49 protein-coding genes and 1 tRNA gene are annotated in these 53,431 nt (G+C 41.7%); 21 read left to right on the top strand and 29 right to left on the bottom strand.

Annotated features, from left to right (window positions below; all coding sequences use genetic code 11):
• The coding region (locus KCG35_RS14435; protein WP_215820487.1) for a substrate-binding periplasmic protein at window positions 1-445 on the top strand (445 nt) is incomplete at its 5' end.
• Window positions 446-662: 217 nt separating this feature from the next.
• On the opposite strand, the gene KCG35_RS14430 is transcribed toward KCG35_RS14435, so the two are convergent.
• The 9 genes from KCG35_RS14430 to KCG35_RS14390 all read right to left on the bottom strand — a co-directional run bounded on the left by KCG35_RS14430 (window position 663) and on the right by KCG35_RS14390 (window position 9,445).
• On the bottom strand, window positions 663-1,439 hold the full coding sequence (locus KCG35_RS14430) for a PEP-CTERM sorting domain-containing protein (RefSeq protein WP_215820486.1): 777 nt from the start codon (window positions 1,437-1,439) through the stop codon (window positions 663-665).
• A gap of 485 nt (window positions 1,440-1,924) precedes the next feature.
• Window positions 1,925-2,530, bottom strand: coding sequence for a hypothetical protein (locus KCG35_RS14425; protein ID WP_215820485.1), 606 nt, complete (start codon window positions 2,528-2,530; stop codon window positions 1,925-1,927).
• Window positions 2,531-2,634: 104 nt separating this feature from the next.
• Window positions 2,635-3,468: a secretin N-terminal domain-containing protein gene (locus tag KCG35_RS14420; RefSeq protein ID WP_215820484.1), complete on the bottom strand. Its 834-nt coding sequence runs from the start codon at window positions 3,466-3,468 to the stop codon at window positions 2,635-2,637.
• Entirely contained in the window at window positions 3,465-4,517 is a 1,053-nt protein-coding gene (locus tag KCG35_RS14415) for a DUF7931 domain-containing protein (RefSeq protein ID WP_215820483.1), read from the bottom strand. The genes KCG35_RS14420 and KCG35_RS14415 overlap by 4 nt, the downstream gene beginning before the upstream one ends.
• Window positions 4,504-5,667: a cupin domain-containing protein gene (locus KCG35_RS14410; RefSeq protein ID WP_215820482.1), complete on the bottom strand. Its 1,164-nt coding sequence runs from the start codon at window positions 5,665-5,667 to the stop codon at window positions 4,504-4,506. The genes KCG35_RS14415 and KCG35_RS14410 overlap by 14 nt, the downstream gene beginning before the upstream one ends.
• A gap of 73 nt (window positions 5,668-5,740) precedes the next feature.
• Window positions 5,741-7,108 carry an adenylosuccinate lyase gene (purB, locus tag KCG35_RS14405; protein WP_215820481.1) on the bottom strand — a complete coding sequence of 456 codons (1,368 nt, stop codon included), beginning with the start codon at window positions 7,106-7,108 and terminating at the stop codon, window positions 5,741-5,743.
• A gap of 55 nt (window positions 7,109-7,163) precedes the next feature.
• Window positions 7,164-7,787, bottom strand: a complete 624-nt coding sequence (hflD, locus tag KCG35_RS14400; protein ID WP_215820480.1) for a high frequency lysogenization protein HflD — start codon at window positions 7,785-7,787, stop codon at window positions 7,164-7,166.
• A 20-nt stretch (window positions 7,788-7,807) separates the two neighbouring features.
• Window positions 7,808-8,935 (bottom strand): tRNA 2-thiouridine(34) synthase MnmA, encoded by a 1,128-nt coding sequence (mnmA, locus tag KCG35_RS14395; RefSeq protein ID WP_215820479.1) that lies wholly within the window; start codon window positions 8,933-8,935, stop codon window positions 7,808-7,810.
• Window positions 8,936-8,980: 45 nt separating this feature from the next.
• Window positions 8,981-9,445, bottom strand: a complete 465-nt coding sequence (locus KCG35_RS14390) for an NUDIX hydrolase (RefSeq protein WP_215820478.1) — start codon at window positions 9,443-9,445, stop codon at window positions 8,981-8,983.
• A 366-nt stretch (window positions 9,446-9,811) separates the two neighbouring features.
• On the opposite strand from KCG35_RS14390, the gene moaC reads away from it, so the two are divergent.
• The 3 genes from moaC to icd all read left to right on the top strand — a co-directional run bounded on the left by moaC (window position 9,812) and on the right by icd (window position 12,331).
• Window positions 9,812-10,300 (top strand): cyclic pyranopterin monophosphate synthase MoaC, encoded by a 489-nt coding sequence (gene moaC, locus KCG35_RS14385; RefSeq protein WP_215820477.1) that lies wholly within the window; start codon window positions 9,812-9,814, stop codon window positions 10,298-10,300.
• Window positions 10,297-10,752 (top strand): molybdenum cofactor biosynthesis protein MoaE, encoded by a 456-nt coding sequence (locus KCG35_RS14380; RefSeq protein ID WP_215820476.1) that lies wholly within the window; start codon window positions 10,297-10,299, stop codon window positions 10,750-10,752. The genes moaC and KCG35_RS14380 overlap by 4 nt, the downstream gene beginning before the upstream one ends.
• Before the next feature lie 322 nt (window positions 10,753-11,074).
• Window positions 11,075-12,331, top strand: a complete 1,257-nt coding sequence (gene icd / locus KCG35_RS14375; protein WP_215820475.1) for an NADP-dependent isocitrate dehydrogenase — start codon at window positions 11,075-11,077, stop codon at window positions 12,329-12,331.
• 120 nt (window positions 12,332-12,451) lie between these two features.
• Here icd and cspD read toward each other — a convergent pair whose 3' ends face one another.
• Complete coding sequence (gene cspD, locus KCG35_RS14370) at window positions 12,452-12,733, bottom strand: cold shock domain-containing protein CspD (protein WP_215820474.1); 282 nt, start codon at window positions 12,731-12,733, stop codon at window positions 12,452-12,454.
• A 210-nt stretch (window positions 12,734-12,943) separates the two neighbouring features.
• Between cspD and clpS the strand changes: the two genes are divergently transcribed.
• The gene (clpS, locus tag KCG35_RS14365; protein ID WP_373687354.1) at window positions 12,944-13,342 is read left to right on the top strand and encodes an ATP-dependent Clp protease adapter ClpS; all 399 of its coding nucleotides are present in this window, start codon (window positions 12,944-12,946) and stop codon (window positions 13,340-13,342) included.
• A 37-nt stretch (window positions 13,343-13,379) separates the two neighbouring features.
• Complete coding sequence (gene clpA, locus KCG35_RS14360) at window positions 13,380-15,638, top strand: ATP-dependent Clp protease ATP-binding subunit ClpA (protein WP_215820473.1); 2,259 nt, start codon at window positions 13,380-13,382, stop codon at window positions 15,636-15,638.
• A 406-nt stretch (window positions 15,639-16,044) separates the two neighbouring features.
• Here the strand turns inward: clpA and infA are convergent, their stop codons facing one another.
• From infA to aat, 3 genes are all read right to left on the bottom strand, one after another.
• A complete protein-coding gene (infA, locus tag KCG35_RS14355) occupies window positions 16,045-16,263 on the bottom strand; it encodes a translation initiation factor IF-1 (RefSeq protein ID WP_027706826.1) in 219 nt (72 codons plus the stop codon).
• Window positions 16,264-16,611: 348 nt separating this feature from the next.
• Window positions 16,612-17,319 carry an arginyltransferase gene (locus tag KCG35_RS14350; protein ID WP_215820472.1) on the bottom strand — a complete coding sequence of 236 codons (708 nt, stop codon included), beginning with the start codon at window positions 17,317-17,319 and terminating at the stop codon, window positions 16,612-16,614.
• Window positions 17,320-17,348: 29 nt separating this feature from the next.
• A complete protein-coding gene (gene aat / locus KCG35_RS14345) occupies window positions 17,349-18,047 on the bottom strand; it encodes a leucyl/phenylalanyl-tRNA--protein transferase (RefSeq protein WP_215820471.1) in 699 nt (232 codons plus the stop codon).
• A gap of 369 nt (window positions 18,048-18,416) precedes the next feature.
• Here aat and KCG35_RS14340 point away from each other — a divergent pair, with 369 nt between their 5' ends.
• The 6 genes from KCG35_RS14340 (at window position 18,417) to cysG (ending at window position 25,928) form a co-directional block, all read left to right on the top strand.
• On the top strand, window positions 18,417-20,747 hold the full coding sequence (locus KCG35_RS14340; RefSeq protein WP_215820488.1) for a DNA translocase FtsK: 2,331 nt from the start codon (window positions 18,417-18,419) through the stop codon (window positions 20,745-20,747).
• 27 nt (window positions 20,748-20,774) lie between these two features.
• A complete protein-coding gene (lolA, locus tag KCG35_RS14335) occupies window positions 20,775-21,398 on the top strand; it encodes an outer membrane lipoprotein periplasmic chaperone LolA (protein ID WP_215820470.1) in 624 nt (207 codons plus the stop codon).
• Window positions 21,399-22,730, top strand: a complete 1,332-nt coding sequence (locus KCG35_RS14330) for a replication-associated recombination protein A (RefSeq protein ID WP_215820469.1) — start codon at window positions 21,399-21,401, stop codon at window positions 22,728-22,730.
• 3 nt (window positions 22,731-22,733) lie between these two features.
• Window positions 22,734-23,114, top strand: coding sequence for a fluoride efflux transporter CrcB (gene crcB / locus KCG35_RS14325; protein ID WP_215820468.1), 381 nt, complete (start codon window positions 22,734-22,736; stop codon window positions 23,112-23,114).
• 62 nt (window positions 23,115-23,176) lie between these two features.
• Window positions 23,177-24,463 (top strand): serine--tRNA ligase, encoded by a 1,287-nt coding sequence (gene serS, locus KCG35_RS14320; RefSeq protein WP_215820467.1) that lies wholly within the window; start codon window positions 23,177-23,179, stop codon window positions 24,461-24,463.
• Window positions 24,464-24,521: 58 nt separating this feature from the next.
• Window positions 24,522-25,928, top strand: a complete 1,407-nt coding sequence (gene cysG / locus KCG35_RS14315) for a siroheme synthase CysG (protein WP_215820466.1) — start codon at window positions 24,522-24,524, stop codon at window positions 25,926-25,928.
• A 105-nt stretch (window positions 25,929-26,033) separates the two neighbouring features.
• On the opposite strand, the gene KCG35_RS14310 is transcribed toward cysG, so the two are convergent.
• From KCG35_RS14310 to KCG35_RS14290, 5 genes are all read right to left on the bottom strand, one after another.
• Complete coding sequence (locus KCG35_RS14310) at window positions 26,034-26,369, bottom strand: TusE/DsrC/DsvC family sulfur relay protein (RefSeq protein ID WP_215820465.1); 336 nt, start codon at window positions 26,367-26,369, stop codon at window positions 26,034-26,036.
• 3 nt (window positions 26,370-26,372) lie between these two features.
• Entirely contained in the window at window positions 26,373-26,678 is a 306-nt protein-coding gene (tusB, locus tag KCG35_RS14305) for a sulfurtransferase complex subunit TusB (protein WP_215820464.1), read from the bottom strand.
• Between the two features lie 2 nt (window positions 26,679-26,680).
• Window positions 26,681-27,073, bottom strand: a complete 393-nt coding sequence (tusC, locus tag KCG35_RS14300; protein WP_215820463.1) for a sulfurtransferase complex subunit TusC — start codon at window positions 27,071-27,073, stop codon at window positions 26,681-26,683.
• Window positions 27,074-27,084: 11 nt separating this feature from the next.
• Complete coding sequence (tusD, locus tag KCG35_RS14295) at window positions 27,085-27,477, bottom strand: sulfurtransferase complex subunit TusD (RefSeq protein WP_215820462.1); 393 nt, start codon at window positions 27,475-27,477, stop codon at window positions 27,085-27,087.
• A gap of 90 nt (window positions 27,478-27,567) precedes the next feature.
• On the bottom strand, window positions 27,568-28,245 hold the full coding sequence (locus KCG35_RS14290; protein WP_215820461.1) for a Bax inhibitor-1/YccA family protein: 678 nt from the start codon (window positions 28,243-28,245) through the stop codon (window positions 27,568-27,570).
• Window positions 28,246-28,545: 300 nt separating this feature from the next.
• Between KCG35_RS14290 and KCG35_RS14285 the strand changes: the two genes are divergently transcribed.
• Window positions 28,546-28,636, top strand: a tRNA-Ser gene (locus KCG35_RS14285).
• Window positions 28,637-29,033: 397 nt separating this feature from the next.
• On the top strand, window positions 29,034-32,357 hold the full coding sequence (locus KCG35_RS14280) for a DEAD/DEAH box helicase (protein ID WP_215820460.1): 3,324 nt from the start codon (window positions 29,034-29,036) through the stop codon (window positions 32,355-32,357).
• A 235-nt stretch (window positions 32,358-32,592) separates the two neighbouring features.
• On the opposite strand, the gene KCG35_RS14275 is transcribed toward KCG35_RS14280, so the two are convergent.
• A complete protein-coding gene (locus tag KCG35_RS14275; RefSeq protein ID WP_215820459.1) occupies window positions 32,593-33,105 on the bottom strand; it encodes a substrate-binding periplasmic protein in 513 nt (170 codons plus the stop codon).
• Window positions 33,074-33,274: a hypothetical protein gene (locus KCG35_RS14270; protein WP_215820458.1), complete on the bottom strand. Its 201-nt coding sequence runs from the start codon at window positions 33,272-33,274 to the stop codon at window positions 33,074-33,076. The genes KCG35_RS14275 and KCG35_RS14270 overlap by 32 nt, the downstream gene beginning before the upstream one ends.
• Window positions 33,275-33,712: 438 nt before the next feature.
• Between KCG35_RS14270 and KCG35_RS14265 the strand changes: the two genes are divergently transcribed.
• Complete coding sequence (locus KCG35_RS14265) at window positions 33,713-34,678, top strand: hypothetical protein (protein WP_215820457.1); 966 nt, start codon at window positions 33,713-33,715, stop codon at window positions 34,676-34,678.
• 16 nt (window positions 34,679-34,694) lie between these two features.
• Here the strand turns inward: KCG35_RS14265 and ptsP are convergent, their stop codons facing one another.
• Window positions 34,695-36,353, bottom strand: coding sequence for a phosphoenolpyruvate--protein phosphotransferase (gene ptsP, locus KCG35_RS14260; protein ID WP_215820456.1), 1,659 nt, complete (start codon window positions 36,351-36,353; stop codon window positions 34,695-34,697).
• A 276-nt stretch (window positions 36,354-36,629) separates the two neighbouring features.
• On the opposite strand from ptsP, the gene KCG35_RS14255 reads away from it, so the two are divergent.
• Window positions 36,630-37,631 carry a CorA family divalent cation transporter gene (locus KCG35_RS14255; protein ID WP_215820455.1) on the top strand — a complete coding sequence of 334 codons (1,002 nt, stop codon included), beginning with the start codon at window positions 36,630-36,632 and terminating at the stop codon, window positions 37,629-37,631.
• A 23-nt stretch (window positions 37,632-37,654) separates the two neighbouring features.
• Here KCG35_RS14255 and KCG35_RS14250 read toward each other — a convergent pair whose 3' ends face one another.
• The 5 genes from KCG35_RS14250 to hmpA form a co-directional block, all read right to left on the bottom strand.
• Entirely contained in the window at window positions 37,655-38,425 is a 771-nt protein-coding gene (locus KCG35_RS14250) for a methyltransferase domain-containing protein (protein ID WP_215820454.1), read from the bottom strand.
• A 205-nt stretch (window positions 38,426-38,630) separates the two neighbouring features.
• Window positions 38,631-40,064, bottom strand: a complete 1,434-nt coding sequence (locus tag KCG35_RS14245; RefSeq protein ID WP_215820453.1) for a sodium/proline symporter — start codon at window positions 40,062-40,064, stop codon at window positions 38,631-38,633.
• A gap of 432 nt (window positions 40,065-40,496) precedes the next feature.
• Window positions 40,497-41,336: a methyltransferase domain-containing protein gene (locus KCG35_RS14240; protein WP_215820452.1), complete on the bottom strand. Its 840-nt coding sequence runs from the start codon at window positions 41,334-41,336 to the stop codon at window positions 40,497-40,499.
• A gap of 2 nt (window positions 41,337-41,338) precedes the next feature.
• A complete protein-coding gene (locus tag KCG35_RS14235) occupies window positions 41,339-42,184 on the bottom strand; it encodes a glycine/sarcosine N-methyltransferase (RefSeq protein WP_215820451.1) in 846 nt (281 codons plus the stop codon).
• Window positions 42,185-42,652: 468 nt separating this feature from the next.
• Window positions 42,653-43,876 (bottom strand): NO-inducible flavohemoprotein, encoded by a 1,224-nt coding sequence (gene hmpA, locus KCG35_RS14230; protein WP_215820450.1) that lies wholly within the window; start codon window positions 43,874-43,876, stop codon window positions 42,653-42,655.
• A gap of 124 nt (window positions 43,877-44,000) precedes the next feature.
• Between hmpA and KCG35_RS14225 the strand changes: the two genes are divergently transcribed.
• From KCG35_RS14225 to KCG35_RS14215, 3 genes are all read left to right on the top strand, one after another.
• Window positions 44,001-44,432: an Rrf2 family transcriptional regulator gene (locus tag KCG35_RS14225; RefSeq protein ID WP_215820449.1), complete on the top strand. Its 432-nt coding sequence runs from the start codon at window positions 44,001-44,003 to the stop codon at window positions 44,430-44,432.
• A 235-nt stretch (window positions 44,433-44,667) separates the two neighbouring features.
• On the top strand, window positions 44,668-45,078 hold the full coding sequence (locus KCG35_RS14220; RefSeq protein ID WP_215820448.1) for a hypothetical protein: 411 nt from the start codon (window positions 44,668-44,670) through the stop codon (window positions 45,076-45,078).
• 116 nt (window positions 45,079-45,194) lie between these two features.
• On the top strand, window positions 45,195-45,641 hold the full coding sequence (locus tag KCG35_RS14215) for a chemotaxis protein CheW (protein WP_215820447.1): 447 nt from the start codon (window positions 45,195-45,197) through the stop codon (window positions 45,639-45,641).
• A gap of 37 nt (window positions 45,642-45,678) precedes the next feature.
• On the opposite strand, the gene KCG35_RS14210 is transcribed toward KCG35_RS14215, so the two are convergent.
• The 3 genes from KCG35_RS14210 to KCG35_RS14200 are packed head-to-tail and all read right to left on the bottom strand — an operon-like array spanning window position 45,679 to window position 50,409.
• Entirely contained in the window at window positions 45,679-46,848 is a 1,170-nt protein-coding gene (locus KCG35_RS14210) for an osmoprotectant NAGGN system M42 family peptidase (RefSeq protein ID WP_215820446.1), read from the bottom strand.
• 29 nt (window positions 46,849-46,877) lie between these two features.
• Window positions 46,878-48,629, bottom strand: coding sequence for an N-acetylglutaminylglutamine synthetase (ngg, locus tag KCG35_RS14205; protein ID WP_215820445.1), 1,752 nt, complete (start codon window positions 48,627-48,629; stop codon window positions 46,878-46,880).
• A 1-nt stretch (window position 48,630) separates the two neighbouring features.
• Window positions 48,631-50,409, bottom strand: a complete 1,779-nt coding sequence (locus KCG35_RS14200) for an N-acetylglutaminylglutamine amidotransferase (RefSeq protein ID WP_215820444.1) — start codon at window positions 50,407-50,409, stop codon at window positions 48,631-48,633.
• Window positions 50,410-51,990: 1,581 nt separating this feature from the next.
• Here KCG35_RS14200 and KCG35_RS14195 point away from each other — a divergent pair.
• Together KCG35_RS14195 and KCG35_RS14190 are read left to right on the top strand one after the other, a co-directional pair.
• Window positions 51,991-52,659, top strand: coding sequence for a DUF4360 domain-containing protein (locus KCG35_RS14195; protein ID WP_215820443.1), 669 nt, complete (start codon window positions 51,991-51,993; stop codon window positions 52,657-52,659).
• Window positions 52,660-52,913: 254 nt separating this feature from the next.
• Window positions 52,914-53,431: DUF4360 domain-containing protein (locus KCG35_RS14190; protein ID WP_215820442.1), on the top strand; the 518-nt coding region annotated here is incomplete at its 3' end.

The raw sequence follows: 53,431 nt of genomic DNA, 5'->3' as shown, positions 1-53,431 counted from the left end.
TATCGCCAAAACAAAAATCGTGTTACTCGCCAAAAATGAGAGTGACATTAAAATCAACTCTCCCGAAGACATTGCCAAATATACAGTAGGAACAATCCGTGATGATGTAGGCGAACAGTTAGTAAAAGCACTTGGTGTACCAGACTCTGCCATCAAACCATCGTCAAATGCTGATTCGCTCGTAAAAAAACTTAACACCGGTCGGGTAAACCTGTGGGCTTACGAAGAAAATGTTGCACGCTGGTTCATTAAAAAAAATGGTTTACAAAGTGGCGATTTCAGTGCGGTTTACATCCTAAAAGAAGCTGAACTATTTTATGCATTTAGTAAAAAGACATCAGATGAGCTTATTAATAAACTACAAAAAGGAATTGATGAAGTGAAGAAAACAAAAGGCCAAATTGGTGATACTTTATACAATGATATTTTAAGCGACTATCTGTAAAATAGGATATCATTTTTAAAAATCGGCTAATTAAATTTTATTAAAAAAGATAAATTTAAAATATGCCCAGTATATTTTTTATTATTAAGATGAGACATATTTAGCTGAGTAGAATAACAATTAAATCAGTAACGGATCTCTAAATAAAAAAAGCCTTGCATCACTGCAAGGCTTTTTGCTGTATAACCTACATAATTAATAGGCTATTACACATTGTTTACTTTTTACGACGACGAGCACGACCTAAAGCCAGTAAGCCAATGCCCATTAAAGCTGCTACAGAAGGAACTGGAACTGGAGTAGAAGGTGTTTTACCTTTACCACGCAGATCGTCATTACCACACTGCATAGTGAAGTGTAAGTTAAAGTCTGCATTTTCACCTAAAAAGCTCAGGTCAAAACCATTGGCATAGTAGTGATTTCCACCACTGAAGCCTGATTCAGCATCGGTTAAAGAGCTTAATGAAAAAGAACCGTTGCCGATAACATCGCCGCCACCAGCATATTTCCAAGGATTAGCAGCTTGGTTATTTCTAAAGTATGAAGTTAACGTGTAATCATTAGCGTCTATCTTAACAACATCATAAGTTAAATTAGACCAGTTAACATCCAAAACATAGTCAAAACCGTAAGTATTTTTAACCTTTTTATTATCATTGCGCCATGTATTGCTACCACGAGTAACATCGTTATTGATATCGATAAAAATATCACCAGAAGTCCAACGATGACTACCTTGTTTTTCACCATTTTTCAGGTTGTAACCACTAACAATACTTAAATCATTTCCTTTTTGGAAAAAGCCTTCAAGATCCCACTTTTGTCCATAACCATTATGTGGCTCTATCTCATTGTCTTCCTGAGTGCCATACCAACCAGAGCCTGAACCTTGTCCATCAAAAACAGTGATATTCGTTGCGTCGAGTGGCGAAGCCATTACTTGAGAAGAAAGAGCAACAACTGCAGTTCCAAATAATGCGGCTAATTTATTCATTATAACTCTCCATAAAATGCACGCCGTCGTGCATACTACTAATCCAAACTTCATGCTTATTGAATAAACGCATGTAAAAACGCAGTCACTATTCAGCAACATTAATGCCAAAAATGTTTTTTATATTTATAACAATAAGTTACTCAAAAACTAACACGTTAACTTAATGAGACTGTAAAAAAAATCAATTTGAAGTGTATCCCACCACTTAAGAGAAATGACACATAGCCAAATATACAGCTCATCGTAATATAATGATTTCCATAACTTTTTTTATTAAAAAAATTAGATATATAAAAACACAATTAAATTGCAAACGGTTATCTACAGGCCAACCAAATACAAAGTGTAAAAAAGTGATAACAATTGCTTCAGAGGGGACAACCGTTTTGATTGAAGCTTTTGCTGGTGCTTAATCAACAGGTGAGATTCTTACAACACCCAAAGCAATGGGCAATCACTTCGTACTGCCCATTATTATTTGATTAGCGTTTATTGAAGTGGGAAAGGGAAAGTGTTACAACCAGTTCATATGTTGGAGCACCTTTGACCAAGCCAACATAGGACATAACTTGTTTATCAATGGCTAACTCATAACGAGTCAATAAACTCGCCTCTGGTAATTTAGCAATAAGGGCATTTAACGCTACTTGATAAGCCTCATTAAAATCCAAGCGTAAAGAACTCCCTGACGCCGTCAGATGTGCAGCATGTTCATTGGATTTACGAGGACTAGCCGTTTGTAGTGCGGCTAGAAAGGCATGGCTTTTCTTTTCTGGAATATATTCGACAGGAATGGTTTTGTCTCCAGATGCCATCGCAATAACCACTTCCTTTGGTGGTACTAGGTTTGAAAATGAACGTTCCGTTCGGTAGTTTTGTTTTCCCGCTCCCAATGGGCCGATCCACGCTCCCAAACAAAACTTGAGCCCGCCAGTCCACTGCTCGTCTCGAGAAAACTCAGGTGTAGTCGCATATTCTTGAACAACACCGCTAGCATGTAAAATCAACTGGCCTTCTTTTTGCTGATCGCTAGTGCTCACAAAGGTAGCATTTACCTCATGCGCATCAATGAGTGTGTAAAATCCCATAATAGATGTCCTTCCTTGCCGAATGATAAATGGCAATACAAGGCTAGTTCATTTACCTTAACTTACAAGGAAGAGGAGGGGCACCAAGAGGTCTTAAGAATGCATTACTGTAAATCAACCTTGATATAAAACTGGGCTTGTTGATCGCGCGTACGATACACACGCTTATTTATGTCTGAATTTTGCTGACTGGCCTGAGTATTAACCCCCCCCACAGCAACCCATTGCCCAATGGGTGCTTGAACAACTGTACTGGTTGAATTGATATCAATATTACCTGAGTTATTGCGTGCCAAACGATTATTTTGAGCCTCAAGCTGGATAGTGGCCAAATCATTACCAGATAGCTTCACAGTAGCATAAAAGCCTTGATTGACCTTTTTATAAGAAGAACGTTGCTCAATATGACCAGGCCACTGTGTTCGCTCATGAACAGGTACCTCTTGACCAACTTGGATAAATGCTGCCTGACCTTCAATAGTACTAACCTGTTGCACCCCCTGGTCCTTTCTGTGCTGAGTACCATGATGAATAATCACTTGGTCATGAGGACTGTGACGATCTCCTGTTCGAACCGTCACATCACCTACCCGCACATCAACATCTGCGTCTATTCCACGCTCAGCATATATAACACTCGAATCTGTGCTCACACTGATTAATAGTTGACGAACTGGCGTATCAAGCTTTTTAACGGTTTGTTGTAATTGATGGAAGTTTTTAGCTGTTGTTTTAATGATCAATACATTATTGTATGCCGTAACTGCTCCACCAGGAGCAACCAAAGGCTGTAATATGGGTACTAACTCATCTGCCAGCCGATGTCTCATATCAATGGTATAGGTCTGCAATGCAGCCGCGAATGATAAGCTGTACCCCAACAAGAGTAACACCAAAAAATATTTAACAGACCTTATACTGAAGCTTAAGCTAATCATAATGATATATTCCTTAAGTCTGCAGGCTTTGTGCTTTTATTCCAAGCTCGCTGAAAACCTTCCTGACGCAATTTAACGTTTCCAGGATCCGCAAATGATCCCTTTGCAGTCAATAAATCCGCGTCTGATAATTCTAACCAACCTACACGATCAACCAGAATGTAACCATAACCTTCCACAGGGTACTGCGGATGGGTTTGCTGAATTTCTATAAGGCTGGGAATTCGTTTTTGAAGGGTCAGTAAAGGATGAGAATACTTAACAAAAGCTCGGCAATCATCAACTAAAATACGTGCATGGCTTATCGGATTTCGCCTGGCAAATGTAGAAAACGCTCGAACAAAACACTCATCAGCAAAAAGCTCATGCTGTAGTAGCGGTGAATATATCAAAACGATCTCATCTGCTTGCGCGACCATACTAAGCAATACTGACAGGATATCAGCCTGTTTATGCCAGACTTGCAGCTTGCTGTCTTCACCCAAAATAAGCCGACAAGGGGATACACTTTCTGCGGCAGGTTTGATCGCGCGAGGCTCGTAATCCTGCCGATACCTCGCATGAATAATCTCAATGCCTTGCTTTTCAGGAATAGCAGCAAAAGGAATTGGCGCTGCTAAATCTAACACCAGGAAATGATTGGAGGAATCAACCGCATCCTTCTCTAATTTATCAGAAGTTATTTGACTGAACCCTTGAGCCTCATAGTAACTCAAGCAATGAGACGAAGTGCATACCTTAAGTAAAGTAACACCTGCAGCACGCGTGTAAGCAATAAGATAATCAAGTAAGTCGTTAAAAATATTAGTACTATCGTCAGTGGAATGCAGGTAAATACCAATAGTAGCTCGCTCAGGGTGAAACCACCCCAAACCTTGCAGTGAGGTAGCACTCCCCATCAAAAACCAACTATAGTCAGCACACTGCGTTGCCTGTAGAGGACAAAGTAGCTCCTCCTGCTGACAGTGCATACCTTTAGCTCGTATATACTGAGCGATAAAAGACAGCACCTGCTTTTCAGAGGCCCTTATAATTTCAGCCTGCATCATTCCACTTCCAGGCTAGTGTACCTAATGCCACTAGCTGGGTGAGTAACAACAATGTATCGACGTCACCTTCAGCGACATCGGCTTGATAAATAGGCTGCCTACGCTCCAGCAGCGTTAAAATAGGAGAAACCTGCTCACTGGCTTGCAAAACCTGACCGTCAGCATATACCTGCCAACATTTATTCAGGGTACTGTAAGCAAGGCGTGCACCTGGTACGATGGCCAGCGAATAGCCTTGTTTTAATCGACCTGCTAACTCATCACAGTCTGTTGGCTTAATCGTGGGTAATTCTGGGGTTATGTTATATTTGGACTCAGTCATAAAGCGTCCAAACCACTCGACCAGCTTTTGTTCATCATCAAGTTCATTAAGCAACGCTTTTAAACGTCCAACCGCACTGAGTGTAATTTCTCCAGGATGCTCTGATAGTGCCAAAGCAGGATCAGCATAACGCATATCTTCAGATAAGTTATCAGCAACATAGTCGCTAAAATGGGTAATGACCTCTGCTGCTGAAGGAGCACGAAACCCCACAGAGAATGTCATACAATCATCTAAAGCAATACCATTATGCGCTAGCCCAGGAGGTAAATAGAGCATATCTCCTGGCTCTAAAACCCACTCATCACTGACGTGAAACTCTGCCAATATTTTCAAATCATTATGAGCCAGCAGTGGTGTTTGAGTAGTGCAGCGTTGACCTACCTGCCACTTCCTTCGACCACGCGCTTGCAGCAAAAACACATCATATTGGTCATGGTGTGGTCCTACACCACCTCCAGGGCGGGCATAGCTGACCATAATATCGTCCAGTCGCCAACCTGGTATAAAATCAAAATGGTTAAGCAATTGCGCAATTTCAGGCAGCCAATGGTCAACGGCTTGGACCAATAAAGTCCAGTTATCAATGGGTAAGTTCAAAAAAGCTTCTTCAGAAAAAGGGCCATGCCAAACTTGCCAAGGGTCCGCTTCATCCTCATTGACCACTAGCCGAGCTTCAACCGTATCTTCCATTGCCAAGCCAGCCAACTCTTCGGGAGATACTGGTGATTGAAAAGCAGGCAGAGCCTGCCGTATAAACAGGGGACGCTGTTGCCAGTACTCACGTAGAAATTCTGCGGCGCTTATATTACCTAGTAACGTATTCATATTGGCAATGATTACCCGTTAAGTGTAAATTAATACCCACAAAGATAATGAACAGTAATTTATGAGTAACGTATTATACTTGCTGAGCCTGGTTAATTGCGTTACCTATATAGGTTGCAGGAGTTAACACCAAAAGCTGCTGTTTCACACTTTCAGGCAGCTCCAGGGTATTAATAAACTGCTGAAGTGTCTCTGCAGTAATTGCTTTACCACGTGTTAATGCTTTCAACTTCTCATAAGGTTCTGGAATACCATAACGGCGCATCACTGTTTGAATTGGCTCAGCCAAAACCTCCCAGGCACTCATTAAATCTTCTTGTATACGTAGTTCATTTATTTCCAGTTTACTGATGCCTTTCAGAGTTGATTGATACGCTAATAAGCTGTGTGCAAAGCCAACACCTAAATTTCGCAAAACCGTAGAGTCACTCAAATCACGCTGCCAACGTGAAACCGGCAGCTTAGCCGTTAAATGCTGAAGAATAGCATTGGCTAACCCTAAATTACCTTCAGAGTTCTCAAAATCAATGGGGTTTACCTTATGAGGCATTGTCGATGACCCAACTTCACCTGCTACAGTCTTTTGCTTGAAATAGCCCAGTGAAATATAGCCCCAAACATCACGATCGAAATCTAAAACAATCGTATTGAAACGAGCAACGGCATCAAACACCTCCGCCATATAATCATGAGGCTCTATCTGTGTAGTATAGGCATTCCACGACAGCCCAAGTTGCTGAACAAACGACAACGCCAAAGAAGGCCAGTCCACCTCTGGATAGGTCACTAAGTGTGCATTAAAGTTTCCAACCGCACCGTTGATCTTACCCAAAAGTTTAACGGCCTTTAGCTGTATAACCTGATGTTCTAATCGAGCCACCACATTAGCCATCTCTTTACCCAAAGTGGATGGTGTGGCCGTTTGCCCGTGAGTACGAGAGAGCATTGGTATATTCGCGTATTGATGAGCGAGTGCACGTATTGCCTCAACCACCTGTTCCATAGTGGGCTCCAGCACCTGATCTAAGCCATTTTTTAGCATTAAACCATGAGCCAGATTGTTAATATCTTCAGAGGTACAGGCAAAATGTACAAACTCTTTAACGGGAACCAACTCGGGTTGTCGTTCAAGCTGTTCCTTTAAATAATACTCAACGGCTTTAACATCATGGTTTGTAGTTTGCTCAATCGTTTTAATTCGGGCAGCTTCCTGCTCATCAAACTCTTCCAGTATTTGCTCTAGAAAAGCATTTGCTGCAGAAGAAAGAGGAGGGACTTCAGTAATTTCTGGTGTTGCAGCCAGTTGCTGTAACCAGCGGATCTCAACCTCTACTCGGTAGCGAAGTAGGCCATACTCGCTAAAAAAAGGTCGTAAATCAGTTGTCTTATTACTATAACGACCATCAACAGGGGATAACGCTGTTAAAGAAGATAGTTGCATTATGAAACCACTTATAACTCACAGTTGTTCAAACGTGTATAACCCAAAATCTGAATCAAGCGCGAATACAAGACTCGACACCATCCAGTAACTTACCGCGCGAAAGTAATAACTGCCAGCGGCTACCGCCGGTCTGATGCCAAAGCATCGCTGCACGAATGCCAGCTAAAAGACACGCACGAATTTTATCGGCATTCATTTGCTGCTGGAGATGCCGCATTTCTCCTGTGACTTGAATACGGGTACGAAAGGTACTAATCGTATCCTGATAAAGGCTGGCAAAAGCAGCAATAATATTTTCATGGGTAACCGCAAAGTGATTAACCTGGTCTTTTATTTTTTCAAGGCGGTTAGCAATTTCTGCAAGCATGGCGGGGTTTTTGCTGAGTTTACGCTCTAAATGCAATAAGGTCAGCGCATAACGAATAGTGTCTGTCTGCATGGAAGACGCTTCTTTTTGCAAAACACTACGTAGCACTCGTAGCCCCAGCATTACCCCACTAGGTCCTTCATAAACACCAGCCACTGAAGTAGGTGATGTATTTAAAATACTGGTGAGGGAGGAGGTTAGTGCGTCTTCTGGTGCTTGCCCCGTCTTCGCAACCTTTTCAACAAGATTCGCAGCCTGGAACACACCTGCTAACGCCAACGCCTGATCTTTATATGAATACGTACTCATGAATAGAGGAAAGCTATATTTTATTCTACTGGTTTAGTATGTAAGCGGGACTCAATGACTCCGCCCCCTAAGCAAAGGTCATCCTGATAAAACACCACAGATTGTCCTGGTGTAACCGCGCGCTGTGGTTGATCAAATATCACCAAATAGCCTCCAGTCTGCAGCGGTTTAACCTCACAAGGTTGCTCAGTCTGACGATAGCGCACCTTGGCATACAATCTGATAGGCAAAGCAGGACATTCTCCAGATATCCAATCAACATGACGGACTAATAATGCTTCAGAGAATAACAGAGGATGCTGATTGCCTTGTGCCACCAACAGCACATTATTCGTAACATCTTTTTCAACCACATACCATGGTGCTTCGTTTGCACCTTTAACACCACCAATACCAAGTCCTTGGCGTTGACCTAGTGTGTGATACATTAACCCCTGATGCTCACCAATTAGCTCGCCATCTACTGTTTTAATTGGGCCTGGCTGTGCAGGTAAATAACGCTTTAAAAAGTCACTGAATCGCCGCTCTCCGATAAAGCATATACCTGTACTGTCTTTTTTATTATGAGTAATCAGTTGGTGTTCAGCCGCCAGTTTTCGTACATCAGGTTTATGCATTTCCCCTACCGGAAATAATGTCTTAGCTAACTGCTGATAACCTACAGCATGTAAAAAGTAGGTTTGGTCTTTATCAGGATCTTTACCTGTAAGTAAACAAGCCTTACCATTGTGCAAACCTCGACGCGCATAGTGTCCCGTCGCAATACAATCAGCACCAAGTAGCTGAGCATAATCCAGGAATGCTTTAAACTTGATTTCTTTATTACATAGGATATCTGGGTTAGGTGTTCGCCCAGCACGATACTCATGTAAAAAATGCTCAAATACATTATCCCAATATTCTGCAGCAAAGTTAGCCGTATGCAGATGAATTCCCAGCTTGTCGCAGACCGCCTGGGCGTCAGCTAAGTCCTCACGAGCAGTACAATACTCAGTGCCATCATCTTCTTCCCAATTCTTCATGAACAGGCCTTCCACCTGAAAGCCTTGCTGCTTTAAGCATAGGGCTGCGACAGAAGAGTCAACACCACCAGACATGCCCACAATGACTCGGGTATTCTGCGGTTCTGGATATTCTTGGTTACTCATAAACTACCGAACATGTTACTCATACTTAATTAAGTAGGTGCTATTCTACGCAGGCTCTACAATAAGTTCCAATGGATATCGATATCCCTTTTGATAATCCTCTATACAGCGAAGTACCAGAGGACTCCGCAATGACGACTTACGTTGTATAATATCGGCATATGTAAGCCAGAGTACTTGTTCTATTTCATCATCCAGCACCTGGTTACCAATATGGTTAATCGGTTCGCCAACAAAACAAAAACGATGATAAGTAACACCTGGAGACTGCGGAGGATTAAACCGATAAATACCTACTAAGCCTGTCACACGAATCTCCCATCCTGTTTCCTCAAGTGCTTCTCGCTGAGCAGCAGACACTAAAGACTCACCATACTCTAAATGACCTGCAGGCTGATTTATCACTCGCTCACCCAAAATAGTCTCCTCTACGAGCAAAAATCGATTTTCAGACTCAACAATTGTGGCGACTGCCACCCGTGGACACCAGGGTTGAAAGTTATCCGTCATAATTAGGTCCAAATGTGAAGGGAAGGGCCTGCGTATTCATCACCAAGGCTTTCTGATACCTGAAATTATTCTGATGAGCCGACGAGTATTTAAAGCTTAGGCAAATGATTAACCAAAAGATATATACCCATTGCGAAGGGTATACACTACTTTTTTTTCTATTATGTTTGTAAGTGCTTGGTTGTAAAACAATGAGATTGCCCTTGCTTTTAGATAATTGCTACGTTGCTTATTAACAACCTACCTTATTTACAGTATGGTCCCCATCTACCCAGAACACACAAATAAGTAATACTTGCATCACAACTCAGTATATTTACAGTGTCATTTAGCTACTTTAACAATTAACACCTAAGCGAGCTTAAGATGGAAAACGGTTCTCCATTTACCCACCTGGATAGCAAAGGGCAAGCCCATATGGTGGATATCACGGAAAAACAAATAACATCACGCACAGCTACAGCCCAAAGCATAGTCAGCTTTTCAGCAGAAAGTTTTAACAAACTCACTGAAGATAATCCCAAGGGTGATGTTTTTGCCGTAGCGAGGATAGCAGGAATACAAGCTGCAAAACGATGTGCTGAGCTGATCCCACTATGTCACAGCTTAGCACTTAGTAATGTTTCCATTGACTTTAACCTGCTACCTGACAATCACCAAGTCCAAGTATTAGCCTGTTGTAAACTCGCTGGGAAAACGGGAGTCGAAATGGAAGCACTAACCGCAGCCTCTATTGCAGCATTAACACTTTACGATATGTGCAAAGCCTTTGATAAAGGAATTGTTATTGAACATACCTGCTTGATGGAAAAAACAGGGGGGAAATCTGGGCACTGGCAACGGACCTCATTATGATCACTATTCAGATTCAGGAAAGCGATTTTGACCATAACTATGTCTATCATCAGCTTCGGCAAGCCGCGCCGGGCGCAGGAGCCATAGTGACATTCACAGGTTTAGTGCGAGAATTCAGTGAGCAAGGTGATATACAACACATGGAGCTTGAATGTTATCCTGCTATGGCTAAAACAACATTGCAAAAAATTATTACAGAAGCCTCAAATCGGTGGAATATTTTGGCATGCATGGTTATTCATCGAACAGGAATATTACATGCACATGAGCAGATAGTGTTTGTTGGAAGCGCAGCACATCACCGGCAGGCAGCATTTGATTCTGCTTCATTTGTGATGGATTACCTTAAAACTGAAGCACCATTTTGGAAAAAAGAGGTATCTTCAAATGGCACTCATTGGGTAATAGCAAAAGCTTCAGATCAACAGGCACGAAAAAAGTGGGTAAAATAAATATACCCGCTTAACACATTCACTCCGCCTTTTAATACGCAAGCAAAATTCTTTAAAACAAATGATCATCTATTTTTATTTAAGTAACGTAGTAACGTCACTTAAAAGTCACGTAAAATAACTGTATAAAACATCAGATAAAATAACGCAATAGACTGAGATTTATATTCATTATTCACCAGAAAAATCCTACCTATCATGTTGTATTTACAAGGAAAAAGTACGTGACTTTTAAGGCAAAACCTACAACAATAATGCCATCAAAAAGGTTGTCATACAGTTTTTCAACCAAAAAATTCATACACGCGAAATGGAGTAAGTAATGGGATATCAACACATCAACGTGCCTGCTCATGGTGAAAAAATTACAGTTAATGCTGACTTGTCCCTCAATGTTCCTAACAACCCAATTATTCCCTATATTGAAGGAGATGGCATAGGCGTTGATGTCTCTCCAGCCATGATTACTGTTGTCGATAGCGCAGTAAAAAAAGCCTATGGTGGCAGCAAGAAAATTTCCTGGATGGAAGTTTACTCGGGTGAAAAAGCAACACAGGTTTATGACGAAAATACTTGGTTGCCAGAAGAAACACTTGAAGCTTTCAAAGAGTTTGCAGTAGGTATTAAAGGACCTCTGACGACACCTGTCGGCGGCGGTATTCGCTCATTAAACGTAGCACTTCGCCAAGAGCTTGACTTGTATGTTTGTCAACGTCCCGTACGTTGGTTCACGGGTGTTCCTAGTCCAGTCAAAAACCCTCAAGATGTTGATATGTGTATTTTCCGCGAAAACTCCGAAGATATTTATGCGGGTGTTGAGTGGAAAGCAGGCACTTCTGAAGCAGATAAGATCATCAAGTTTTTGAAAGAAGAAATGGGTGTCACTAAAATTCGCTTTGACGAAAACTGCGGTATTGGCATTAAACCTGTTTCTGAAGAAGGCACCAAACGTCTTGTTCGTCGTGCAATTCAATATGCCATCGATAATGACAAATCATCTGTTACCCTCGTCCACAAGGGTAATATCATGAAATACACTGAAGGTGCATTTAAAGAGTGGGGCTATGATTTAGCTCAGCAAGAATTTGGTGCAGAGTTATTGGATGGAGGCCCTTGGTGCACACTCAAAAACCCAAACACTGGACGTAAAATTATTATTAAAGACGTCATTGCTGATGCCATGCTACAACAGATTCTCCTGCGTCCTGCCGAATATGATGTCATCGCTACCTTGAACCTGAATGGTGACTATCTATCTGATGCACTCGCTGCTGAAGTCGGCGGAATTGGTATCGCCCCAGGTGCGAACCTAAGTGATAACGTAGCCATTTTTGAAGCGACTCATGGTACTGCACCCAAATATGCAGGTCAGGATAAAGTAAACCCAGGCTCGTTGATTCTTTCTGCCGAAATGATGCTACGTCATATGGGATGGACAGAAGCTGCAGACCTTATTATTAAAGGTGTGGAAGGAGCGATAGGCGCAAAAACAGTGACCTATGATTTTGAGCGACTGATGGAAGGTGCTACATTGCTAAAATGCTCTGAATTCGCTGATGCTATTGTTGCCAATATGTAAGCCCAAGGCCTAAGGTGGCCCATTCATAGCATTCACACGTAAAAGTACATATAGAAAAGGGGCTGACTAGCCCCTTTAAAAAACCTGTTATGGTTTTTCACTCAAACAGACACCAATAATTTACGCTGGAAGATGTACATCATCTGCCGAGTGAATTTGGTTGGATTCAGCGTCCCTTTGATCATGTTCACTTTTGTCTTCTACAGGCACAATATTAATGGCATGTAACCCTTTTGGTCCCTGTAAAATATCAAAGTTCACTTGTTGTCCCGCTTTTAATGTTTTGTAGCCATCCATCTCAATTGATGAATAGTGCACAAACAGGTCTTCATTACTATCTTCAGGCAAAATAAATCCGTAACCTTTTGCGTTATTAAACCATTTAACTTTACCTGTTGGCATGCTTTATTCCCTCTGCAAAAACTCCTTGCGGAGTAGTTCCTACAACAAATATGCGACACTGTCCCTCGTCACAATATTCCACGTCACATTGTCACACATAAGACACTTAAACCAACGCGTGGTTTTTAAACTAGTGTTTAACATGCAGAGGTTTCTGTCAAGTTTTTAACAACTGCATTTGTAGCATAAGCAAGGTATTATACTAACTTTATGAATCTTGGTCGTGAAAAAACAGATTGGTATGCAATGGGTAAACTAAAGGAACTTCGTCTAACATTAGAAAATGAGGACGGACAAGAAAGTTTCGATGAGGACGGTCAACTTCTTGTTGCGCCAGCCAAGCCGAAACTTAAGCCCCCGTCAATGTATAAGGTGGTCCTGCTCAATGACGACTACACCCCAATGGATTTTGTGGTCGAAGTCTTAGAAGTGTTTTTTAACATGAACCGAGAGAAAGCAACTCAGGTGATGTTGAAAGTGCACACAGAAGGGAAAGGGATTTGTGGGGTCTTTACCCGCGACATTGCCGAAACTAAAGCCGAGCAGGTTAATCAATATTCTAGAGAGAACCAACATCCACTGCTCTGCACAATAGAAAAAGCTAATTAAATAGCAAAAGTTAATGGCGAATGCTTAAGGTACCAGTATGCTGAATAAAGACCTCGAAGTGACCCTGAACCTTGCTTTCAAGGACGCTCGGGCAAAACGGCATGAATTTATGACCGTGGAGCACCTACTGCTAGCACTATTGGACAATGAAGCCGCGTTAAAGGTGTTGAGAGCTTGTGGCGCAGATATGGATCGTTTGCGTAGAGATCTCACCGAGTTTGTTGATTCAACAACGCCGCTAATTCCCAGTAATGAGCAAGAGCGAGAAACACAGCCGACGCTAGGCTTTCAACGCGTATTACAACGCGCTGTATTTCATGTTCAAAGCTCAGGAAAAAAAGAAGTCACTGGCGCGAATGTTTTAGTCGCTATTTTTAGCGAACAAGAAAGCCAGGCTGTTTATTTTCTCAAACAGCAAACGATTGCGCGTATAGATGTCGTCAATTATATCGCGCATGGCATTTCTAAAGTGCCAGGCACCTCTGACCAAGAAGATGTGGGTCATGAGCAAGAGGAGGAGGGCGTCAGTGAAGGAACAGCGTCTAGCAACCCGCTAGAAAACTACGCAACCAACCTTAACGAACAGGCCAGACTAGGTCGCATTGACCCGCTCGTTGGCCGTGACAGCGAATTAGAACGTGTTTCACAAATACTAACTCGTCGTCGTAAAAATAACCCGCTACTCGTCGGGGAAGCAGGTGTAGGTAAAACAGCCATCGCCGAAGGGTTAGCAAAACGTGTAGTTGATGGCGAAGTACCTGATATTTTGCAGGATGCTACCATTTATTCATTAGATATGGGTGCCCTGCTAGCAGGAACCAAATATCGTGGTGACTTTGAAAAACGCTTTAAACACTTACTGGCTGAGTTACGTAAAAAACGTCATGCCATTCTATTTATTGATGAAATTCATACCATTATTGGTGCAGGTGCAGCTTCGGGTGGCGTAATGGACGCCTCGAATTTACTAAAGCCTATGTTAACATCAGGAGAGTTACGCTGTATCGGTTCCACAACCTTTCAAGAGTTCCGTGGCATTTTTGAAAAAGACCGTGCACTGGCCAGACGCTTTCAAAAAGTCGATGTTAATGAACCCTCTGTGGAGGATACATTCCAAATTCTAAAAGGGCTAAAATCTCGTTTTGAAGAGCATCATGCCATTAAGTATACGGATACTGCCTTAAAAGCTGCAGCAGAATTGGCTGACCGCTACATCAATGATCGTCATATGCCAGACAAAGCCATCGACGTTATCGATGAAGCAGGAGCCTTTCAGCGTTTACAACCCGAAAACAAGCGCAAGAAAACGATTGGTGTCGCCGATATCGAAACCATTGTGGCTAAGATAGCGAGAATTCCTCCTAAAAGTGTTTCCGCTTCAGATAAAGAAGTGCTTAAGAATCTGGAGCGTAATTTAAAAATGGTGGTCTTTGGCCAAAGCGAAGCCATAGACTCATTGACGACTGCAATCAAATTGTCACGCGCAGGGCTAAAAGCACCTGAAAAACCTGTAGGTTCATTCCTGTTTGCAGGTCCTACTGGTGTGGGTAAAACAGAAGTCAGTCGTCAGCTTGCTGAAATTCTTGGTATTGAGCTGGTTCGCTTTGATATGTCTGAGTATATGGAGCGCCATACTGTTTCCCGTTTAATTGGTGCCCCCCCAGGCTATGTCGGCTATGACCAGGGAGGTTTACTTACTGAGGCGATTAACAAGTCTCCTCATTGTGTGTTGCTCATGGATGAAATCGAAAAGGCGCATCCTGAAGTATTTAATTTGCTCCTTCAGGTCATGGACCATGGCACACTAACAGACAACAATGGTCGTAAAGCTGATTTTCGAAATATTATTCTGGTGATGACAACCAATGCTGGGGCCGAACAAACCAGCCGAGCTTCAATTGGTTTTACTGAGCAAGATCACTCAACAGATGCTATGGAAATCATCAAAAAAACCTTCACACCAGAGTTTCGCAACCGTTTGGATGGCATCATCCAGTTTCAGCCACTTACTGAAGAAACCATCAAACATGTGGTGGATAAATTTCTCACCGAACTTCAAAGCCAGTTGGATGACAAAAAAGTTCTGTTGGACGTGGATGAAGAAGCGCGAGCTTGGTTGGCTGATAAAGGTTATGACAAGCAAATGGGCGCTCGACCCATGGTACGGGTCATTCAAGATGTATTGAAAAAACCTTTAGCGGAACAAATTCTATTCGGCAAACTCGCTGGTAATGGTGGTACTGTCAAAGTCTTTGTCAAAGAAGACGAACTGAACTTTGAGTTAGAAGACCACTAAAACAAATATGCCTCAGTTAGCGGCTAACTGAGGCAACTTTTATTTCATGACAGTACAACATACCCAAACAAAAACATCCGAATAACAGAACCAACTGCTATTCGGATGCTTTCAATACAATAAACTGTTTAAAACCGTTGACTGAACAGGCTTAATGCCTACTGACTATCCATAAGCCAGACAGTTTATATCACCAAGTTTCCGATAATACTAAGCAGTTAAAGGCAACCTCCAACACTTGTACTAGTATCGTGGACGCGACTTCATCATATCGCGTTATAATTGATCCCTACCGTTGAATGATGCGATCAGGTGTTAGTATTAAAACGACGAAAATTAAGCCTATTAATCTCTTAACTAACGTTCACAAGTAGTCTCATAACAGCATACTGTCGTCTAAAATCTATCAACGAGCACGATAGGTGATACGGCCTTTACTTAAATCATAAGGAGTTAACTCAACCCGCACTTTATCACCCGTTAAAATACGAATGTAATTTTTACGCATCTTGCCAGAAATATGTGCTGTAACAACATGCCCATTTTCCAGCTCAACTCGAAACATCGTATTTGGAAGGGTATCAATAACAGTACCTTCCATTTCAATTGAATCTTCTTTTGCCATTCGGCGCTTTACCTCTTCATGTTACTTACCAAGTCTGTATCAGGCCTAGCCATGACCAGCCCAAAATAGGGGTGAATTCTGCCTGAAAACAACTAGAAAAGTAAAGGTTGCTATAACAATATCGTATTTTATGACCACATTTTTCTCAGCAGGGCAAAGAAAACTGGTTTCAGATAGCAACGCTTTACCTTAAAAGGCACAGGAGGAAAAGCCACTAAGCAAGCATTGCCTCAACAACGAAAAGGCAAAGCAAGGCAGCAATGCTGAAGTGATATCGACAGAAGATTAGCTATGATTAGTAACTCTTCCCTAAGTGTCATCAGACCTTAATTGTAGGCGTAAAGATTATTACTGCAACTCAATCCACTTATTATTTACAAAAACCTCCAGCGGACGGTATTCTCCTTTGTATTGCATTTTCTGGCAGGATTTTATCCAGTATCCCAAGTAGACATAATCTAACCCTAATAGCTGACATGCCTCTATTTGCCATAAGATAGCAAAGGTACCCAAGCTACGCTGGCTATACTCAGGGTCATAAAAGGTATAAATCGCTGACAACCCATTATCCAACTGGTCGGTAACGGCCACTGCAATCAACCGTGACTGCTCCCAAAAAAGATAAAACTGGGCAAAGTCCCAACCCCCTACCAAAAAAGACTCAAACTGCTCTTTACTGGGTGGAAACATGTCACCATCCTGATGACGAAGAAAAATGTACTTTTCATAAAGATGGTAAATCTCATCCTCACTACCAGGGTTAACCACTTCAGCTACCAAGTCTTTATTTCTATTCCAGATTCGCTGAAAACGCCGTTTACGTTTAAAGTGAGTCACAGGAATCCTTGCTGGAATACACGCCTGACAATAACGACAGTGTGGACGATACAAATGCTGACCACTCCGTCGAAAGCCAAAATCAGTCAACTGGCTGTACAGTGCCGCGCTTAACTCTTTACTTGGATCAAGAAACAATGTGGTTGCCTCCTGATCAGGTAAATAGCTACAGGTATGAGGATGGGTCGCAAAAAACTTTAATTCCTTTAACTCTGACATAGTCTTTTCACAGTCAACAGGCGTTTAAATCAGATATCTACGGTAATTGACCATTGCTCAGGACCTTGTAAAGAACAATATCTTTCTAAGTAGTTTAGAAAAGATTCTCGAGAAAGGGTTTCAGCACCCATGCGGATTAAATGGTCACTTTCTACTTGGCAATCAATCAACCCAAACTGCCATGCATGTAGCTGCTTGGCCAGGACAACCAGAGCACATTTAGAAGCATCAGACACATTACTGAACATGGACTCACCAAAAAAAACTCGACCAATGGCCACCCCATAAAGCCCACCCACAAGTTGATCACCTTGCCAACATTCAATGGAGTGAGCGATGCCTTGTTTATGTAAAGCACGATAGGCTGATAACATTGCTGGTGTTATCCAAGTGCCCGCTTGTTTACTTCGAGGTGCAGCACAAGCCGTGATAACTTCATTAAATACCTGATCAAAAGTAAAACTGAAGTTTTTGCGGTTTAGTGTTTTTTGCAAACTACGACTGATATGGACAGCATGTGGAAATAAGACAAGTCTCGGATCAGGACTCCACCACAGAATAGGTTCTCCCTCATTAAACCAGGGAAAAATACCTTGCTGGTAAGCTTTAACCAAACTACTTACCTCTAAATCCCCCCCCATGGCAAGCAGCCCATTTGGTTCTTTCAAGGCATGTGACACAGGTGGAAAACAAACGTTGCCAGGCAACAACAATGGTAATCGAATCATGAGTGTCGTGTATTATTAATGAACGTTATTCTTGAATGAAACCATATTCGTAATGTCATTACTATGATTAATAAGCTCAGATAAAACAGTGCTAACGGCAAGCACAGCTAATGTAGAGTTCGGTATGTAATTTGCGGTTTAACGACAACATGATGTCAAAAAATCGACAACATAAGGGATTGCACGGCTAGCATCCAAGTGCTAAACCCGTACAATGTAAGAACTTTTAATTCTAACGTGTGTCAACTTGGTCAAACTCTGTAAGTGTAAGATCGCGTTAAGGTCATTGATTTGAAAGGTTCAAAAACAGTTAACAAACGAAGCAGAAAAACTCCAAGTACGCCAACACGGGCGCGTCATCATATTGGCATGCGTCTGCGTGAAGGTTTGCTCATAGCCCTGATTGCCAGCTGTATTTACTTAATACTGGCACTCTTTTCTTATAGTCCAGCAGACCCAGGCTGGTCTCATACGGGGCAAACTCATGGTGCCGTTCATAATTTAGTTGGACGAAGTGGCGCCTGGGTTGCAGATCTATTACTTTGGTTTATTGGTTATTTTGCTTTTCTATTTCCATTTTTTATTGGGTTTATGGCGATACAGCTATTACGTAAACGTCATGACCCATTGCAATTCAGACTACCTATCTGGGCACTAAGGCTAACGGGTTTAGGTATTAGCATTATCTGTGGCGCGGGCTTAGCCACATTGCATTTTACAGAATATGCCGCTGAAATGCCTGCCACTGCAGGAGGTATTCTGGGCAACCTGTTGATTGCTGAAACCATGCCAGTGTTGAATACTATTGGCTCAACCCTTTTACTGCTTTCACTTTTCCTGTTTGGATTCACTATAGTAACTGATCTTTCCTGGTTTCATTTCATGGATTTACTAGGAAAAATCACCTTGGATTTTTTTGGTGCGTTGGCCCATATTGGACGATTAACCATCAACCAGTGGCAACGTTACTGGGAGGGGAGGGCAAAAAGGCAGGCTGCCTCTACTCCTCCAGCTCGTCGTAAGAAAACCAGTCAAAAGCGTCAGGACCCATTACTACTTTCAGCGCCTGAAGCCGATTTAGTCTATGAAGCCTCAACCCAAAACATGGTAGGTGAGGATCCTGCAGTAGAGGTGCCTGCATCAAGCCCTCCCAAAATATCTCAACCCAAACAACGTCGACAGGTACGCTATCAAGGAAAAAGTGACGGCTCATTACCTGAAGCATCCCTGCTAAATGAGCCAGATAAATCAACAGATCGAGGGTTTTCACCCGAAACGTTAGAGCTGTTATCCCGCTTGTTAGAAGACCGACTAAAAGACTTTGGTGTGATTGCGGAGGTTGTTGCTGTGCACCCAGGTCCAGTGATTACACGGTTTGAAATTCAGCCTGCTCCAGGCGTTAAAGTCAGCAAGATTGCCAACCTCGCCAAAGACCTTGCACGCTCGCTAGCGGTCATTAGTGTTCGTGTTGTTGAGGTGATCCCAGGTAAATCTGTGGTGGGTATCGAAATACCCAATGAAGACCGCGAAGTAGTGCACTTTAGTGAAGTTATTAACTCTGAAGCCTATGCTGATGCCAAATCACCACTTAGTCTGGCACTCGGTCATGATATTGCAGGTCTACCTGTTGTGGTTGACCTGGCTAAAATGCCTCACCTGTTGGTAGCAGGTACAACCGGCTCAGGTAAGTCAGTCGGGGTTAACAGCATGCTACTCAGCCTGCTGTTTAAAGCCAGTCCAGAAGAAGTTAGGCTGATCATGGTAGACCCCAAAATGCTGGAACTATCTGTTTATGAAGGTATCCCACACTTGCTGGCACCCGTTGTTACCGACATGAAAGAAGCGGCTAATGCACTACGCTGGTGTGTTGCAGAAATGGAACGTCGTTACAAGCTTATGGCGACGATGGGGGTTAGAAACATTGCAGGCTTTAACCGCAAGATAAAAGAGGCAAAAGCTAAAGGGGAACCCTTACTTGATCCGTTTCATGAAAACATTGAAGGGGAGGAGCCACTGACTCTGGAAACTCTGCCTTTCATTGTCATCGTGATTGATGAGTTTGCTGACATGATGATGATTGTTGGCAAAAAAGTGGAAGAACTGATCGCTCGTCTTGCTCAGAAAGCGCGTGCTGCAGGTATTCATATGATTTTGGCGACTCAGCGACCATCCGTAGATGTCATAACAGGCTTAATCAAAGCTAATATCCCGACCCGCATCAGCTTCCAAGTGTCATCTAAAGTCGACTCTCGAACCATTCTTGATCAAGGTGGTGCCGAACAGTTACTGGGACAAGGTGATATGTTATACCTCCCACCAGGAACTGCTGTCCCCATTCGTGTACATGGCGCCTTTGTCGCAGATGATGAAGTCCACCAGGTTGTGAATGACTGGCAACAACGAGCAGAACCAGATTATCTTGATGATATTCTAACAGGTGCTGTCGATGATGGAGGGGCAGGTAGTGCTTTCAGCGCTGGCCTGGATAGTGATTCAGAACAAGACCAGCTTTATGACGAAGCAGTGGCGTTTGTCACAGAATCACGCCGCGCTTCAATTTCAGCTGTACAACGGAAACTTAAAATCGGTTATAACCGAGCAGCTCGAATTATTGAATCGATGGAAACAGCAGGTGTGGTTAGCCCCATGAGTAGCAATGGCGCGCGTGAAGTGTTAGTCGCGGCACCACCTCAACCATAATTTGCATTGACATTAAAAGGGTTAAACATGTTGCGTAAACTTTCTCTTGCTTTAGTGTTAACGGGTTTACCAATGGCATTATTTGCAGATGCCGAAGCAGCCAAAGCGTTAAATGGCTTATTGGCCAAAGCCAATACAGTCACCGCTAAGTTTCAGCAAAAAACACAAAACGATGCAGAGTCACGCTCTAGAGAATCCAATGGTACGTTATCCGTCCAACGACCTAACCTGTTTCGCTGGGAAGTAACAGGACCATTTCCACAGCTGGTTATTTCCAATGGTAAAAAGGTATGGGTTTATGACCCAGATCTCGAACAAGTTACCATTCAGAAACTGGATAAGCAGCTCAGTTCCACTCCCGCTTTACTGTTAAGTGGTGATGTCAAAAAGCTCAAAGAAAACTTTGATATTTCACAAGCCAGTAAATCAGGTGATACACCTAGTTTTTTACTCAAACCTAAAGCCGAAGACAGTGCGTTTGAATCATTGCAAATCAGCTTTAAGGGTGAGCAGATTACTGGCATGATGCTTAAAGATACCCTAGGCTCAGTGACGGATATTGCCTTTTCCAATGTTAAAAACAATGTTGAGATTGAGCCAGGCCAATTTAAACTGGACATCCCTGAAGGGGTTGATGTTATTGAGCGTTAGATGACTTTATCATTATTTTCAGAAGAAACACCCTATCAACCACTGGCGGCGCGTATGCGCCCCCAGCAACTCAAAGACTACCTTGGACAAGAACACCTACTGACACCAGGCAAGCCACTGTACGATGCAATAAGCCAAGGTGTTATCCACTCCATGATCTTCTGGGGTCCCCCAGGTGTTGGAAAAACGACACTTGCCAAGTTGATTGCTCACCATGCTCAGGCTGAATTTCTAACACTTTCTGCTGTTCTTTCAGGCGTTAAAGAGATTCGTGCAGCCATTGATAAAGCCCTTATGCTCCGCCAACAACAACGTAAAACCATTCTCTTTGTTGATGAGGTACATCGGTTTAACAAAGCTCAACAAGATGCTTTTTTACCCTACGTGGAAGACGGTACGCTAATTTTTATTGGTGCGACAACAGAAAATCCTTCTTTTGAACTGAATAATGCGCTGCTATCCAGAGCAAGAGTTTATGTATTACAGTCACTTAACGATGATAGTTTATGTAAACTCATAAATCGCGCACTCACAGATATGGAACATGGACTAGGTCAACAACAACTTAAGATTACGGATGACGCAAGCCACCTATTACGCCAGGCAGCTGATGGTGATGCACGCCGGCTACTGAATTTATTAGAAATAGCAGTCGACCTTATTTCACCACAAGAAACACTCACTGCAGACATCATCAAACCTGTTCTCAGTCAAAGCTTGCGGCGTTTTGACAAAGGTGGAGAGGCTTTTTACGATCAAATATCAGCATTACACAAATCAGTACGAGGCTCAGATCCTGATGCAGCACTTTACTGGCTTGCCCGAATGCTCGACGGCGGTTGTGATCCTCTGTATATTGCGCGCCGGGTTGTGCGTATGGCCAGTGAAGATATTGGCAATGCTGACCCCAGAGCCCTGGAGGTTAGCCTGAATGCTTGGCAAGTACAGGAACGCCTAGGAAGTCCAGAAGGGGAGTTGGCCATTGCTCAAGCCATTGTTTACTGTGCCTGTGCCGCAAAAAGTAATGCGGTATACAAGGCCTTTAAAGCCGCTATGGCCGATGTGAAGCAAAGCCCCTCATATGAAGTACCGCAGCACTTACGTAATGCACCAACCAAGCTTATGAAGTCACTGGGCTACGGGGATAGCTACCGGTACGCACACGATGAGCCAGATGCTTTTGCCGCTGGGGAATGCTACTTTCCTGAAGAAATCAAGCAACGTCATTACTACCATCCCGTACCGCGTGGTTTAGAACACAAGATCAGTGACAAACTAGCACATCTAGTCACGTTAAATGCAAACAGTGGCCACAAGCGCTATCAGGATTAATCCATGCAACAATTATTAATTATTGGCCTTGGTGGCGCTCTTGGCGCTATGGCTCGATATTCAGTTTACTTTATTTATGCGACAACTGGCGGTAAGCTATTTCCTTTACCCACACTCTTGGTCAATGTTGTGGGTTCATTCCTAATTGGCATTGCTTATTACGCTATTGTCGAACGCTTGCAGTTGCAGGCTGTTTGGCGTAACGGATTAATTGTAGGCTTTTTAGGTGCTTTCACGACTTTTTCAACTTACTCGCTGGATGCATTACGTATTCTGCAAAATGGTGAGCTATCAATAGCATTAGGTTACCTGTTGCTCAGTGTTGTATTGTGTTTAATCGCAACCTGGCTTGGGTTCTGGCTTGTTGAGCGCTTTCTTGTGTAAGATTGAACTTTTAGTAAATACAATAAATTGCGCGAGCTTTTTCAATAAGGTTATAAACGCTCATGTTAGACCCAAAACTAGTACGAACCAACCCTGAAGAATTAGCAAAACAACTCAAAAATCGTGGCTTTGAGCTTGATGTGTCCAGTATTCAGTCACTGGAAAGTCGTCGTAAATCGATTCAGGTCCGTACTCAACAATTACAAAATGAGCGTAAAGTTGAATCGAAAAAGTTTGGTGAGTTAAAAAAGCGTGGTGAGGATGTTGCACCACTAAAAGCCAAAATGGATCAACTGAGTCAAGAGGTTAAAACCGCTGAAACAGAGCTTGCTGAAGTCCAGGAAGAATTTAATAAACTGTTACTCCAAATCCCCAATATTCCTGATGAAGCTGTGCCTGTCGGTGAGACTGAAGACGATAACCAGGAAATACGTCGCTGGGGCGAGCCTAAATCGTTTTCATTTACGGCCAAAGATCATGTTGATCTTGGCGCACAACATCAACGAATGGACTTTGAACGTGCTGCCAAAATAACAGGCTCACGCTTTATCACCATGAAAGGGCCTATTGCCAGACTTCATCGTGCATTAGCACAGTTTATGCTCGATACCCATACTCAAAAGCATGGCTATCAAGAAATCTATGTGCCTTATATGGTCAATGCAGACAGCCTACTCGGTACAGGGCAGTTGCCTAAGTTTGAAGAGGATCTGTTTAAAGTTGATCGTGGTGATGACACTCTGCAGCCATACTATCTAATTCCCACCTCTGAAGTACCTGTCACCAATATGGTACGTGATGAGATTGTTGCAGCTGATCAGCTGCCTTTAAAGTTTGTCTGCCATACCCCATGTTTCCGTAGTGAAGCGGGTAGTGCTGGCCGTGATACTCGCGGCATGATCCGCCAGCACCAGTTTGACAAAGTTGAGTTATTACACATCGTCAAAGCCGAAGAGTCTGATGAAGCCTTGGAAGCATTGACTGGCCATGCGGAAAAAATTCTGCAGTTGCTGGACTTACCTTACCGGGTCATGGTGCTTTGTGGTGGCGATATGAGCTTTTCTGCAGCTAAAACCTATGACATTGAAGTGTGGCTACCAGGCCAACAACGCTACCGTGAGATTTCATCTTGCAGTAATACTCGGGACTATCAGGCACGTCGTATGCAAGCTCGCTGGCGTAATCCTGAATCCAATAAACCTGAGCTACTGAATACGCTTAATGGTTCTGGTCTCGCAGTAGGTCGCACCCTGATTGCAGTCATGGAAAACTATCAAGATGAAGCTGGACGTATTCATATCCCTGAAGTGCTCCAACCTTATATGGGTGGATTAACGGTGATTGAATAACATTACAAGCATTTTTTGTTTAACGCACAGGCTTTAATTTAACACACAGGGCAAGGTGATGCAGTACCTACCACTTTTTCATCAGTTACAGGATCAACCTTGCCTGATTGTAGGTGGTGGTGATGTCGCTACTCGGAAGGCTCGCCTGCTACTGCAGGCGGGTGCTCAACTCACCGTTATCGCGCCTGATTGCACTGTTGAACTTCATGAGTTGCTAAATCAGTATCAGGGTACCCACCTTGCTCGCCGCTTTTTATCTGACGATATTGGCGTATTTCGTCTTGTTATTGCCTGTACCAATGACACAGCAACAAATGAGCAAATTTCACAATTAGCACAGCAAAGAAGCATACTCGTTAATGTGGTTGATTCCCCCTCATTATCAACGGTTATTTTTCCCGCGATCATTGATCGCTCCCCCTTAGTCATTGCACTCACTAGTGGTGGCACAGCCCCCGTACTGGCCAGATTGTTACGAGGTAAGCTCGAAACCTTAATTCCAGCGGCATATGGTAAGCTTGCAGCACTAGCCGGACGTTTCCGTCCTCAGATTAAGGCTGCATTTCCAACTGTACGTCAGCGCCGCGTTTTCTGGGAGCAATTCTTTTCAAGTAATACGGCAGAATTGGTTTTAGCGGGTAAGGAGCAAGACGCAGAAAACCAACTTCAGCAGCAACTGCAAACAATAAATCCAGATCACTTCAAGCAAGGGGAAGTTTATTTAGTCGGAGGTGGTCCTGGTGATCCTGACTTACTGACATTTAGAGCCTTGCGGCTAATGCAACAAGCGGATGTAGTCCTTTATGACAGACTGGTTGCACCCGCGATTCTTGAACTAACCCGACGTGATGCTGAGCGAATCTATGTAGGTAAAGCCCGCTCTAATCACGCTCTGCCGCAAGCACAAATCAATGAACTCTTAGTTTCTCTTGCCCAAGAAGGCAAGCGCGTGCTGCGTCTGAAAGGTGGTGACCCGTTTATTTTTGGTCGGGGAGGAGAGGAAATTGATCGTTTAGCGGAGGCCGGCATCCCATTTCAAGTGGTACCCGGTATTACTGCTGCATCAGGTTGTGCCTGCTATGCAGGGATTCCTCTGACGCACAGAGATTACGCACAGTCTGTGCGTTTTATAACTGGCCACCGTAAGTATGACAAGCTCGACTTAGACTGGCAAAGCCTATGTGTCACTAATGAAACATTGGTGTTCTATATGGGATTGATGGGACTGGCTGAAATCTGCCAGCAACTTATTCAGCATGGCCGCGACCCTCAGACACCGATTGCACTTGTCCAACAAGGCACAACGGAAAAGCAGCAGGTCTTTACTGGCACACTTATGACAATGCCTGATCTTATTGCCCAGCACACTATTAAACCACCCACACTGATCATAGTGGGCAACGTGGTTAAACTTCATAAACAACTGAGCTGGTATCAACCTCAACCCACAATAACCCCTAAATAGAAAAATACTTCAGAGCAAATATATCTTCCACAGCCTTGTAGGGTATCGCAAAAGGTCAGGAGGGAAGGGCCGCTAAATCTAGCGACCTCTCAAAAAAACATAAGTCTATAAACAATTATCTGGTCGAGGCAAGCCGGCAATTTTTGCCATTAGTTTTGCAGGACTTCCGGGAAATAACTTCATTAAGTAAATTGAATTACCTTTTTCTTTTCCCAGTTGCTGGCCAATATATTTGACCAAAGGGCGCATAGCAGGCGACAGTTGAAACTGCTGATAAAAATTTCGTATACACTCAATCAGTTGCCAGTGTTGGTCGGTTAACTCAAGGCCTTCTTTTTCGGCGAGTGCCTTTGCTACTTCAGGACTCCAGTCTTCAAGGGCCACCAAGTAGCCTTCTTTATCCTGACTAATTATTCTTTCATCAATCACTAACTGCTGCATAGCTCAATACCAACTCTGAACCGTATCAAATACCGTACATAACCGAACGAATTCACTATCACTGATGAGCTGACTACTGGGTAATAACCGCTGAGTTACCCCTCTAGCCACAGCATCAACTTCCAGAATATATAATCGTTTTTGCTCTGCAAGCAAAGTAAGTTGGTCAGCCTTTAAACCACCCTTAACCGCATTTAACACACCATTTTCAATAAGCAACAATGCACTGTCTGCTTGCATGGTCGCCAAACATTGTTCAAGGGCAGGATAGGATGCAGCTGATTTATTAACTGTATGTAGTATCGTCATAATTAAAAATTAATAATAATATCGTGGGAGGCTATTAAACTGCCTAGCTCATCCAAAGCAATCACTTGTGTCGTTGTCACTAAATCCTGTTCAGTCAGGTTATAGTTTTTAAGTGCCGAGGCATCAGTGTAAACGTGCTCAATTCCATATAACCCTAAAGCGCCAAAACTGGCACTGATATTTTTTTGGCTTATCACTTCAGGTTGCTGATTTTTAACCAGTTGCCAAACCCCATCACCAATAAAAAATAGGCTTACAAATTGCTCAAAGGTGGCTGCCACCAGCGCTAAGTCTAAGCCTTCTTTACCTGCTATTGACTGATAGGGAGGTTGTGTAATAAGGACTGCAATTTTTTTTTCTTTTTTACATTCTTTGCTTTCAGCGTGTTCCACCATTGGGTTACTCCTTATTCACCAAAGGTGACCACTCGATCACTTTGTAGACAAGCATCAACCCACTGTCCTAAGCCAGATAATTCAGCATGCTTTATCATGTTATTAGCATCCAATTGATAGCGTTGCTGTTCCTGCTTATCAATAATACCTCGACGAAGTGCTGCAGCAATACAGACAACAACATCAAGTTGGTATTCTGTTATCAAGCTTTGCCAAGCATGAGACAACTGTTGTTCATCTTGTGGCGGAACGGCAATTCGGCTAGTCACATGAACACCTTCCCCATAAAAGAAAATACGATAAATCTGATGGCCTTCAGCTAGTAATGCTTTGGCAAAGCGAAGCGCTGTGCTTGGTGCTGCAGAGTGATATGGCGCACCTAAAATGGTTAGTGAAAAAATCATAGCTGACTTCCTTAAGCTCCCTTAATAAAAAAACCCTGCATTGGCAGGGTTTAATTGAGCTTATATTAACTATTTACTGGTCACAAGTGATTAGTCATCACCACTTAGTGCCATAAAGATATGTAATAAAGAAATAAACAAGTTATATATTGAGGCATACAGTGTAATAGTAGCTAAAATATAGTTAGTTTCACCGCCATTAATAATCTGACCCGTTTGAAACAGGATCAGCGCACTGGCAAACAGCATAAAACCACATGAGATAGCCAGGCTAAAACCGCCAATATCGAATACCAATGACATCACAACAGCAATCATTAACACAATTGCACCTGCGGTGATAAACCCTCTTAGAAAAGAGAAGTCCTTTTTCGTCATTAACGCATAACCAGAAAGACCTAAAAAGATTGCTGCGGTTCCACCTAGTGCATTCACAACGATTGATGTACCAGCAGCTGTTTGTAAAAACATGCCAATAATTGGGCCAATTGCGTACCCCACAAATCCAGTGAATGCAAAGACAGCAGCAATCCCCCAAACACTTCGACAAAGCATCTGAGCCAAAAAGGATAAGCCTATGAAACCACCCAAAAATACCCAAGGGTTTATAGGTGCAGAAAAGCGGAATACATAAGCCATCACCGCAGAAAAGCCTAATGATAGACTTAATAATATGTAAGTGTTCTTTAACACTTTATTAGTTTCAAGAACCGAGCGCTCAATAGTATGCGCTGTTGCTGTAGCAGCTGTTACTTTATTCTCGAACACGTCCACCTCCCCGTTTGATGATTTTTTGTGCAATTGAGAATCTTTTAAATGATCATACCTGGTACTTCATATAAATCAAGAAATTAGACTGTTGACTCTCCAAAAAAATTCAGTAAGATACGCCTCGTGTTTCGGGGGCGGCCAAACAGTACTTTGGCAAGCGGCGAGATGTAACAGACCTCCTTGGATAGAGGGAGCAACGTTCAATATATGATGTATTAAATCAAAATTAACACATCAAAATATTAAAAGTTGCAATGTTATACCAAGCCGTTATAATCCAAACCGAAATTCAATTCCGGAGAGGTGGCTGAGCGGTTGAAAGCACCGGTCTTGAAAACCGGCGAGGGCTAATACCCCTCCCAGGGTTCGAATCCCTGCCTCTCCGCCATATTAAGATCTAGAAAAGCCGTCTACTTAGTAGACGGCTTTTTTTATTGTCTAGCAAGACGGGTTAATACCTGTCAATCCATCAAAAGCGTTATTCTGCTGTGTCTGACACTGGTCAGCGTCTTAGTATTCAGAGTACCATAGTGGTTTAACTAGCGCTCTCATACAAACAGCACATAACACGAATTAGCACAACATGGCCAAATCATTAAAATGGAGAAGTATCCATTGCAATACAAGTGGCTATTACAAAATACTTGAAAGGTATAGGTCTTCGCCATTCACTATGAATCAACAAATTAATAATTCAGTCATACATTTCGAATTACCTGATGCATGCTTGCAATGACTATTTAATCTGGGTTACTACAGGATTGATCTGCTTAGGTTGCTAGCTCATGATCCATACTTTTCTTAAACAACAAGATTTCCACCATGCTTTTTCCAATGCCACACTTGGCCGAGGTAAACACTGCTTTAAAGCAGGCCAGGTGCTCAGTGTTCGAATTGATCAAATTCACCCAAATGCAGTATCGCTGATCAGCCATATTGATAATCATGAAGCCTCGCCTCATGAACAGCACATTATCATCCGTAGAGAAGTGGGAAACTCATCTATTAATGGCGATTGTACATGCACTACAGGCTTTAATTGCAAACATGTTGTAGCAGCCTTACTACATTTTATTGAGTATCAGCAGCAACCTTTACTGCAACAACTCAAACAGAATCAAACTGCTGCAGAAAAGCAACCATCTGTCCCCGAAAATCAGTGGGCTGTATGGTATCAGCAATATCAACGACGCAAACCAACAACGCCTGAAGCCTATAAAACGATTGAGCTACCCTCAGCTTCAGATATTTCTCGTCAGCCAACCGTACTGTATCTATTACAACCTTTAACCAGCGCAGCAAGTACTGAACTTTTTTTCTCTATTGGTCTGTATCAACAAGGTGTAAATGGCTGGAAATTAATCAAGCCACTGACAGGCAATGTAACAGCTCACCCAGCGTTAACACGAGAAGATCAGGTCATCATTAGCGCATTAAAACCTATTTCTGATATGTTTGCGTTTGATAAACGCCTGCAACCAACAATCAATAGTGAGCTACTCAAGCGCTTGATCACAACAGGTAGGGCCTATTTAACACAGACTGAAGGCCATAAGTTATTTTTAGACAAGTCTAGGCAAGCATCTTTAAGATGGGCTGAAGTTAAAGGGCACTACAAACTTGAAATAGTCCTCCAGAACACACCTAAAGACTGGATATCAATAGCGACAACACCCACATTTTATATAGATGAAACCTCTGGTGCCTGTGGTATTATTGAGCAATCTTTAGATAGCAGCTTATTTGATGCCCTTCGTTATATGCCTGGCATAAGTGCTTCACAATTTGACGAGTTGAGTGCATTTATTCAGCAAGAAAAGCTTTCACAGGTACTGCCTTTACCCTCACCAGAAACGACGATTAATCCCACAGAATCACCCAAACCTAAATTGCTAATCCAGTGGGTTGAAACACATTATGTTGTAAATGCCTTATTTATTTATGGTCAACAGCACTTCCTTGCGGGTGATACAACAGCTGATACATACCATACCTTTAGTATTAAGCAAGGCCAATCTGTCACGCTGAAGCGAGATTTAACTCAAGAAAAAATATTAACAACTGAGCTGCTGACAGCATTAGCGGTGTTTACAGAGCATTGCCAGCTAACAACAGATATCAAGCTGCCATTCCCTTTACCCGATGCGAAAGAAGACCCCATCAGTAACTACCAGTTTTTTAGCCAGCAGCTTAATCAACTAACGCAAAAGGGTTGGACTGTTGATATCAAAGACAGCGCTGAAAAACTATTTATTGAAGCTGAACAATGGTCAATTACTTTACAACCCGAAACACAAAGCCAGGTACTACTTAATCTCACCATAAATATTGATGGTGAAGATATTGCGCTACTGCCATTGCTCATCGACTGGATGAAGCGCACAACACTGCAGCCTGATGAACCATTACCTGATCCTGTTGTATTGCTACACCCAAATGGCCAACGCTGGATTACCTTGCCTGTAGAAGATGTTGCACCAATCATCGGTATTTTGGTTGAGCTTTATGAACGCCCGACATTAAAGCGGAAACAAGGCCTTTCATTGCCTAAAGCGATTTTGGGTAGAATTCATCAGTTAACCGAACAACTGCATAATATCCATCGTCAGGGAGACAAAGCACTTTTTGGGCTAGGTAAGCAGTTGAATCATGACCTGATGGAAGTGGTGATGCCTCCTAAGGGACTTAAAGCGCAGCTTCGAGACTATCAGCATCAAGGCTTGAACTGGTTACAGTTTTTACGAAAATACCATCTAGGCGGTATCCTGGCCGATGACATGGGCCTAGGTAAAACACTGCAAACTCTTGCCCATATTCTTTATGAAAAAGAGAAGGGAAGGCTGAAACAACCTGCACTGATCGTTGCGCCAACTAGCTTATTGGAAAACTGGCAGCAAGAGGCAAACCACTTCACTCCTCAATTAAAAACATTGATTTGGCACGGTACAGACCGAATGAAACTTTGGTCGCAGATAGCGGGTAACCACATTGATATGATCATTACCAGCTATGGCACCTTACAACGAGATGCTACTCATCTATCAAACACACCTTTCTATTTAATGGTCCTTGATGAAGCCCAGTCCATTAAAAATGCCCGCTCGAAGGCTGCAACAGCGGTACGCCTGATCGATGCTCAACATCGTTTGTGCCTAACAGGAACACCTATCGAAAATCATCTTGAAGAGCTTTGGGCGCTGTTTGACTTCCTTACTCCAGGACTGCTCGGCACTAGACAACAGTTTCGTCGGCTTTACCGAAAGCCCATTGAGCAACAGGAAAGCAGTCAAAGTCAGGCTGAACTTACCCAACGTATTCGGCCATTCTTACTCCGTCGTACCAAAGCCCAAGTCGCAAAAGAACTACCCGCCAAAACTGAAATGACCAAGCTGGTATGCCTTACTGGCAAGCAGCGGAAGTTATATGCCACGTTACGTGAGGTTATGGCGAATAAAGTGTCTAACTTGATCGCAGAAAAAGGCTTAAAACGTAGTCAAATTGAAATTCTGGATATTCTTTTGAAACTACGTCAGGTCTGTTGTGACCCACAGCTTGTTAAGCTCCCTGAAGCTCAACAAGTCACCCAGTCTGCTAAACGCGAAATGCTTATTGACATGTTAGAGCAGCTGGTGGCTGAAGATCGAAAAATTCTGGTTTTCTCGCAATTTACCAGCATGCTGCAATTAATTGAAAAAGAGTTAACTGACAAACAATTACCCTATGTAAAACTTACAGGGCAAACTCGAAATCGACATGCAGTTATTAAAGAGTTTCAGCAAGGTGATATCCCTATCTTCTTACTCAGCCTTAAAGCAGGGGGGGTAGGATTAAACCTAACCGCAGCTGATACAGTCATTCACTATGACCCCTGGTGGAATCCTGCTGTTCAACAGCAGGCTACCGACCGAGCCTACCGCATAGGTCAGGACAAGCCAGTATTTGTCTACCGCTTAGTGACTCAGCATAGCATTGAAGAACAAATGCTCATGTTACAAGCAAAAAAACAACAGTTGGCTGATGCTTTATACAATGAAGCCCCCACCGTTAAAACATCACTGACTGACGAAGACTTACAGCTACTACTACAGCCATTTGACCAACATGAGTAACTTAGCAATCCACATGTAATTTATACCCAAAACGAAGGGTTTTTAGGGGAGGCCGTCAAGCGATGAAGCCCCTGGAGCTTATATTAATAAGTGACTGGGGTGGCAGTTAAATGCTCCTGCATATACTGCATTCCCACCATCCTTGGTGGTCAAGAGCGCTGACAACAAACCCTAAAAATGATTCGTGAAGGGTATATTAAAAACCATGAAGCGTTTTGATTTCATCATAAGTACCCTATTTTTTGAGGGTGGCAAGCGCTTCATTAAATTTCTTTACAATGGTTTCATGATTAGGATTTTTTCGGCTTACCGCAAAATGTAATGGATTCTCACTGAGGGCATTATCAACAAACTCAACCTTGCCCTCAGTATCTTTTGCTTTATTCGCAATCTCATATTTAGCTACCCACTCATATTCCAAGGTCAGATCGATTCGCTTAGAAAGTAGTTTTTTTAAATTCAAGACAAATGTTCTTGCAGGCTCTTTTTTAAAAAAAAATGCATTATCAAAATCAGCTTGATAAGCATAGTCACGAGCAATTCCAATTTTGTATGGTTTAAGATCTTCCAACGTTTTATAGGTAATCTTTTCACCTTTGCGCTTAATAAATTTAATTCGGTTCACTAAGTACGGCTCAGCATAATTGAGTTGTTTAGCGCGTTCATCACTATACCAGGCAATATAAATCGCATCATAATCCCCATCAAAAGGCCATTTAATGCCCGTGCCCATGGCACAATATGTCATAATCAGCCTTGATCAGAATATTGGTCACTAAATCAGTAGAGAAGCCCTTATTCACTAACTCCTCTCCAACAAAGGGAGCCCATGAATTTGCTGCAATTTTTAGTTTTTCTGCAGTCACATTACCTATTGAAAACAAGCTAATCAATAAAACCGTCAACAGTGATTTCATGATAAGTTCACCTACTTTTTAAGGAAGTATGCTCATATATATTCACTTCAAAACATTTTTTTATAATTTAATCTTGTTCAAAAAATGATTGGCTGTGAGTTCATTCCTGTTTTTCTACCCCAATCCATGTTCAATAGTTAAGTACATAATTCCAAATTCTGCTGACTAATACCTAATATCCAAGGTTTATACTGTAAAATACCTCTTTAAAGGTATAAACCGACACTATAAATATTATTCCCTACAGCCAACGTTAACGTCATCAAAGTAGAAAGTGATCAGCAAAAAAGTCAAAAACCAAGCACGATAAATAATGTCGAACAGTTTGCAACATAGCCAACAGTTTAAAAGCGCAATTCCAGGTATCATGCACCTATCACCTGTTGTAATCCCGTTCTAAAGGGTATGCCTCGTTAATATAAGGGATAGGATCATAATATGCGGCGAGTGGACCGTTACCTGAAACTGATTGATAACCAGCTAAAACCTGTTTGGGAACGTTTATTTCCTGTTAATGAATATCAGATTGGCATTAATTTTAGTTGGTCAAATCAAGCAGGTGAACGACCCAGTTTATTTTTAAGTCATCGCCAACATCCTTATTTTAAAGGCCATGGTTTTTCGATTGAAAATGAAGCGATGTATAACTATTTCCATGAAAACGCCGCATTACACCCTTCATTATTTCAATACGAACTTAATGCATTAATTCGCAGTTGTTGTTTACCCCTTGATGAGTATCCTTTGCAACGAGACTTTGTCTATGCTGGACTCAACTTACTACTTACCAATTCGGCTAATGAACCTGCCAGCAAGCCAGCATTTCCTATCAATTATGATGTGCTGCAGCCAGACCAGTTTCCATACCCCGCACTCTTAACGTGGACTGATCAGACATGTGCTGTGTTGGTGCTAGCCCACACAACAGACCAAGCCATTGTGCGCCTTATGCAGCCACTAAAAGGAACTCATAACGGTTTAAGTGAAGACGACCAAGCTCTACTGAGCTTGTTTATTGAAGACAATGGCTATTTACGTATCCCTACAGGTCATATCCTTACTGTTAGCCTGCGTTATATTGATTTTCCCGCGAATTGGTTTCAGTACATATGTGAGCCCAACAAGCAAATTATTATGACTCGACTGGCATTAATTTATTGTGCGCAATCTGGTCATACCTCAACAACCCCCATGCACCAGCACACCAGTAAAAATGCACCTCCTAAGCTATCACTCATTAACTGTGAACCAGAATTAGACCTACCAGAGGAAGAAGTAAACCTAACCGTTGACGCAGGAACAATGCCTCCAACACCACCTAAAACCAATCGCTGGTTATTGCCATTGACAATTTCTCTGCTAACACTGTGCCTTTCTGCTGTCGTACTCATTAAGTGGTTGTAGGCACTACTTATAAGCGCTACACCTGAAGCGATTCCTTAACTCGACATAAACGAATAATGGATTTCACTTCAGGAATCATTGGCGGTGCAACACTAAAAGACCTTAACCCCAGGCGTAACAGTGATGAAATATGCTGTTTATTAGCCGCAAGTTCACCACACAGTGAAACGGGTATTTGTTTTTGACTATTGGCTATAACCTGACGTATCAAGCTCAAGACGGCAGGGTGGTGTTCTATATAATAGCTACTGACAGACATGTTTTCTCGGCCTGCTGCCATGGTATATTGCGTCAAATCATTACTGCCAATGCTGATAAAATCCGTCAGTGGTAACAGTTGCTCAATACATAATGCTGCCGCTGGTGTTTCAACCATAAACCCTAGTGGTGGCACCTGACGGTAACCTTTCTCAGCGACAACGTCCTGCAACATTCTTCTGACAACTAAAATATCTTCTTTCAGGGTCACCATTGGAATTAAAATGGTCACTTTCATTGTCAATGAAAGCTTCGCCAGTACTTCAAGCTGAGTCTTAAGTAAATCGAGGTTTTCACGTAATAATCGAATCCCTCTAAGCCCTAAAAAAGGGTCTGGCTCATCAGGCAAACTGAGACTTGGTGGTCTTTTATCTCCACCCGCATCCAATAACCGGATGACTAGTGGCTGATCTCTCACCACATATAAAGCTTCACGGAGATAGCTATAAAGCTCCTCTGCACTGGGCACCATTTTATTACTTAGATAAACCCCTTCTAATCGATACAAACCAATCCCATCGCATCCCTGGGCTTTTGCATTTAATACATCTTCAGGGGAGTTCACATTAGCCATCACAGAAATCTGCTCACCGTCAGCACTTACTGCGGGGGCAAACCGTTGTTGCTGTGCCTTACGAAGGCGCTTGCGCTGATTTTTAACAAGATCCCGAAACCCAAGAAATGTCTCTCGATCAGGATCAACGACAACCGAACCATTGTCGCCATCCAGCAGCAATAACGAACGGTTGGTAACCGTATTAAAAATATCCTGAACATGGCCTACACAAGGAATACCTAACTCACGGGTTAGTAATGCCGCATGAGAGCCTAACCCACCTTGCTCCAAGATCACTCCAGCGGCTGCTTGTCGGGATAAGTAAATCGTATCTGAGGGTAACAGTCGTCTAGCAACCACCACACTGTGAGGTGGAAGACGCTCCAGCATGTGCGCTTGAATACCTCCCAGCGACATTAAAAGACGACGACACAAGTCTTCAATATCATCTGCTTTACTCCGAAAGGCTTCATCTTTAGCATCACGAAACTGTTCCGCTAAGCGTCGAAAAACAATTTTAATCACTTGTTCTGCATTGATTTGCTCTGTCCGGAGCGTGTCCTTAAGCTGATCAAGTAACGTCAAGTCATCCAACATCATCGACTGAACTTGAAAAATATCAGCTACTTCATCATTTAAATGCTCCTTGGTATTTTGGGCTGAGTGCATCAAGTCATCTTGTACATCATCAATCGCAGTATCAATACGATCATACTCATTCGTCAGTTGTTGTTTACTTACAGCATAGTGATCATGCTCACGCCAGAGAATATCCTGGTAATGATAAGCTCGTCCCCATGCAAGACCAGAAGAAACTGATACACCATTAACCAGTTTGTTTTTGCACGTTGTGGCTCTCAAATTGATATCCTTCAATACTAACCTCATCACACCGGTGTCAAATAAACTTCGCTACTTTAATTAAGCTACGTGTCAATTAATCGATTGTTCACTCAACCTATACATTCCTTATCGAAAGAATACACGACCAAATTTTGATAAAATATAGAGCAGCCCTAATGACTACAAAAGATGTTCATTTTTAGAGGTTAACAAACTCTGAATAGAATGATATACAAAGGTCAACCCCATTAAACGACTTACGCCGTTTACTTTTGCTCAGTCCAAAATGAGATAATGATGAATCATACCTCTCCAGACCTAAAAACCATTGAAGATGCACTGCAAACCGCCTGGATTTTCGATGGTAAAGGTGGAGGACAAAAATTAACCCCTGAGCAACTTTTGACACCTCCTCATCCTGATCGTTTTGTATGGATCCACCTAAGGCGTGATACCCCAGACCTCGATTCATGGTTAATAGGTGAACTTAAACTACCTGAAGCTATAAGTTTAGCGCTTTTATCGGAGGATACTCGTCCACGTTGTGAGCTCTACCTGAATAACTGTTTACTCAATTTGCGAGGCATTAACCTAAATCCAGGTGCAACGCCTGAAGAAATGATTTCTATTCGATGTTGGATTCAAGGAAAGCGCTTAATCACTCTCAGCAAATATCACTTCGTAACCGTGAATGAGCTTCAACAGCAATTTATGAAGGGCATTTACCCTAAAAGCACTGCAGAGCTGCTTGTTTGGTTAATATCAGGACTCACAGATAAAATGGCTATTTACCTTGAACAGCTTGATGAGCAACTTGATAACTTAGAAAATAATGATGACTTAACCGCCACTTCACGTTTGATCCGTGAAGTCACACAGCTGCGTAACCAAGTGACTCAATTAAGGCGATACATTGCCCCCCAAGTCACCGCCTTATCAAACTTGATCCTTAGTCAACTTTCATGGTTAAACCATGAGCAAGGTTTTAGCTTTCGCAATGTACAAGATGAAGTGACTAGGGTAACGGAAGAGCTAGAAACCATGCGGGAACGTGCCATTATTATAAAAGATAACCTACAACAACAACTTTCTGAAAAGTTAAACCGTAACACCTATTTACTTACAGTTGTTGCCGCAATTTTTCTACCGATTAGTTTTCTAACAGGATTATTAGGAATAAATGTGGGAGGATTACCAGGCACAGAAAATACTGATGCTTTTTTGATCGTTTGCATTATTACAATTATAACAGTTGTTATTGAATTAACTCTTCTGAGGATGTTAAAAATTTTTTAGCTTTGGCTTTAAAACCCATAGAGTTAACGTCGAGCAACGATAAACAGACGACGAAAGGGGAATAAAATATAACCATTTTTTTGCTTAGGATAAGTTTGCTGATACCCCTGTAATATTTGTTGCTCAAACTCCTCCTGCCACTCTCTATTTGCAAGCGCGGCTAAATAAGGACGTAAACCTGTACCTCGAAACCAGTTAAGAATAGCAAGATGATTTTCCATCAAGTGATAATAACAGGTTTCCCAAATATCAATATATGAGCATAAAGGCGCTAATACATTGTAATAAAATGCTGTTTGCTCTAATGTCACCGCTTTAACAAACGTCCTAAAGCGTTTATGCCAATAAGCTGAGTCAACTAATTCATGTACAACCTGATAAAGTGGAGCATCCAAGTTGGCTGGCATCTGTACAGCCAATATTCCTGAAGTAGAAAGTTGAGCGATCAATTGAGGAAATAATACCTCATGGTTTGGTAACCAGTGCAATACAGCATTGGCAAACAAAATATCGACAGGATCAGAAGCCTGCCAGCGACTTATATCGGCTTTGAGCCAGTTAGCCTGCAAACTGCTTTGTTTGGCTTTATTCAGCATTTCAGGAGACTGATCAATACCAATTATCTCCGCATGCGGCCAACGATTTCTTAATTCTGCAGTACTGTTACCAGGACCACAGCCTAAGTCGACAACCCATTCCGGCTGTTCACATGAAATGCGGTGAATTAAGTCTTGAATAGGTTTTAATCGCTCGCTGGCAAACTGTAAATAACTGTCAGGGCTCCAAACAGACATTTCCTTATAACTCTCTGCATGAAATAAATACTCATTAATGTCACTCAAAAAAGTCTAGTGTGCACCTCTAACAATGCACTTTTTCTAGAGGTACCCTAGCATCAAAACTGGACAGTCTGCACAATGAACATCTTTGCCAAGCTTCAAGTACTAATGACAGTATGAATGAAGCAGGGCAGAAGAATAAAAGCCACTTTTAATCTTTCTAAGGTTTTATGGCATAGCGAAGTTTAACGACAGTTGTCTGAAAGAATGCTAAAAGTAAAGGAGAATATAGCACTATTAACCCTACCAAAATACCAGGCATGCCTTCATAGATTACCGTGTGCCAGCCTAAATATCGCCAGATTAATGCAACAGATAATCCTGTTATTATTGCGAAGAGACTGACTCTAGGCTTTGGATTCCCTCCCAAACATAAGCAAATCAATAGCGGGGCAAAAGCACTGGCAAGTGACGACCAGGCCATAATAACTAAACTAAATACTGTTTGTTGATTAAAAATCGCCCACATTAGTGCCAGTAATGTAATTAATCCGGTCGTTATCTTTAACACCCATGTGTTTTCAATGTTATGGGGTAATAAATCATGGGTCAGTGCTGATGAGCAACTTAATATTAAAGAATCTGCAGTGGAGATAGTTGCCGCAAAAATACCGGCTAATACCAAACCAACCATAAAAGGAGATAACAGCTCTAAAGCCATCGTTGGTAATGCTAATTCAGCATCAAACGCATTTGTATCACTTAAATAAATTCTTGATATCATACCAACAATCGTTGCCATGACATAAAATGCCACAAACCATGTGTAGTACCAGTGTCGTGCCTGTCTCATTTTTGTGGCACTACTCAATGTCATAAAGCGCACCATAATATGTGGCTGGCCAATCACTGATAACCCAGCAAAAGCCCAACTAACCCCAAACAGTACTCCCCCCATAATGCCTGGCAAAGCCAAATCTTTTGGAAACCAGTCTAAAAAACCGTCAACTTTACTCATCTCCATAATCACTTGAGATGGGCCGCCAAAAGATACTGTTGCAACAACTAACATGACAGCCATGGCCGTAATCATGACAACTGACTGAGCAACATCGGTCCAAATTGAAGCGCGAATCCCACCAGATAAACAATAAAACATAACCAAAAAAGCACCTATGGAAGCGCCGGCCCAGACGGGCCAGCCTAACAGCACATGTAGTGCTTTACTTCCAGCCACCAGCTGCGCACTGGCATATGCCAGTAAAAAAACGAAGGATATCAGTGCAATAACACGTTGTAACAGCATCGCTTGCCGGCCATGCCAGTGATTAAGCACGCCAGCAAAACTGACCTCATCAGTCTGTCCTGTCGCTTTCCTCAGCCGAGAGTGAACAAATGTCGACGCTAAATAATCCCCGGCAATCCAACCAATCATTAACCAAATAGCGGCCAACCCTGTTACATAAGTGTAACCAATGACACCAATAAACATATAGCCGCTGTTATTGGTTGCAACAGCAGATAACCCTACAAAAGCTGGAGATATTGACTTACTTGCCAAATAATAGTCTTTTTTGGTACCACGACTTACCAGTGTTGAACTAACCCCAATGAGTGCAAACAAACCTAAAAAAAGTAAAAAACTAAAAACCATTATTACACCTAATACTGATACACTTCTTGTTTTATCGAACTTCAATCACTGATTTGATATTTGATAATATCAGTCAACATATTTGCAGAAGAACAGTTAAAACAACGAATTATTTTTTATTAGAATCTGCTTTACTTCTAAGTCAGATTATTTTTTTGAGATAAAGCCATAACAACATTTAACCATTATTAGGCTTTAATATACCCAATACGAAGGGTTTTTAGGAGCGGCCGTCAAGCGATGAAGCCCCAAGCGCTTATATTAATAAGTGACTGGGGTGGCAGTTAAATGCTCCTGCATAAACTGCATTCACACCATCCTTGGTGTTCAAGAACGCTGACAACAAACCCTAAAAATGATTCGTGAAGGGTATAGAATAAGTATTTAGATAACGGGAAGGTGACTGATCATGGTTGAATAATATCAGTGTTATCAACCTGTTTTTTTATTAATCTTAAATATACCCCAGCACAAATGGCCCTTGACCCCACCATCAATCCAATGACTTAATCCTTTTTTCATTTGATTTAAGTAAGTGATGTTAACATGTTTTTTAAGCTCCTTTTCCCTTCGTTCCGTTTCATTTAATACAGACTGGTAATGTCGTGTTAATTGAACGCTATAGTCATAATACAACATATCTTTAAATCCAGTTTGATATGCAATATTACGATAAAATGCGGGACTTGCCAAAGCAGACAAGTGAATACGATCTAAAATAGGTTGTAATACGCCGTTAGGACAATGATCTGTTTGCATAGGATCGCAAAAAACAAAGCAGCCTCCAGGCTTAAGTACCCTTGCAACTTCCTCAAATACTTTTCGTTTATTAGCACTATGGAGTATGGCATCTTGGCACCAAACACGCTCAAAACTGTTATTATCCAAAGGCATAGCTTCAAAAGAGCCATCAATTACTGTAATCTGGTCAGACAAACAATCCTGTTCATTCAATTGCCTGGCTCGCTGATTTTCTTTTTCACTTAAATTCAACGCCGTAATTTTACAATCAAATGTCTTTGCTAAATAACGTGCAGCCCCACAATAACCAGACCCAATATCAAGCACCCTGGTTGACCTGTTTATGTCTGACAAATTGGCCATTTTACGAACGGTTCGATGACTCGCTTGTTTTATAGTATCTGCATCATTTTCATACAGTCCAATATGAATATCATCTCCTCCCCATATATGGGCATAAAAATTATCTGCATCACAACTATTATAATATGCCTTCGTTTTATTGACTTCTAGGCTATGAGATTCATTCATTTTTACGCCTCACTATAACTGTTTTTATACTCTTTTTCGGCCACGTGGATTAAAAAATCTGGTTCATTAGCTTTAAATGTCTCCTGAAAGTCGCCAAATGTTTCGAGCTGTTGAAAACCAACTTCATGTAATAAGCGACGTAAGTACTGTTTACGCAGGGGAAACATATTTAAATGATATTGACTACCATCAGGAAAAAAATAACGAAATCGCGCTAAGCCAGAATCAATATACTCAGGTTCAGCTACAACAGTTTCCCCACAATAATAATATTTGTGCTTTGAGTTATAGCCTTCATCAAGTATTGAATCATAGTTTCGTTGATCTAAAATCAACAGTCCATCATGATTTAATGTAGCGTAATACTCTGCAAGCGCCTTTCTCCGATCCCGCTCATTAAATAAATGCGTAAATGAATTTCCCAGACAGATAACCGCATCAAATTGTTCATGAATTGTGCGATTAAGCCAACGCCAATCAGCCTGCACAGCACGTAAAATATGACCTCGGGCTTTTGCATTTTCAAATGCTTTCGCCAACATGGCAGGACTGCCATCGGCACTGACCACATCAAACCCAGACTCAAGCAGGCGAACAGAATGAAAACCTGTCCCCGTCGCAACATCTAACACCTTCTTTACACCTCGTGAACGCAATTGCTCAATAAAAAAATTGCCTTCAGTCTCCCATCGTCGATCCCAATCAATAAGCTGATCCCACTTTTCGACAAATGTCGTTACATATTCATCTTTGTAATGTTCTGTATCCCTGACTTCATTAGGCTTATCACCAAATGACTGGTTAAATTTCGATAGGTAATAAGCATTACTAGATTCAACATTTTGCATAATAATCTCTTCATTTACGTTAGAGTTTTTCTGCATCGCGCTAAAACGATATAGTCAATCCCACAATGTCTACACATCAAGCCAAAGCCATTAACGTAACGACTTGCTGAGAGCTAGCTTACAACTCAGTGTAATAACAATAATTAACCACTTGTCGCATAAAATATGCACACCGTTTTATCACAGATGTCTGGCAAATGTTGGTAATTTGCACAACAAGTTGAATAACAGCAACGTCCCTTATGCTGTTATTTAAGACTGGCAATAAAGCCCACACGATGAATGATGGGCAATAATTAAACCAAATAAAGTTGACAGGCTGGTGACACTTATCTTTAAACACTACAAATATTTTATAGCATCAACATAAGGAATATATTTTATTTTTAATTCGCCAATATAGTTTTACATTTACCACAAAAAATATAATTTAGCAAAAAATTAATCAAACGTTCATGCCTTAATAGCTTAATCCGCTGATTTTAGTGAATTATGAGGACCAAATACTTCATAAAAGAGTTGGTCTGATGATACATGTTTTATAGCCATTAATTGTTGATAAATATTTTCCATAAAGGATAAAGGTCCACATAAATAGTATTGGTGATCAGGACTAAATAATGACTTATTTAATAAACCTAAATTCATTATTCCTGCATAGTCATAATCATGGAACTTACGATCTTTAGTATCTGGTTTTCGATACCATGTATAGGTTATTAAATTCGCATATTGTTGCTTTAAAACTGACAGATACCGACCAAATGCGTGAACATCACCGTGCTCACACGCATGCAAAAAATAAATTTTTTCAGCATGCTGCCTATCCAAAAGACTTTCTAACATACTCATCATCGGTGTCACCCCAACACCTGCGGATATTAATACTACGGGTGTTTTATGATCTGCTTGCAGATAGAAATCCCCTGCAGGAGGCAAAATATTTAGTTTATCTCCTACACTGACTTGCTCGTGTAAATAATTAGAAACCAAACCTGGCTGTGGATACTGCTCTCGCTTCACACTGATTCGGTAGGTTTTTCCATTTGGCTTATCCGAAAGTGAATATTGTCGAATCTGTTGATACGCTGAGGCAGAACCTGAAGGCGTAATGACGCTAAGATATTGCCCAGGTTGAAAGTCCATTACCGCTTCACCATCCTCGGCGGCTAACACAAATGACGTAATACACTCGCTTTCACGTTCCTTGCTAATCACACAAAATGAACGAGGTCCTCGCCATCCACCGGCTACAGCTTCTCGCTGCTCATAAAGCAGGCCTTCTCGTTGGATAAAAATATCAGCAAGGACCGCATATGCTTTTTCCCAGGCCGCAAGCACCTCTGGTGTTGCAGCATCAGGTGCAAGTTCTTGTAACGTTGCTAGCAGATGCTGTCCAACAATAGGGTAGTGTTCAGGCAAAATCATAAATCCCGTATGTTTTTGCGCAATATGTTCAACCATTTGCGCTAAACGATCAGGTTCATGTAAATGTTTGGCATAGGCCAAAATTGCCTTAAAAAGTGCTTTGGGCTGGGTAGTGTTGTGTTGATTACTGAGGTTAAACATATGCTTGAGTTCTGGGTTCCACTTAAACATACGCTGATAAAAATGCGTTGTGATTGCCGTATTAGCATGTTCTAACAAAGGAATAGTAGCCTGAACAGTTGCAATAGTTTGCGCGTCGAGCATGTTCTTAAGCTCCAGAGTAAGAGGTTATTTTAAAGTTGCATTTCAAATACATATTTTAAAATATGTATCTTAAATATATATTTAACCTGAAGCAAGTCATTTAAGTTAACTACTCTAACCCTGTATGAAGCTCACACAATACACTGACTATGGTTTACGGACCCTTATTTACCTGACTACATTACCAGACAACTCATTAACCAGTGTCGGAGATGTGGCTGTACGCTATGACATTTCACGAAACCATTTGGTAAAAGTCGTCAACCAGTTAACTAGGCTCGGGATTATTTACAGTGTTAGAGGTAAAGGCGGGGGGATTCGGTTAGCTAAAAAGCCAAGAGAAATTATACTCGGCTCGGTCATTCGCGCCTTAGAAGGTAATTTACAAGCTGTTGAGTGCCATGCACCACGCTGCAAACTGGTTGAACATTGCGCATTACAACAAGCTTTGGCAAAAGCTATGGAAGCGTTTTTAAGCGAAATGGACTGCTATACCTTGGAAGATATCACCCAAAATAAGACAGAATTGATTCAACTATTGACTATTTCTTCATAAGTCAATAAAAACGTACTAAAAATTAAAGCGGTGGTTACATTTGCCTCAATGCAAATGGCATCGCCTGTTAAAAAACATTAAACCACGTCACAAAGCGAATAATTACTTAAAGTAATCAGCGATTATCAACCTAAAAGACTGTCGTTATACCGCAAGTTCCCTATAATAATTTTCCTTATAGTTCACATTAAAACATGCTTCAGGAAACCCTATATTTATCAGGAATATACGTTTTATGCTGCTTAATCGTATGCTGCTGGTTGGCATTACCAGTATTTTTTTTATGTACGCCCCTTTTAATATGGCTGATGGTTTATATCATTTACGAGGTAAACTGCAACTGGGCAAACAGCAATTCGATACCATTTCAATTGACTTGGAAAGCAATAAAGAAGCCAGTATTTTCTTATCAGACCAAAAAACCCGCTTGGAGTTTCTACTCACCACATTACCTGATGGAAAACTCTCTTTATTAGCCAAATTAAAAACAAATCACTCTTTAAAAAGCAATGATTACCTCTTCCTTCCCGAACACATCATCAAACCCAATCAGCAACAAACACGTCGTAGGGTAGACCCTAACTCAAACACTTCCATTATTTGGCAGGTACTTATTAAGGCATCACTAAAAAAAGCAGAAGGGTAGTCACCTTTTTGAGCAAAGGTTTGTGATGCAAATAGTGTAAAAAAAGTATATTTTGAAGTCACCTGATCATAGTTGACTATACTTGACTAATAAATACACCAACACAAGCGAGCGTTATGTCTCAGACAAAACAATGGCTGACGATTCAGATTGGAGAAGTGTGGTGTCTTCATGAAACCAGCGTGATTAGAGAAATCCTCGACTTCATTGCGCCTGTTGGTGTTGCAGGCGCTCCTGAGTTTGTAAGTGGTATCATTAACTACCGGAGTGAAATTCTCACTCTTATCGATGCCAGCAGTATACTACATTTGAATTATACTAACCCCACACACGATCAAAAAATCATCACTTACGAAATCAATCATGGTATTTATGGGCTAAAAGTCGATGGTGTCGGAGAGATATTAAATGCCACTGAAGACATTATTGAGCAAAGTGAATCCCCCCTTGATGACCCCTACAGACTTATCATTGGTTCAGTTGAAATAAATGGCCAAATATTTTGTGCTATTGATATACCCACATTTATTCATAATTATCTCACCATCCATAAATCAGACTAACCTTCCTATTCCTCAAAGCTTCATTTACCAATAAAGATCAAAGGCTGTTAATGTCTGGTACACTGGTATTCTTTTTCGGCATGTTTTCAGGCTTAAGTTGTTTAGCAAACTCTTCCATTGGCGCTGCATCCACTTTATCACTGTCGAGTGCTGGTCCACTTTCCATATAGGCCACCAATAATTTTGCCACACACTCAAGCGCAGATAAGTGTGTCCGTTCATAACCATGAGTCGCATCTGTGCCGAAGGTGATGAGTGAATGACGGATATCATGACCTGCCTGCACAGCAGATAATGCGTCACTGTAATAAAAACGAAACACATCACGCTGATAGGGAATATTTTTCTCTTTACACAAATTGATTAAGTGTCTCGACAGGTGATAATCAAAGGGACCACTGGAATCTTTCAGCGCAACGGTTACTCCAAACTCTGTCGAGTTCTGACCAGGTGCAACAGGCGCAATATCAACCCCAACAAACTCTGTCACCATTTCATCCAAAGCATGGCCCACCCCCGATCCCACTTCCTCTGTCAGTGTAAAAATTGGGTGACAGTCAATCGCCAAAGGTATGTTATGTTCAAGAACTGCTTTTAAGGCCGCAAGTAGCGCTGCTGTTCCTGCTTTGTTATCTAAGTGACGGGATACAATAAATCCATTATCAAGTAACTCCGGATTAGGATCAAAGGCAATAAAATCCCCAACCTCCATACCTAATTGACGTACATCATCTGCAGTATAAACATGCTCATCAATACGCACCTCAATCTGATCCCAATTAATGGGCTGGCTATCAATAGCCTCATTAAAGGCATGTCCTGCTGCTAACAGTGGCAAAACCGTTCCTCGAAAACTGCTATTATCAGAAAAGATGGTAACACGAGCACCTTCCGCAAAACGGCTTGACCAGTGACCAATGGGGGTAATACTTAGCCGTCCATTACCTTTAATTTCACGTAGCATCGCGCCAATAGTGTCAAGATGGGTCACAATCGCCCGATCAGGACGCTGCTCAGCACCTTTTAAGTGAGCTCGAATCGTACCTCGTCGCGTCAAATCATAACTAATACCCAACTCTTGTAGCTTATTACAAACGTAATAAACGACACGATCTGTAAATCCTGTAGGGCAGGGAATTGCAAACAGCTCCAACATAATTTGCTGCAAATACCCCATATCAATTGGAATGTCGATGCCTTTATTCATAGCAGGATTAATCCTTCCAGCTGGATAGCTTAATGCTGTTTCGTCATTGGAAATAACATATCAACAAATCGTTGTGCAGTTGGGTGTGGCTCGTGATTTGCCAGTCCTGGCCGTTCATTTGCTTCGATTATGACATAGGTAGGTTGCCCAGGATTGGGCACCATAAAATCAATGCCCACAACAGGCACACCCAATGCTTTCGTGGCCTCCAGAGCAGCTTGTGCTATCTCCGGATGCAAGTTATCCGTTACATCATGCAAAGTTCCCCCTGTATGCAAATTAGCTGTTTTGCGTACTTGGAGCACCTCTCCTTGTGGTAATACATCATCCATCATCCAACCCGCCTGCTTAACGCAACGGATGGTCTCCTGATCAACTGGGATCGTACTCTCACCCCCCGTTGCAGCCTGACGGCGTCGACTCTGCTTGCTAATCAATTGCTTAATAGAGCTCGCGCCATCCCCAACAATTTCTGCAGGCTTTCGAATCGCGGCCGCAACAACTTGGTCATCAATCACTAACACCCGTAAATCAAAACCGTGATGAAAACTTTCCAGTAAAACCTGGGAGGACACTTGCCTAGCATACTGGATGGCTGTTTTCACCTCATCCAGTGTTAATAGACCCACTGATATACCTTGACCTTGTTCTGCATCCAGAGGTTTAACGACAACGGATCCCACTTTATCAATAAAAGCCTGAATTTTTTCCGTACTGTCATCTTCAACTAACAAGGCCTCTGGTACTTTTAGACCGGCACGCATTAGCGTCTTATGGGTCAACCATTTATTTTGGCAAAGCTTACACGCATAGGCTGATGTGATATCCGTTAATGACTCATTGCAGCGAATGACCCGCCCACCATGGCGTAAGGTAAATAAACTTTCAGCAGCATCGTCAACAAGGACTTCAATACCACGAGCAAGTGCCTCATCAATAATAATCTGTGCATAAGGATTTAGCTTAAGGCAAGCCTGAGGTCCTACAAATAATTTTTCATTAATGGCATTTTTCTTTTTAACCGCAAAGGTATTTAAGCGCTCAAATCCTAGTTTTTTATAAAGTGCTTTAGCACTTGAATTATCATGTAAAACAGATAAGTCCAGGAACTGACAGCCTCGTACCTGAAAATATTCTACAAGATAACGAACCAGTGCTTCACCCACTGCACTGTGTTTACACTCTGGCGAAACCGCTAAGGACCACAAACTACTGCCTTTATCAGGGTCATCAAATAGTTTTTCATGGTTAAGCCCCATCACCGTACCAACCACTTCACCAGACTTTCGATCTACTGCCACTAAATACAACAGTTTCTTTGAGCGCCGGTGCTGTAAAATATGCTTAACCGGAATAGGAACCATACCCCGTTTTAATAAAATGGTATTCATCGTCTCTGCATCATGACTCGAAGTCGCTCGACGAACGGTAATACTACTGATAATTCGTTGCCGAGGTCGGTAATTCGTCATCCATAAACGATAGGTGTCTGATGGATCCAAAAAGAATGATTGTGGTGCATTAGCCAATAACACATGAGGCTGGTCAACGTAAAAAGCAATGTTTCGTTGGCCTGAAGGCTCTTCTAACAGTGGCTTTGCAATCAAGTCTGTGGATGCAAACGTATGCCCCATAATCAACGTTCCCCAACCACAATCCACTGTGACATTGTGAGGCTGACTACGGTCATTTTCCTCCCGCAAACAGGCAGCTTGCAGCTGTTCAAATGAAGGCTGTTGTTTTCGTACAATCCGTGACCGATTACGCAAACGGGTAGTCATGTTAAATACCTTGTGCTTGAAACCAAAGCTCAAGTAATCCCAGCTGCCACAATTTTGAACCGCGTAATGGCGTAATATGAGCCTCAGGATTCCGGTATAACCTATTTAAATAAGCGGAATTAAATAATCCTCGCTGTTTAGCTTGAGGTTGATGAAGCGCCTCAGTAATTTGATTTAGCACTGTACCCTTCAGATATTTCAACGCAGGGACAGGAAAATAACCTTTTGGTCGATCAATCACCTCAGCAGGTACCCACTGTCGTGCTAAACGCTTTAGCAGCCACTTGCCATCACCTTGTTGAATTTTCATCGCAGGAGGCATTTTAGCCACCAGTTCAACCACCTCATGATCCAAGAAGGGCACCCTTGCTTCTAAACCATGGGCCATAGTCATGTTATCCACTCGTTTAACGGGATCTTCAACCAACATCACTGTGGTATCTAAACGCAAGGCTTTATCCAATGGGTGTGGCGCTCCAGGTTGTGCAAAATGCGCTTTAACCCAGTCTCCCGCTTCGTCGTTGGCAACAAACCAGGATGAATTAACAGTTTCCTCATACTCTTTAAAGCTTCTATCAAAAAAAGCTTGGCGGTAACAGTTATAAGCATCCTTAGTGTCCAATAAGGGTGGATACCAGTGATAACCTGCAAATATCTCATCTGCACCTTGACCACTTTGGACCGCGTGGCAATGTTTAACCACTTCCTGAGCCAGTAAATAAAAGCCAATACAATCATGGCTCACCATGGGTTCAGACATCGCTTTAATAGCCTGAGGCAGGGTGTTAAGCAATTCCTGCTCAGTCACCCGCCAACGGTGATGAGTCGTTCCAAACTGCTTGGCTACCATGTCAGAGTATTGAAATTCATCACCTGCTTCGTGACCCACAGTATCAAAGCCAATGGAAAAGGTCTGAATTCCTGAGCCTTTAATTTCTGCTAATAGCGCCACCAACAAACTTGAATCCACTCCACCTGATAGCAAAATACCCACATCGACAGCAGCCACATTTCGGCGGCGTACTGACTGAAGCAGTGTTTCTTGTAGCATCATTTGCCAATCATCCACTGACTGAGTTTCATGATCAGCTGATCGCTCGTAATTAACTTGCCACCAACAAGCTTGCTGAACACTGCCATCATCATTGACTTCTAACCAGTGACCTGGAGGCAACTTGCGAATGTCTTTAAAAAGGGTTGAAGGTGCAGGTACTACCGCATGAAAATTCAAATAAAACTGTAACGCGACAGGGTCTAACTCATGAGATACTTGTGAGCTATGGAGTAATGCAGGCAAAAAAGAAGCAAAACGGAAAAATTGTTGATTTTTTACATAATAGCAAGGCTTAATACCCAGCCGATCTCGGGCTAAAAAGAGCTGGCTACCATCAACACGCCAAATGGCAAATGCAAACATCCCATTAAAACGGTCCAGGCATTTTTTTCCCCATGCATGATAGGCTTTTAAAACCACCTCAGTATCAACATCCGAAAAGAAGTGATAGCCCTGATCAATTAATCTTTTTCTAATTTCCCGGTAGTTATAAATAGCACCATTAAAAACAATGCCTAGTCCAAGCGTCATATCAACCATTGGCTGTTGCGCTTCATGAGATAAATCCATGATTTTTAAACGACGATGGGCAAATAGCTGGTTATTTTGAGCAAAAATACCTGAAGCATCAGGCCCTCGTGTTGCCTGCATTCTATTCGCGATATCAGCAAAACTTAGATCAGGACTCTGTTGATCAAAACGAAATTCGCCTGCAATCCCACACATATGATGTATAAATCCACTCTTGAATTGTTTAGCTGGTTAAAATTTGTATTAATCGGGCAACGTACCTGTCACTCTCCTGTCATACCAAGCGCAGTGATACTTGTCATAGCCTATCCTTGTTATATAAAATATTTATAACACAAAATATTTTAATGCGCAAAAAGCAGAGCAATGCACCAAACCAAACATAAAACAGGCAAAATATAGTATTAAAAAAAAGCATCCTCACATAAAGATAAACTATAATACTTTGAGTTAAAATCATTGTAATCCGATTACAGCCTCCTAAGCATAGTCTAAAGAAGTGCAATGTCATCAAAAATCTTACTCAACAAGCTACCCCAAACAGTAACTTGACACTCATCACAAAAAGTCAATTCCTTTTGAAAAGGAGCACTACTGACTTATTTTTGTCACAGAATAAACGTATAAGAGATACAATCTTTTAACCACAAGGTTAAGCCAAAACGCTTGCTATAGATCAAGCAAAAAATTTGTCGTATATAATACAGTTAAACACCTAAAACAATAGTTTTTTACGATCACTATTTTAGTGAAAGTAACATGGACGCCATACACTAAAAAAATAACAATATATAATAAAAACCACTTTACCAAAAAGCAAAATTTAATTTAGAGAAAATAAATAAAATAAAATCTAATTAAAACAATTTACACCTGTATCTCGTTATCCACCAGCAAGGCTTGACTTATATTTCAGCACCACAAATAGCAGATACGGCTAAAAAACATGTTAACAAAGCATTAAATGACAATTCAATTGTCCAACAAGTACGTTGTATTTGTTGTAGGGCACTTCTAAAAATAGTGTTTTTTTTGTAAGAGCAAGGAAGCACTGCACAGAGGTTTGCAGTATATAAGGAATACATGAGGGCTAAACAGCGACTGCATGTTTATCGATGGCAGCCTCAAGTATTTATTAATGCTAGCAGGGCCGTGAATACAGCGCTGACACCACCATCACGAAAAAAGTACATTTTTAGAGGTACCCTCTAGTGTTTTAACTATCAATTAATTGCTTATATTTATAGGTTAGCAACTGAAATACATTTTTATAAATTTCGTTTTATAAATGGTTTTCAGCAATTACAAGAGAGTGATATGTAATGACTTACTGAAAATCGTTTGTATAAACCCTTAGCGTTGTTTTTAGGAATCTATACCCAAAACGAAGGGTTTTTAGAGGCGGCCGTCAACTGATGAAGCCCCAGGAGCTTATATCAATAAGTGACTGGGATGAAGAACGCTGACAACAGCCCCTAAAAATGATTCGTGAAGGGTATATCAAACAGTTAGAGTCGCTTTTTCAGCATTGACCAATAGACCAGGGGCTCGCCGTATACTCACAAGGCATGCGTTAGCGAATTATAACAATCTAAAACCAAAAATAACGACTTAAGGGTTGGGTAAATACACCCAAATAACAGACATCAATTATAAAAATAGCAGCGTATATTTATGATGATGTTCGTTTAATTAGGGTGTGTTTTTCAGCATACCCACAGAGATGGGTATAAAACCGTAGGCAGGTAAAATAATAATATTATCAAGGAATGAATCATGCAATTTACATTACGTAAACTTAGCGCCACACTTCTAGCATTATCCAGCTTAACCATCGCCGGTTTTTCAACCGCAGATAGTTCAATCCCTGTCACCATTGATTTAGTAAGAAACTCTGGTACAGGTTGTCCTTCCGGCACAGTGTCAACCACCGTTGCGCCAGATGGCAAATCATTTGTGCTGGGTTTCGACACCTATATTGCTGAAGTAGGGCCAGGCGTTCCTTATCGGGAAAGCCGGAAAAACTGTACCATCACTGCACAACTTAATATTCCTAACGGTTATTCATTCACCATTGTTGATGTTAATTATCGAGGCTATGCTTCGCTTGATCGTCATGTGAAAGCGATGCAACAATCTCGCTATTTCTTTGCAGGGTTCGCCCAAGAAGCACGCTTGAGAACTAATTTCCAAGGTCCTTATGATGATAACTATTTAATCAGTGACAGATTAGGACTTCACTCTGTTGTATGGTCAAGCTGCGGAGCCAAAGAACCTGTAGTCATTAATACCGAACTTCGTGTTTCAAATGGTCGGTATCGTAGAGCCAGAGGCCTTATCACAACGGATACTATTGATGGTAAATTATCTCACCAATACGGTATTCAATTCAGACGTTGTAATATGAATAGTGAAGCTGAAAACAGCGAATTATCATTCAATTAAAATATAAAAGCAGGCCCTATGGGCCTGCCTCCTGGTTATTTACACTTAAAATCATCATATTCATCGACAATTACGAAACTGTTAAATTTCCTACCTTCCAATACCAACATATTCTTCATTAAATCATTTTACATCTGTCATATTTTAAATGCATAAATTACAACGTTTCCTACGTAATTGAGTTGTTTTTTTATAAAGAAAAATCCGATTGATATGACTATGGCAAAGACAGAAAACTGTCTATTCAAGGATTAATGATGATTAAAGTACTCAGTTTATCTAACGTTTTTACTCTCTTTACAGGTTTAACGCTTGCATCTATTGCCACAGCCAGTAGCTCAATACCCGTTACTATTGACCTGGTTAAAAATTCAGGCACTGGTTGTCCTTCTGGCACAGTTTCAACCACTGTAGCGCCTGATGGCAAATCATTTGTATTGGGATTTGATGCTTATATTGCCGAAGTTGGACCTAATGTACCTTACCGCGAAAGCCGTAAAAACTGTACTTTGACTGCACAACTTAATATCCCTAATGGTTATGCATTTACCATTGTAGATGTCAATTATCGTGGATATGCCTCTTTAGAGAACGGCGTGAATGCTGTTCAACAATCCCGCTATTTCTTCGCAGGCTATCCTCAGGAAGCTCGCCTAAAAACTGACTTTACCGGTCCTTACGATGATAATTACCTTATCAGTGATCGTCTGGGCCTTCACTCTGTGGTTTGGTCAAGTTGTGGTGCAAAAGAGCCCGTGGTAATAAATACCGA

Source organism: Zooshikella harenae (assembly GCF_018837975.1).
Taxonomy (GTDB): domain Bacteria; phylum Pseudomonadota; class Gammaproteobacteria; order Pseudomonadales; family Zooshikellaceae; genus Zooshikella; species Zooshikella harenae.
The sequence above is the reverse complement of the archived record's forward strand: the minus strand, read 5'-3'. Positions and strand labels throughout refer to the sequence as shown.

Excerpts from the sequence above, each read along its gene's own strand:
- clpS (WP_373687354.1), top strand. The coding sequence starts at position 12,944 with ATGAATCTTGGTCGTGAAAAAACAGATTGGTATGCAATGGGTAAACTA.
- KCG35_RS14310 (WP_215820465.1), bottom strand. The coding sequence starts at position 26,369 with ATGCAGCAGTTAGTGATTGATGAAAGAATAATTAGTCAGGATAAAGAA.
- KCG35_RS14195 (WP_215820443.1), top strand. The coding sequence starts at position 51,991 with ATGCAATTTACATTACGTAAACTTAGCGCCACACTTCTAGCATTATCC.
- moaC (WP_215820477.1), top strand. The coding sequence starts at position 9,812 with ATGGAAAACGGTTCTCCATTTACCCACCTGGATAGCAAAGGGCAAGCC.
- KCG35_RS14270 (WP_215820458.1), bottom strand. The coding sequence starts at position 33,274 with ATGAAATCACTGTTGACGGTTTTATTGATTAGCTTGTTTTCAATAGGT.
- serS (WP_215820467.1), top strand. The coding sequence starts at position 23,177 with ATGTTAGACCCAAAACTAGTACGAACCAACCCTGAAGAATTAGCAAAA.
- ngg (WP_215820445.1), bottom strand. The coding sequence starts at position 48,629 with ATGACTACCCGTTTGCGTAATCGGTCACGGATTGTACGAAAACAACAG.
- cysG (WP_215820466.1), top strand. The coding sequence starts at position 24,522 with ATGCAGTACCTACCACTTTTTCATCAGTTACAGGATCAACCTTGCCTG.
- KCG35_RS14200 (WP_215820444.1), bottom strand. The coding sequence starts at position 50,409 with ATGTGTGGGATTGCAGGCGAATTTCGTTTTGATCAACAGAGTCCTGAT.
- KCG35_RS14215 (WP_215820447.1), top strand. The coding sequence starts at position 45,195 with ATGTCTCAGACAAAACAATGGCTGACGATTCAGATTGGAGAAGTGTGG.
- cspD (WP_215820474.1), bottom strand. The coding sequence starts at position 12,733 with ATGCCAACAGGTAAAGTTAAATGGTTTAATAACGCAAAAGGTTACGGA.
- KCG35_RS14280 (WP_215820460.1), top strand. The coding sequence starts at position 29,034 with ATGATCCATACTTTTCTTAAACAACAAGATTTCCACCATGCTTTTTCC.
- aat (WP_215820471.1), bottom strand. The coding sequence starts at position 18,047 with ATGATTCGATTACCATTGTTGTTGCCTGGCAACGTTTGTTTTCCACCT.
- KCG35_RS14245 (WP_215820453.1), bottom strand. The coding sequence starts at position 40,064 with ATGGTTTTTAGTTTTTTACTTTTTTTAGGTTTGTTTGCACTCATTGGG.
- KCG35_RS14390 (WP_215820478.1), bottom strand. The coding sequence starts at position 9,445 with ATGACGGATAACTTTCAACCCTGGTGTCCACGGGTGGCAGTCGCCACA.
- purB (WP_215820481.1), bottom strand. The coding sequence starts at position 7,108 with ATGCAACTATCTTCTTTAACAGCGTTATCCCCTGTTGATGGTCGTTAT.
- tusC (WP_215820463.1), bottom strand. The coding sequence starts at position 27,073 with ATGGTGGAACACGCTGAAAGCAAAGAATGTAAAAAAGAAAAAAAAATT.
- KCG35_RS14240 (WP_215820452.1), bottom strand. The coding sequence starts at position 41,336 with ATGAATGAATCTCATAGCCTAGAAGTCAATAAAACGAAGGCATATTAT.
- KCG35_RS14415 (WP_215820483.1), bottom strand. The coding sequence starts at position 4,517 with ATGATGCAGGCTGAAATTATAAGGGCCTCTGAAAAGCAGGTGCTGTCT.
- KCG35_RS14330 (WP_215820469.1), top strand. The coding sequence starts at position 21,399 with ATGACTTTATCATTATTTTCAGAAGAAACACCCTATCAACCACTGGCG.
- KCG35_RS14380 (WP_215820476.1), top strand. The coding sequence starts at position 10,297 with ATGATCACTATTCAGATTCAGGAAAGCGATTTTGACCATAACTATGTC.
- tusB (WP_215820464.1), bottom strand. The coding sequence starts at position 26,678 with ATGACGATACTACATACAGTTAATAAATCAGCTGCATCCTATCCTGCC.
- KCG35_RS14235 (WP_215820451.1), bottom strand. The coding sequence starts at position 42,184 with ATGCAAAATGTTGAATCTAGTAATGCTTATTACCTATCGAAATTTAAC.
- KCG35_RS14250 (WP_215820454.1), bottom strand. The coding sequence starts at position 38,425 with ATGTCTGTTTGGAGCCCTGACAGTTATTTACAGTTTGCCAGCGAGCGA.
- KCG35_RS14350 (WP_215820472.1), bottom strand. The coding sequence starts at position 17,319 with ATGTCAGAGTTAAAGGAATTAAAGTTTTTTGCGACCCATCCTCATACC.
- clpA (WP_215820473.1), top strand. The coding sequence starts at position 13,380 with ATGCTGAATAAAGACCTCGAAGTGACCCTGAACCTTGCTTTCAAGGAC.
- KCG35_RS14255 (WP_215820455.1), top strand. The coding sequence starts at position 36,630 with ATGATGAATCATACCTCTCCAGACCTAAAAACCATTGAAGATGCACTG.
- lolA (WP_215820470.1), top strand. The coding sequence starts at position 20,775 with ATGTTGCGTAAACTTTCTCTTGCTTTAGTGTTAACGGGTTTACCAATG.
- KCG35_RS14340 (WP_215820488.1), top strand. The coding sequence starts at position 18,417 with ATGCGTCTGCGTGAAGGTTTGCTCATAGCCCTGATTGCCAGCTGTATT.
- KCG35_RS14410 (WP_215820482.1), bottom strand. The coding sequence starts at position 5,667 with ATGAATACGTTACTAGGTAATATAAGCGCCGCAGAATTTCTACGTGAG.
- tusD (WP_215820462.1), bottom strand. The coding sequence starts at position 27,477 with ATGATTTTTTCACTAACCATTTTAGGTGCGCCATATCACTCTGCAGCA.
- KCG35_RS14420 (WP_215820484.1), bottom strand. The coding sequence starts at position 3,468 with ATGATTAGCTTAAGCTTCAGTATAAGGTCTGTTAAATATTTTTTGGTG.
- KCG35_RS14425 (WP_215820485.1), bottom strand. The coding sequence starts at position 2,530 with ATGGGATTTTACACACTCATTGATGCGCATGAGGTAAATGCTACCTTT.
- crcB (WP_215820468.1), top strand. The coding sequence starts at position 22,734 with ATGCAACAATTATTAATTATTGGCCTTGGTGGCGCTCTTGGCGCTATG.
- KCG35_RS14275 (WP_215820459.1), bottom strand. The coding sequence starts at position 33,105 with ATGACATATTGTGCCATGGGCACGGGCATTAAATGGCCTTTTGATGGG.
- KCG35_RS14265 (WP_215820457.1), top strand. The coding sequence starts at position 33,713 with ATGCGGCGAGTGGACCGTTACCTGAAACTGATTGATAACCAGCTAAAA.
- icd (WP_215820475.1), top strand. The coding sequence starts at position 11,075 with ATGGGATATCAACACATCAACGTGCCTGCTCATGGTGAAAAAATTACA.
- infA (WP_027706826.1), bottom strand. The coding sequence starts at position 16,263 with ATGGCAAAAGAAGATTCAATTGAAATGGAAGGTACTGTTATTGATACC.
- hflD (WP_215820480.1), bottom strand. The coding sequence starts at position 7,787 with ATGAGTACGTATTCATATAAAGATCAGGCGTTGGCGTTAGCAGGTGTG.
- mnmA (WP_215820479.1), bottom strand. The coding sequence starts at position 8,935 with ATGAGTAACCAAGAATATCCAGAACCGCAGAATACCCGAGTCATTGTG.
- hmpA (WP_215820450.1), bottom strand. The coding sequence starts at position 43,876 with ATGCTCGACGCGCAAACTATTGCAACTGTTCAGGCTACTATTCCTTTG.
- KCG35_RS14430 (WP_215820486.1), bottom strand. The coding sequence starts at position 1,439 with ATGAATAAATTAGCCGCATTATTTGGAACTGCAGTTGTTGCTCTTTCT.
- KCG35_RS14225 (WP_215820449.1), top strand. The coding sequence starts at position 44,001 with ATGAAGCTCACACAATACACTGACTATGGTTTACGGACCCTTATTTAC.
- KCG35_RS14220 (WP_215820448.1), top strand. The coding sequence starts at position 44,668 with ATGCTGCTTAATCGTATGCTGCTGGTTGGCATTACCAGTATTTTTTTT.
- KCG35_RS14210 (WP_215820446.1), bottom strand. The coding sequence starts at position 46,848 with ATGAATAAAGGCATCGACATTCCAATTGATATGGGGTATTTGCAGCAA.